The following is a 57,671-nucleotide window of genomic DNA, read 5'->3' as shown; positions in this document are numbered from 1 at the left end:
CAGCTGGCATTGAAGGCCGAGGCGCCCGAACTGGTCGCCTTTGTCGAGCGGCGGCTGGACGAGGGACATTCGGTCGAAACGCTGTTCGTCGGACTGATGGCCCCCGCCGCGCGGTTGCTGGGCGAATATTGGGAAAATGACAGCCGCGATTTCCTGGATGTCACCATGGGGCTGTGGCGTATTCAGCAGGCGCTGCGTCAGCTTGCCGAGCGGACCATGCCGCCGATGCGCAGCGGCCATGGGCGCCATTCGGTGCTGATGTCCGCCATGCCCGGCGACCAGCACGGGTTCGGAACGCAGATGGTTGCGGAATGCTTCTCCCGCGCCGGATGGAACACCGATCTGCTGATCCAGCCGTCCAGCTCCGAACTGCACCAGAAACTGGCCGAGTTTCACTACGATATCCTAGGATTGACCGTCAGTTGCGACTGTTCTACGGCGACACTCCGCAATTTGGTCACTGCGGCTCGGTCTGTGTCGCGCAACCCCGATATCCGGATCCTGATCGGTGGACGGGTGGTGAACGACCATCCCGACCTGGTGGCGGCGTGCGGTGCCGACGGTACGGCGGCCGATGCAGTGTCGGCGGTTGCGACCGCTACGCGTCTTATCCCGAACGTCAGGAAACAACCTGATGATCTGATATAGGATCTGGCCTTTTTCGATGCACAAACCCACGCCTCGCGGATTAGCAATCACGTTCAGTGATCCCGAGGTGCTGGCCGAGGGATTTTCGAAGCGGGACATTTTCGATCTGGCCTGTTCGGCGGGCGATATTGTGCTGGCGATCGACCAGAACCGCATCATCCGCGATATTGCGGCCAGTTCCATGGATTACGTCTTTGCCAACCGCTGGATCGGCCGCCGCTGGACCGACACCGTGACGGTGGAAAGCCGGGACAAGATCGACGCCATGCTGGATGGCCGGGACGAGGGCGGCAATGGCTGGCGCCAGCTCAACCACCTTGGCGATGGCGAGGAAGTGCCGGTCAGCTATCGCGTGATCGAATCCCCCGCCACCGGCTGGTTCATTGCTATCGGGCGCGATCTGCGCAGCGTCGCGACGCTTCAGCAGCGGGTGCTGAAGGCGCAGCAGGCGATGGAGCGCGACTATCTGAACCTGCGTCAGGCGGAAACGCGCTATCGGCTGTTGTTCGACACCATCGCCAACCCGGTGGTGATCACCGATGGCGAGACGCATCAGATTCAGCAGGCGAACCAGGCATTCTATCTGGCCGTCGGCGCTGCGCCGGGATCGCTGGAGGGCAAGACGCTGCTCGCCCGGATCGATCCTGCGGATCGCGATGCCGTTGTCGCCTATCTTGGGGCGGCGCTGGTCAACCCCGGGATCGCAGCCGTGTCGGCCCGCTTTGCCGGGCAGCAGGATGCGCGGCAGCTGTCGGCGACCGCGTTTCGTCAGGGCGGCCGGCAATATTGGCTGGTCAGCGTGATCGAAAGCGCACAGCACGTCAGTGCAAACCAGGCCGACCGCGACATGCTCGAAATGGTCGAGCGGATGCCGGACGCCTTCGTCCTGTCGGATCACAAGCACCGCATCATCGTTGCCAACCGCGCCTTTGCCGATCTGGTCCAGGCCGGATCGGTCGAGCAGCTGCGCGGCATGTCGCTGGCCGGGATGATCGGGCGGCGCGACATCGACCTAGCCCTGTTGCGCAAGCAGCTGGCGTCCGACCATGTCGTGCGCAATTTCGGGTCGATCGTCCATGACCTGAACGGCGGGGAAGAGGCGGTGGAGATTTCCGCCGTGATGATCGAGCGGGATCAGCCGATCTATGGCTATTCCGTCCGCAATGTCAGCCGCCGGGAACGCGACCTGCCGCCGGACGCACAGGACGCCCCGCGCTCTGTCGAACAGCTGACCAGTCTGGTGGGGCGAAAGACGCTGAAGGCGATCGTGCGGGAAAGTACCGATCTGATCGAACGGATGTGCATCGAGGCGGCGTTGGTCCACACCGCCGACAACCGCGCATCGGCCGCCGAGATCCTGGGGCTGAGCCGCCAGAGCCTGTATGCCAAACTGCATCGGCATGGCCTGGGCAACCTGACCGACCGCGAATAACGCTGCCGGGACTGTCAGTCCGCTCGGACGGAATCAATGTCCAATTAAATTGACACTGGCAGGGGCGAGGCATAGCCTGCCGGCCATGTCAGACTCCGCCTTCGCATCGGGATATCCCCGCATTCCTGCCTGGCGCGACGTCATCGAGCTGGGCAAGCCGGTCACCTGGTTTCCGCCGATGTGGGCATTCATGTGCGGCGTCGTTTCCGCCGGGGTGTCGCTGATCGATCACTGGCCGTTTCTGCTGGCGGGCATCGCGCTGACCGGGCCGCTGGTGTGCGGCACCAGTCAGGTGATCAACGATTGGTGCGACCGGCATGTCGACGCGATCAACGAACCGGGTCGGCCGATCCCGTCGGGCCGCGTGCCCGGCCAATGGCCGATCGCGATTGCGAGCATTGGCGCGCTGATTTCCCTGCTTGTCGGGGCAGCGCTGGGTCCATGGGTGCTGGCGGCCACCGCGGTCGCCCTGTTCTGCGGATGGAGCTACAGCGCGCGGCCGTTCCGGTTCAAGCGCAGCGGCTGGCTTGGTCCGCTGGTCTGCGCGTTCAGTTATGAGGGGCTGTCCTGGTTCACCGGGGTCAGCGTGATGCAGGGCGGCTTGCCGGCCGCGCCGGTGCTCATCGTGCTGTCGCTGTACAGCCTGGGCGCATTCGGGATCATGACGCTGAACGATTTCAAGGCGGTGACCGGCGACCGCGCGACCGGCATCCGGTCGCTGCCCGTCGTGCTGGGCGTGCGGGGGGCGGCACTGCTCGCCTGCGCGGTGATGGCGGCGGCGCAACTGTTCGTCGTGGGGCAGCTTGCGGTGCTCGGCCTGTGGATTTCGACGGCGCTGGTGTCGCTGTCGCTGCTGATCCAGCTGGGGCTGATGGCACGGATGGTCGGCGATCCCGCGCGGCTGGCGCCATGGTACAACGCCACGGGCGTTTCGCTGTACGTGCTGGGGATGCTTGCCGCGGCCCTTGGGCTGGGGGGATATCTGTAATGGCCTCGCGCGCGTCCGACCCGGGGATCGGCTGGCTGTCGATCGTCCGGCTGGGCCTGGTTCAGGCTGCGATCGGCGCGATGGTGATGCTGGCCACGTCCATGCTGAACCGCGTGATGGTCGTCGAATATGGCGTCGTGGCGGCGGTTCCGGCCGGGCTGGTCGCATGGCATTATGCGGTTCAGCTGACCCGCCCGATCTGGGGACATCGCAGCGACCGTTCCGCGCGGCGCACGCCATGGATCATGATGGGCCTCGGCATTCAGGCGCTGGGCACGGTGATCGCGGTCGATGCGACGATCCTGATCCCGCAATGGTATGGCCCCGCGCTGGTGCTGGCCATTCTCGGCTTCACGCTGATCGGCATTGGCGTCGGTATGGCGGGCACGGCGCTGCTCGCCCTGATCGCGTCGCGCGTTTCGGTGGCGCGCAAGCCCGCTGCGGCCGCGCTGACCTGGACCATGATGATTGCCGGGATCGTCGTTGCGGCGGGGGTATCGGGCAAATATCTCGATCCGTTCGCGGCGGACCGGCTGGCGATCGTTGCCAGCATGGTCGTGCTGTGCGCGTTTTCCATCGCGCTGCTCGCCCTTCGCGGGCTGGAGGTGCGCAGCCTGTCCTTATCCGCGCCAAGGGGCGAGGGGGAGGGCGCATCCTTTGGTCAGGTGCTGGCCGAAATCCGGGCCGATCCGCGCGCGTGGCGCTTTACGGGGTTCGTGTTCATCTCGATGGTTGCCTACAGCATCCAGGATCTCGTGCTGGAACCGTTTGCGGGTCTGGTTTTCGACATGACGCCGGGTCAGTCGACCCAGCTGGCCGGATTGCAGCATGGCGGCATCCTGTTGGGTATGCTGATCGCCGGGGCGGGCGGCACCCTTCACGCCCGGCGCTATGGCCGCAACCCCACCTTGTGGATCGTGCTGGGCTGCACTGGCTCTGCCGTGATGCTGGCCGGGCTGGCGCTGGCGGCGCTGACCGGCAGGGCATGGCCGCTGACGGCCAATATCTTCTGCCTGGGCGTTGCCAATGGCGTGTTCGCCGTGGCGGCGGTCGGCGCAATGCTGAGCATGGCGAGCGATGGCAGGACCGCGGGCGAGGGCGCGCGGATGGGCGTTTGGGGCGCGGCGCAGGCCATCGCCTTTGGCACCGGCGGGCTGCTGGGTGCGCTGCTCCTTGATCTGATGCGGACCATGGGCGCGGACAACGCCGCCTTTGCCACCGTGTTTGCCGTTGAAGGCGTGATGTTCATCGCCGCTGCGCTGGTCGCGGTCGGCATCCGCTTAAGGGGCGCCTCGACGCCGAAGGGAGCGTTCACATGACCCAGACGAGCTATGATTTCGACGTGATCGTGGTCGGTGGCGGCCCGTCGGGCGCAACCGCGGCGCATGAACTGGCACGGGCCGGGCACCGGGTGATGCTGCTGGACAAGGCGGGCCGGACCAAGCCGTGCGGCGGCGCGATCCCGCCCCGGTTGCTCGCCGATTTCGACATTCCCCATTCGCTGATGGTCGCCCGCGCGCGATCGGCCCGCATCATCGCGCCGTCCGAAACCAGCGTCGACATGCCGTGCGGCGGCGACGGTTATGTCGGGATGGTCGACCGCGACGTGTTCGACGAATGGCTGCGCGAGCGTGCGGCGGCGGCCGGCGCGGTTCGCGTGACCGGCCTGTGCGAGGATGTGGACGACAGCGCCGGGATTGCGCGCCTTCGCTATCGCGCCGACCGGCGGGCGGAACCCAAAACCGTGACCGCGCGGGCGGTGATCGGTGCCGATGGCGCGCGATCCGCGGTGGCGCGCCAATGCATTCCCGGCGGCGGCGACGTCGCCTGCGTCTTTGCCTATCACGAGATTGTCGAGGTGCCCGATCGCATCGTCGAGGATTATGATCCGTCCCGCTGCGACGTCTATTATCAGGGGCATCTGTCCCCCGATTTCTATGCCTGGATCTTTCCGCACGGCAAGACGGCGAGCATTGGCCTGGGCAGCGCGAACAAGGGGTTTGGCCTGCGTGCCGCAACGCGCGTGCTGCGCGAACAGACCGGCCTGTCGGAATGGAAGACGTTGCGCGAAGAGGGCGCGCCCATCCCGATGAAGCCGCTGAAACGGTGGGACAATGGCCGCAATGCGCTGGTCGTGGGCGATGCCGCCGGTGTCGTCGCCCCTTCGTCGGGTGAGGGCATCTATTACGCCATGACCGCCGGCCGGATGGGGGCCGATGCCGTGCATCGATTCCTGGAAACCGGCGATGCGCGGATGCTCCGCGGTGCCCGGCGCACCTTCATGAAGGCCCATGGCCGGGTGTTCTGGATCCTGGGGATCATGCAGTATTTCTGGTACCGCAACGACAAGCGCCGCGAACGCTTCGTCAAGATGTGCGCCGATCCCGATGTCCAGCGCTTGACATGGGAAGCCTATATGAACAAGCAATTGGTCCGCCGGGATCCGCTCGCGCATGTCCGCGTGTTCTTTAAGGATCTTGGCCATTTGTTCGGCTTGAGGGCCATCGAGGAACGCTAGGTTGGCATGAGCAGGGCAGCCCTTTTTCCGATCGTCATCGCCGGATCGCTCGCCCTGGTCACGGCCCTTGTCGGGGGCACGCTGACCGTTCTGGATGAATGGTACTATGCGCTGCGCCAACCGGACTGGGCGCCGCCCGGCTATGCGTTCGGCATCATCTGGACCGCGATCTTTGCCATGATCGCGCTGGCCGGCGTGCGGATGTGGCAGACCGCCCCGACGCGCCGCGATGCGGAAATTGCCATCGGCCTGTTCGCGCTGAACGGCTTTCTCAATCTGGGCTGGAGCTTCCTGTTCTTTCGGATGCACCGCCCTGATCTGGCGCTGTACGAACTGGCGGCGCTGTGGCTGTCGATCCTGGCGCTGATCCTGTTCTGCGGCCGCTTTTCGAAAGGGGCGGCGGCATTGCTGGTCCCGTACCTGATCTGGGTGACGATTGCCGGCGCCCTTAATTATCAGGTGGTCCAGCTCAACGGTCCCTTTGCCTGATCGGGCCATGCAGGCGCTGTTTACCAGCGGCCATGCGGTCGACATCGTGCTGGCCGTTCTGGTGGTTGAGGCGGTCTGGTTGAGGCATCGCGGCCAGCGCCTGAGCAATATCCTGCCCGCGCTGCTTCCTGCCGTGCTGATGATGCTGGGCCTGCGCGCGGCGCTGACCGGATGGGCCTGGCCATGGATCGCGGTGCCGCTGGCGCTCGCTTTTCCGGTCCATCTGATCGACCTTCGCCGCCGCCGGATGCTCGGGCGCCGGATGCGGGGCTGATCGTCCTTCGCCAGACAGATGCGGGGGGCTGGCCGCTGCCCCTATCCCTCAGACAGCGAAAAGCCCGGCCGTTTCCGACCGGGCTTCCCGGGAAAGGTCGCCAACGTGGCGACCGGGGGGACTTCGTTCGCGATCAGTATTCCGGCGCGTAGCCGTGCTCGATCGCCCACAGATACCAGTTGTCGACCACCGTACCGGTCAACAGGATGCCGATGCCGCCCGTCACGGTCGTCAGCACCGCAAACCACCAGGCCCAGCGATGGATCGATTCCATCGTGGCGTTGAAGCCCATGGTCCAGCGCCAGAACAGGCCGGCGCGTTCCGATGCCGTGCCGCGGTCGGTGATCTGTTCCAGCTCGCGCTCGCCGCCATACCGGCCCACCGCCAGGATGGTCGCGCCGTGCATGGCGAACAGCAGGGCCGAGCCATAGAGGAACACGATCGAAAGCGCGTGGAACGGATTGTAGAACAGGTTCCCGTATTGCAGCGAGAAGTTGTTCGTCCATTCCAGGTGCGGGAAAATCCCGAACGGCACGGCTTCGGCCCAGCTGCCCAGGAAGAAGGGGCGGATGAACCCCAGCACCAGATACAGCCAGATCGCACCGGCAAACGCCCAGGCGACGTGGGTGCCCATGCCAAGCGCCTTTGCCCGGCGATAGCTGCGCGCCCACCACAGCAGGATGGAGATGGTCAGGAAAAAGCCCGCCAGGATCCACCAGCCGCCCTTGTCCAGCGGGACAAAGGGGGTGAAGCCATATTCGGCCGCCGGCGGGGCAAGGCCCAGCCAGAAGAACTGCCGGACGAACTCCAGCGGATCCCAGTTGACCGACGCGGCCATGTTGAACCCGATGATCTCGATGGCCAGGAAGCCGAACAGCAGCGAGGCAAGGCCAAGCCAGCCCAGATAGATCGGGCCGATCTGCGCCTGACCGAACTTGCCCATCCAGTAGCTTGCGCCGGTCATCGCCACCCGCGGCTCGTCGCCGGGGGGCAGGTGCATGCCCATTTCCGGGGGGCTGGTCAGCTGGATTTGCGTGAAGATGTTTTGATAACGCGGCATGGCCGTATCCTCCCCCTTAAGACCAGATCGGAATGTTGCGCCACCATTCCCACCATTCGGGCCAGCTGCCCGCATAAAGCGGCCCGGCGATCACGATGCAGACCGCGCTCCAGAACCCGGCGCTGAGCGCCAGGAACAGGCCGACGCGGTGGATGCCGATGGTGCCGACCGAATAGCCGATGAAATCGCGGAAGAACGTGTCTTCATATTCCGGCGTCTTGACCGGCGTGCCCTTGGCCGGGTTCACCGCCGACAGGATCAGCGATCCGTGCAGCGCCAGCGCAAGGCAGGTCGTGAAGAAGAACGACACTGCGATCATGTGCGCCGGATTGTAATGGAAGTTCACATAGGCATAGCCCGTGTTCGACACCCAGTTCAGATGGCTGAAGATGCCGTAGGGAAAGCCATATCCCCATGCGCCCATCAGCACGGGCCGCACGATGACCAGCGTGACATACGCCAGAACCGCAACGCCGAACGCGATCGGCACATGATAGCCCATGCCAAGCTTTCGACAGATTTCCACCTCGCGCAGCGCCCAGGAAACGAACGCCCCCGTCGCGCAAATCGTGATGATCTGCCAAAACCCGCCCTTGTTCAGCGGCGCAAAGCCCAGGCCATAATCAATGGCCGGCGGCTCGATGGAAATAAGCCACGGGTTCCAGGTATTGCCCTGCGAAGCCGCGTACAGGATCAGCGCCGTACCGAGGATTGAAAAAATCGCGGTCGTGACGCCGAAAAAGCCGACATAAAACGGTCCGACCCAGAAGTCGAACAGATCCCCGCCGACCAGTGTACCGCCGCGAACGCGGTACTTTCTTTCGAAGCTTAGCAGTGCCATCGCACACCCCTGCCATCCATCCTGATGGCCATCCTGAGGAAATCGCTGTCATGCCCATCCCGGGGCCGGGGCGCGTGGCGCCGCCTTCCCCGGGCGGGTTCGCGCAAGTCAGGTCGCCGCCGGAGCGGTCGCCACTGCCTGTGCGGTCTTCGGTCCTTCGATCCAGTTGAAGCGATCGGTGCTCAACAGGATGAAATGGATCAGCAGCGCCAGGACGAAGAGGAAGATCGCCAGAGCGACCAGGGTCCTGCGCGGATCGAAAATGAGCCAAAGTCTCCACATGATGTCGTCTCCCTTTATGCCAGCATTGACGTGAGGGCGACGCTGGCGACCTGGGTCGCGTCATGCAGCATCGCATAGCCGTTGACACTCGGCAGCCAGGGCCGCCACGACCACACCAGCACGTGGGCGATGATCGCCACGACGGTGAAGCCGATAAAGCTGCTCACGAAGATCTTGTGAAATTCTTTTGCTTCTTCCGGAGTGAGATACGCCCCGGGTCCAAAGCGTTCAGTTTCGCTCATGATTCATCCTCCAACCTTGCCCCAACGAGCTGCAACACGCGGCTCTCCCGGGCGGCCCCTCCAGCAGCGTCCAAATGCTGCAAAAGGATCGTGACATCCGGCGATGCGCCGGATGAGTGGCGTGGGGCGGGGGCGGCGCGGATCATCGGCCAGCCCCTTCCAGCATCGTTGCGGCCAGCCGGTCGGCCGACACATGATCTTCGCCGGCGCGCCGGGCGGACCGCTCGGCCGCATCGCGCAGGTTCTTTGCCGCGGAAATGCGGACAAGCACGGGCTGTGCCTCGACGATCGCATCCAGCTTTGCCTTGGCCTCGCCGTCCCAGCGCAGCGCAGCCTCGCGCCGGGCGGGGGTCGCCGTGCCCGCATCCATGCGGGTGGACAGCGGCAGGATGTGGAACAGCGCGTCGAACAGCGCATTGCACACTTCCTGAACCAGATAGGTCGCGCCGGAATAGCCCATGAACGGCGTGCCGGTGTGGCGCCGGATCGCCGCGCCCGGAAAGCTGGCCGGGATGAACACGCCGGGCGTTCCTGCCTCGGCCATGTACATCCGTTCGTTATAGCTGCCGAACACGATCAGCGGCGGATTGGCGGCAATCGCGTCGCGGACGGCCTGATTGTCCGGCTTCACCCCCGCCTTGCGCCCGAATGCGAACGAACAGGGCAGGCCCATATCGTCCTCAAGGAACTTGCGGATGCCGCGGGCATAGGTGTCGGTGGCAACGATGCCAAAGCTGGCCGTGCCAAAGAAATCCTGGGTGACCGAACGCCACAGGTCCCACAGCGGCTTGATCGTCGTATGCTTTTCCCGTTCGATGAACGGTTCGGGGTCCAGCCCGGTCAATTCGCCCAGCTGACGCAGGAACCGGGTGGTGGAATCCAGCCCGATCGGTGCCTGCAGATACGGCCGGTCCAGCATTTCGCACAGGTTGCGGCCATATTCGCGGTACATGCAGATATTGACCGCGCCGAGCGCCAGACGATGGATATCGGCCAGGTGGGTGCCCAGCGGGAACACCATATTGACCTCGCACCCGATCCCTTCGACCAGACGGCGGATTTCGGCCAGATCGCTGGGCATGTTGAATGCGCCATAGGCCGGGCCGATGATGTTGATCCGCGGCCGCTCGCCTTCCTTCGGCTCGGCCGGCTTGGGCAGCTTTTTCGGCCCGAACTCGGTCCACAGCCAGGACAGCGCCCGGTCGGCGGCCTGCCACTGATCCTCGTCGATCGTGCGCGGCAGGAACCGGCGGATGTTCGTGCCCTGGGGCGTCACCCCGCCGCCGATCATCTCGGAAATCGATCCCGTCACGACCACGGCGGGCAGATCGGGGTCCAGCGTTTTCCAGGCGCGTTTCATCGCAGCCTCAGTGCCGGTCTTGCCCAGCTCTTCCTCGCCCAGGCCAGTGACGACGATGGGCAATTCATGCGGCGGCAGGCCGTCCGTGTAATGCAGCACCGACGTGACGGGCAGGTTTTCGCAGCCCACCGGGCCGTCGATAATCACCTGCAATCCCTTGACCGCGGTAAAGGCGTAGACCGCGCCCCAGTAACCGCCCGCGCGGTCGTGATCGAGGATCAGCGTCATGACCCGATGGCCTCCGCTGCCCTGGCCGCGGCCGCATTGCGGGCGGCGTTCATCGCCTTGAACTTCGGCCGGTCGGTCGGGGTTTCCGTCCAGATCCCGGTGGCATGGCCCGTGCCGACACCATCGAAGAAATCGCGCATCCGGTCGAACCGCGCCTGATTGCCGATGGCGGCATTGATGACCGTGGCCAGGCTGCCTGCACCGGCAACGCCCATCAGCGGCCGGGCGGAAATCAGGTTGGTGAAATACAGCGCCGGGATGGCGCGCGCCTTGGCGTGCTGAACGACGGGTGTCGTGCCGATGGCAAGATCGGGGTGGAATTCTTCGACCGCAGCAATGTCCTGTTCCAGGCTGGCGCGATAGACGATGCGGGTGCCGCGTGCCTCCAGCCACTGACGGTCCGCCTCGGACCAGGGGGTGCGCGGACAGGCGGTGCCGACATAGGGCACTTCGGCGCCGCTTTCGGTCAGCAGTCGGGCGACCAGCAGTTCGGACCCTTCATAGCCCGAAACGGTAATCCGGCCCCGGATCGGCGTTGCGGCCAATGCCGCCGCGATGGCAGGCAGGAATCGGTTCTTGGCCGCATCCGTCGCGCTTTGCGCCACGCCGCACGCGGCGCCGACCGCATCCAGCCAGGCGGCCGTGCCGTCGACACCGACGGGGGCGGAACCGATCACGGTACGGCCCGCGGCCTGAAACTCGCGGATGCTGGCGGTGTAGAACGGGTGGATGGCGGCAATCGCTGCGCCGTCCAGCGCGGCATACAGCTCCCGCCATTCGCGCACCGGCACCACAGGTCCGGCGGCCAGGCCCATCGGTTCCAGCATCAGGCCGATGCCCATCGGATCGGCCGGAAACATCTCGCCCAGCAAGGGGATGCTGGGCCGGTCGGGCAGGGCATGGGGCGCGGCAACCGGCCCTTGCTCTGCCTCCAGCCGGGCATAGCGTAGCATCGCGCCGGACAGGACGTCCTTGGCCTCCGCATGGGTGGGCACGCCGAAACCGGGCACGTCGATGCCGATGACCCGCACGCCATTGATCGAATCCGGCAGCAGCCGCAGCGGCACGCCGCTGGCGGTTGGGACGCACAGGTTGGTGACGATGATCGTGTCGAGCTTTTCGGGATCGGCGAGCTGTTCGACGGCTTCCTTGATGTCCTCGAACAGCTTGCCCGTCACCAGCGTTTCGGAACTGAACGGGACATAGCCGACGCTGCGCCGCGCGCCATAGAAATGGGCGGTGAAGGTCAGACCATAGACGCAGCAAGCCGAACCCGACAGCACGGTCGCCGTGCGCCGCATGCGAAGGCCGACGCGCAGCGATCCGAATGCAGGGCACATGGATTGCGGCTGGTCATGGGGCCCCACCGGATAATCGGTGGCATATTGATCGAGCACATCGCTCTTGCCCGCCGCGCGTGCGGCTTCGCGCAGCGTGTCGCTGCTTGAACAGCCGCCCAGATCGATGCGATCGGGCGCGCGGTCGGTGGCTGCCGGGCCGGTCATGCCTTACACCGCGTCATAAATGACCTCCAGCGACGGCTTGGTGGCATAGGTGCCGCCGCGCATATCGGCCTGGGTCGCCGGGACCAGCTTCACCGATCCGCCGACATCGTCGGGGGAGAACAGGCCGAGCAGCCCGTCCTGATCCAGCGGCTTTGGCTGCAGCGGCGGGGCGGTAGCGACATTTTCGGCCAGCTGTTCGAACAGCGAACCCCATTCGCCTCCGGGCATTCCGATGATCTGGTAATTGGCCGATTTGCGGCGAATATCCTCGTTCGCCGGGATCGCCGTCAGCACCGGAATGCCGACCGCTTCGGCAAAGGCATTGGCCTCGCCCGTGCCGTCATCCTTGTTCAGGATCATGCCGGCCACGCCGACATTGCCGCCCATGCGGCGGAAATATTCCACCGCCTTGCAGACATTGTTGGCGACATACAGCGATTGCAGGTCGTTGGATGCGACCACGATCACCTTCTGGCACATGTCACGGGCAATCGGCAGGCCGAAGCCGCCACAGACCACGTCGCCCAGGAAGTCGAGCAGGACATAGTCAAAGCCCCATTCGTGGAAGCCCAGCTTTTCCAGCGTTTCAAAGCCGTGGATGATGCCGCGTCCGCCGCAGCCACGGCCAACCTCTGGCCCGCCCAGTTCCATGGCGAACACGCCGTCGCGCTGGAAACAGACATCCTCTATGCCGATTTCCTCGCCCGCCAGCTTCTTCGCGCTCGACGTCTCGATGATCGAGGGGGTCGATTTGCCGCCGAACAACAGGCTGGTGGTATCGGATTTGGGATCGCAGCCGATCAGCAGCACGCGCTTGCCCTGCTGCGCCATCATGTAGCTCAGGTTGGCGAGCGCAAAGGATTTGCCGCTGCCGCCCTTGCCATAAATGGCGATGATCTGCGTTTCCTTCTTCACCTCGCCGGTGTGGACCGGATCGGGCTCATGGGCCGCTTCGTCGCGCAGTGCGTTCAGGTCGAGCATCGTCACGCGCAATCCCTCCAGTCGAGAAGCATTTTCAGGCAGGACGGGTCGTCAAATGCCTGGGGATAGGCGGTCTGCGCCTGTCCGGCCGGTTCGATCCGGTTGATCAGGCCGCCAAGGTCGAGCGCCCCGCTGCCAACCAGCGCCCGCACCGATGCCAGATCCTCGGGCTGCCATTCGGCGGCGACGCTGATCCGCGCCTCGCGCTGAAAGGCGGGAGCAAAGGCAAAGGCGATGGGCTGATTGTAGAACCCGGCAAGGATCAGCTCGCCGCCACGCACCAGCCGACGGATGAACCCGTCGATCGATGCCGCGTCGCCGCTGACGTCATAAATGGCGCGATAATCGTGCCGATCGTCATCGTCGGGATGCACGATGGCATATCCTGCCGCGCCGCCGGAACGGTCTGCACAGGTTTCCCAGACGACGGGCGCGGGCGCACCCGATGCGATGGTCAGACGGGCGAGCAGGCGGCCAAGCACGCCATGCCCGATGATCAGTTCAGGTGCCGCGCCGCGCCCCATGGCATGAAGCGCCGTTGCGGCCAGTGCGAACAGCACGCCTTCCTGACCCAGCGACCGGGGGACCGGCAGGGCGCGGGCGCCGGGCACGATCAGGGTGCGGCACGCGCCGCCGAACAGGCCGCGGGCATCGCGATAACAGCTGGCGCCCGGTACAAAGACCCATTCGCCAATGCGGTCGCGGTGATCCGCGCCGGCATCCACGATTTCGCCGACCGACTCGTAACCGGGGACCAGCGGATACCCCATGCCGGGAAAGGTCGGCATGGTGCCGTTCCACAGCAGTTTTTCGGTACCGGTGCTGACGCCGCTGAATTCGGTGCGGACCATCACATCGCCGCTTTCCAGCGGGCTGAGCGCGGTTTTCCGGACGGTCAGCTGGCCTGGCGCTTCGATAATGATGGCGGAACCGTGCACGCTGCCCTCGTCCTTCCTGCGGACCGCCATTCCAGAGTGAAGGCTGTTCCGCAGTTGTCACCATATCGTTACGAGCATTATTGTCAATTTTAATTGACAGTCTACTTCGTCAACGCGTGGCAACAATTGCGCTGGTGATCAGCGGCAGTGCAGTGGGCACGGATTGCACGGAGGCAAAGCCGGAAGCGGTCAGCATCGCGGTCAATTCCCGCTCGGAACGCGGCCTTCCCTGGCCCATCGCCCACAGGTACAGGCCGAAATAGGCATCGCCCATGCGTTCGGCACTCGCCACGCGCGCCATCGGCTCTACGATCAGCAACCGGCCGCCGGGGGGCAGCGCCGCATGGATTTTGCTGAACAGGGCGGCAACCACCGAATCGTCGTGGTCATGCGCAATGCGGATCAGCGTGATCAGGTCATAGCCGTGCGGCAGCGCGTCGTCGCGGAAACTGCCGGGGTGGATGCTGAACCGGTCGGCATGGGGCAGGGCAGCGATTCGCGCCTGCGCCAGCGCGGCGACGGGCGGCAGGTCAAAGATGCCGAGTGCCAGGGCTGGTGCCGCATCGGCCACCGCCAGGGCAAAGCTGCCCGACCCGCCGCCAATATCCAGCATCCGCCGATGCCGGGAAAAGGGATAGGCGGCCAGCGCCTGTTCCGCGATCATCGCCTGGGTCGCGGCCATCAGTTCGGAATAGTCCGCCGCATCGCCCGACTGACCAGCGCCATCCTTGGCGGCATAGGACCAGAAGGCGGACAGGGCCGTCTCCCTCGTCCGGTCCGCCCGCAACAGGGCCATGGGATCGGCCAGGTCGCGGTACAGGATGCGGTGGTGGCGGATCATCGCCATTGCGCCTGCATTGGCCGACAACGGCGCCCCTTCCTCGCCCAGCACCCACAGGCCGGGCTGCGGCTCCTCGACCAGCTTCAATGCCCGGCATCCGCGCAGCAACCGGTCGGTCGCTGCTGCGCCCAGGCCAAGCCGGGATGCGATGGCGTCCCCGGTCAGCGCCGTCCCGCGAAGCAGGTCGATCAGCCCGGATTCGACGCTGGCGGCCAGCAGTTGCGAATAGACAAATCCGGCGACCAAATCGAACTGCGCCGCCGCCCGTCGCCGGGCCACCGCCCTGACAATCGGCATCCGCGCTGCCCATCGCTGAAAGCCAGGGCTCCCCAGCACAGCATTGCGGCGAAGGGCCCAGCGGGTCCGCCAGTTCAATGTGTATGGCTGGCTTGACATTAACATATGTCTATCTGGATGAACTTCTGTTAGCCTCGGGTCAAATCCATTCGTTCGGATGGATGAAAGGCAGGCAGGATGGAGCGCGAACCCATCATCGTCATCGGCGCCGGGATCGGCGGCCTAGTCTCTGCGCTGCTGCTTGCGGCGCGGGGCGAGCGGGTGACGGTGATCGAGCAGGCGGCCGGCCCGGGGGGCAAGGTGCGCAAGCTGCCCGTGGGCGATGTCGGCAGTGCCGCCGTCGATGCCGGGCCGACGGTGTTCACCCTGCGATCCGTATTCGATGCGATCTTTGCCGATGCGGGCGAGCGGGTGGAGGATCACCTGACGCTGCGCCGGGCCGACATTCTGGCACGCCATGCGTGGAACGATGCCGAAACCCTTGATCTTCATGCGGATTTCGAGGCGAGCTGTGATGCCGTCGGCCGCTTTGCCGGCCGCGCGGACGAGGCCGGGTTCCGCAGTTTTTCGGCCGAGGCGCGCCGCATTTTCCAGATCGTCGATGCGCCGTTCATGCGCGCCGCAAAGCCGCTGCCGCCGCAATTGATGTGGCGGATCGGCCTGTGGCGGGTCGGCGCATTGCTGGCGATCCGTCCGTACGAAAGCCTGTGGAAGGTGCTGGGCGAGCATTTCAGCGATCCCCGGCTGGTCCAGCTGTTCGGCCGATACAGCACCTATTGCGGATCATCGCCGTTCCGCACCCCAGCCACGCTGATGCTGATCGCGGATGTGGAGGCGCAGGGCGTCTGGGCAATCGATGGCGGGATCAGCGCCCTTGCCGCGGCGCTTGAGCGGCTGGCCCGGGCGCGCGGCGTCACATTCCATTACGGCCGGGCCGTCGGCCGGATCACGGTGGCGCGTCGGCGGGTGTCCGGTGTCGAACTGGCCGATGGTCAGCACCTGTCCGCCAGCGCCATCGTCTTCAACGGCGATCCGGCGGCGCTGGGTCAGGGGCTGCTGGGTCCGGCGGTGCGGCGGGCAACGCGGCCCATGCGCGAAACGGCGCGCTCGCTGTCCGCGATGGTCTGGCTGGCGGAAGCACGCACCAGCGGATTTGACCTCGCGCATCACAACGTCTTCTTTTCGGACGATTATCCGGCCGAGTTTGCCGATATCGCCGCCGGAAGGCCGCCCCGCAATCCCACCGCCTATGTCTGCGCGCTCGATCGCGGCGGCGGGCGGGTGCCGGATGGGCCGGAACGGTTTCAGGTCATCGTCAATGCCCCCGCCAATGGCGACCGGCACAGCTATTCAGATGCGGAGAAGGACCAATGCACGTCGACCATGCTCGAACGGCTCAGCGCCTGCGGCCTGACGCTGGCGGATCCGCTGCCGCACCGGCTGCTGACGCCAACGGATTTCTCGACACGCTTTCCGGGGACGGGTGGAGCCCTTTATGGACGGGCCTCGCACGGGTGGGCGGCAAGCTTCCTCCGGCCGGGCAGCCGGACAGCGATCCATGGGCTTTATTGCGCGGGCGGGGCGACGCATCCTGGCGCGGGCGTCCCGATGGCCGCCTTGTCGGGGAGGCTGGCGAGCGAGGCAGTGCTGGCCGACCGGCCTTTGACGCGGTGGTTCCACCGCAGGGCTATCGATGGTGGTATGTCGACGCGATCAGCGATGACGGGCGCTTCGGGCTGACCATCATCGGGTTCATCGGCAGCGTCTTTTCCCCCTATTATCGCAGTTCCGGCCGCCATTTGCCGCTGGATCACAGCTGCCTGAACATCGCGCTTTATGGCCCCGGCGCGCGCTGGGTGATGACGGAGCGGGGGGCGGGCGACACCGCGCAGCATCGCGATGCCCTGACCATCGGGCCAAGTGCGATGCGGTGGGACGGCGACCGGCTGGTCATCGATATCGAGGAACGCGACGTCCGGCTGGGCATCCCATGGCGGCGGCGGGTGCGCGGACAGGTGGTGCTGCACCCCGAAATCCTGGTCGGGCAGAGCTTTCGGCTGGACGCGGCCGGCACGCATCACTGGCACGCCATTGCCCCGCGCGCGCGGGTGGAGGTGCGGATGCACGATCCGGCGATTACCTGGTCCGGCAGCGGCTATCTGGATGGCAATGACGGGCGCGAACCGCTGGAGGCGGGGTTCAAAAGCTGGCACTGGTCGCGCGCCCATCTCGGCCGGGACGTTGCCGTCATCTATGAAGGACAGCGGCGCGACGGCAGCCATTTTGGCAGCGCATTGCGGTTCGGCCCGGACGGCACGCCGGAAGAGGCAGAATTGCCGCTGGTCGCGCCGCTTCCTCCCAGCGGATGGCTGCTCGGGCGGCAGACGCGGGCCGATCGCGGGTTGGCGTCGGTTATCCGCACGTGGGAAGATGCGCCCTTTTATGCGCGATCGACGCTCCGTACGCAGCTGTTCGGGGAAAATGTGACGGCGGTTCAGGAAAGCATCTCGCTCGACCGGCTGATCCATCCGGTGGTGCAGTTCATGCTGCCCTACAAGATGCCGCGCGAGGCGGGGTAGGCGCTATTCCTGCGGCGGTTTTTCGCGGGCGGCCTGTTCCTTGTCGCGCGCAATGTCGCGGTTCACCGACCATAGCTGCCAGAAGCCGAAGCCCAGCGCCACGACCGCCACAAAGATCACCTCGATAAATCCGTAATTGTCGAACGAACCGGACACGTCTGTGCTCCTGTTGATTGCCGACGCTATGCAACGCCGTGCCGACGCGCAAATGCGTCGATCAGCGCGACGGCCCGCGCCGGGTCTTCCTCATGCGCCAGATGGCCGAGATCGCGCATCTCGGTCGTCTCGCACCCGGGGATCAACGCCGCCGCGGCTGTCACTGCCGATAAAGGTACGGCGGTATCGCCCGATGGATGCACCAGCATCACCCGACCGGCCAGCGCACCGATCCGCTGGCCCAGCGGCTCCAGCCGCCAGTTCGCCATCATCCGGATCGCCCCGTCGCAATGCCCGGATGTGCTGAACAACCGCGTATACAGCGCCTCGCCCCGCGCATCGATCGTCGATCCGGTCGACCGGCGCAGGAACTTGGCGGCCTCGCCCGGCGACCGGGCCATGCGCGAAAAGATGATGGACACGACGGGATTGCTGAACATCAGTGTCGCCAGCTGCGGAAACAGGCGCGCGGCAAGGCCGGGAAAGGGCATCAACGCGGGGGCCAGCCCGATCAATGGCGCGTTCCATCCCCGGTCGATCAGCATCTGCGCCCCGATCGCCGCGCCCGCCGAATGACCGACGACCAGCGCCGGCGGCGCCGCCAGCGTGTCGAGCAGTGCCGCCACCGCTTCCGCCATCGCCTCCAGCGTCGGGCGCTTGCCCGGTACGAACCGGGTAAAGCCATGGCCGGGCAGGTCCATGGCGATCACGCTGTATCGTTCGGCCAGCAGGGGCATGACGTCGCGCCAGCTATGCGTTGCGGCACCCGTGCCGTGGATCAGGACGCATACCGGGCCGCTGCCCATTCGCTGCACGTGCCAGCGATAGCCGCCCGCCTGGACAAAGCTGCTGGCGGCGCAGTTCGGCCAGTCGCGCCCCTCGGTCGCCCAGTCGGGATACCGGTCCGTCATGCCGCATTCTCCCGCCCGATGCTGTCGATTGCCGCCACCATCGCCGCGCTGCCCGCATGGGGCAGGGGCAGGTATCGGCCGCGCACCATTGCCGCGAGTTCCGATGCCTCGGCGCGCGGGCGCGGGGATATGTCGATCACGATCGCCGGGATGCCCGCCCGCGCGATGGATGCCGCCGCCGTCGCCGTTTCCGCCATTGCGGCCGCACGGTTGGCGGTGCCATCCAGCGCCACATTGCCCTTGCCATCGGTCAACAGTGCGATGATCGGCGATTGCCCGCGCTTGATCGCCGCCTCGGCCAGCTGCTCCGCCGCGATCAGGCCGGCCGCCAGCGGGGTGCCGCCGCCGCCGGGCAGCGCCGCCAGCGCCCGCCGCGCCCGGGTCAGGCTGCGCGTCGGCGGCAGCAGCACCTCCGCGCCGTGATGGCGAAACGCGATCAGCGCGACCTGCGCCCGCTTCACATAGGCTTCGGCCAGCATCATCTCGACCGCGCCCTTTGCCTCGGCCAGACGGGCGAGCGCCGAGGATCCCGATGCGTCCACCGCAAAGATGGTCAGGCTTTCCTGCCGCTCCTGAAAGGCGCGGACGCGAAGATCGGATTTGCGCAGATGCACCAGCCGCCCGTCGCCCGGTCGTGCCGCATCGCGCCGCAGCCTTTGCCACGGGATCGCGGCACGCAGCGTTTCGATCAGCGCCAGCCGCCGTCCGTCACCCGGCATCCCGGCGCGCGCACCCAGCGGCCGCCCGCGCCGAGCGGATTTCAGCGCCTTTCCGGCTCGCCCGCCGCGACCCTTGCCCCGGATGCGAAGCCTGCCCGCATTCTGATCCAGCACATGGCGGGGCAGGGCCGCGGTCGCGGCGGCGAGCAGGATTTCCTCCAGATCGCGGTCGGTCGGCATCGGCGGTTCGCTGTCCGCCTCACCGTCCGCATCGGGCGCACGATCCAGCGAGGGTTCGTTTGGCGGGGGATCGGCGGGCGGGGCATCGGCAGGCGGCTGCGCTTCACCGTCATCCGGCTCGCCCGCCGGCGCGTTAAGGGCGCGGGGGGCCAGCACCAGCCGCACCGCCGCCGTCAGATCATCGTCCTCCACTTCCGTCCGGCCGTGCAGCGCGGCATGGGCAATGGCCGCGGACTGGGCGAATAGCATGGGGCGGGCCGAGGTGATGCCAAGCGCCAGCGACAGGCCGGCCAGCGCCGCCCGCTGCGCATCGCTGGGCGGCATGACCCGGTCGGCGGCGATCCGGTCCGGCCAGGCATCGATCGCGCAATGGCTGCGCACATCGTCCAGCCGGCAATGAAACGGAATACGCTCGGTCAGCATCGCCGGGGGCGCTTCGTCGGCATCCATGCCGTCGTCCAGCAGCAGTGCCGCCACGCCGCCGCCATCCATCGCCTGAGCGATCGGGGCGGCGATGTCGGGCAGGGCGCGTTCCGCCATGGGCAGGATCACCGTGCCGCCCGCCGCCTCGCGCAGCAGGCCCGGCTGATGCACCCCATGTCCGCTGGCCAGCGTGGCGGCAAGGTCCAGCCCGCCCAACAGGCGGTCCCGGTCGATGGACGCTGGCACGCGTCGCACCGGGCCGTGGGTGGCCAGCTGTGCCTCAGCCGCCGCCATGATCGCATCGCGCACCGGTCCGCCACCGGTCAGCACCACGCCCGGCAGCGCCGATGGCAGGGTCAGGAACAGCTGGATGGCCAGCTCCGCGTCGCTGGGCGCGGCGGATCCGGCGGACGGGTTCACCCGAACAGCTCGGTCAGCGCGCGTTCGATCCGCACCGTCGATCCCGTTTCGTCCAGCACGTTGCGGCGCAGCCGGTGGCGCAGCGCCAGCGGTGCGATTTCGCGGACATGGGCACGGGTCACGGCCTTTGCCCCCGCCAGTGCGGCCAGGGCGCGGCTGCCCCGCATCACGGTCAATTCGCCGCGCAGGCCGTCTGCGCCCACCGCCTGACACAATCCGGCAATGTCGGACAGCACCGCCTCCGGCATCTCGACGGTCGAAAGGGCCGTCTTGGCCTTGGCAATCCGGCGCAGGATCTTCGCATCGCCCGCTTTCCATTGTTCGGCGAAACCCGCCGGATCGCGTTCCTGCGCGTCGCACCGGCGCATGATTTCAACCCGTTCGTCGATCGATGTCGGCGTGCGCACCTCGACCGACAGGCCGAACCGGTCGAGCAGCTGCGGTCGCAATTCCCCTTCTTCCGGATTGCCGCTGCCGATCAGGACGAACCGGGCGGGATGCCGGATGCTCAGGCCATCGCGCTCGACCCGGTTCTCCCCCGATGCCGCCACGTCGAGCAGCAGGTCGACGACATGATCCTCAAGCAGGTTGATCTCGTCGATATACAGGAACCCGCGATGCGCCTTGGCCAGCAGGCCCGGTTCGAACTGCCGTTCGCCATGCGCCAGCGCGCGTTCCAGATCGATGGTGCCGACCACGCGGTCCTCGGTCGATCCCAGCGGCAGGTCGACAAAGGGCACCGGCACCTTGCGCACCTTTTTCCCGGCGCAATCCTCCGGGCAGTCGGCCGGGTGGTCGGGATCGCAGTTGAAGCGCGATCCGTCGACCACGCGGATCGGCGGCAATGCCGCCGCAAGCGCGCGCGCCGCCGTTGATTTGCCGGTGCCGCGGTCGCCAAAGATCATCACCCCGCCGATGCGTGCGTCTACCGCCGCGATCAGCAAGGCCCGCTTCATCTCGTCCTGTCCGACGATCGCGCTGAAAGGATATCCGCCCATCACACCCCTGGCGACGGCGCGGCCCCAAACGCAGCAACCGTCAAGCCGCCTTGTCGCCGATGAATGTCCAGGTGGCAATCACTTTGGCATCCCGCGCGGCCGAAACGGGCACGGTACTGGACAATCGCCGCCGGCTGGTTGCAGGGTCGTGTTCCTTTGTCGACCAGTTCACGGAGCGTCCCTTGACCCAATCGCCGCAAGCTCTTCCCCGTTCGCTTGGCTGGCCGCACCTGCTGGCGCTGGGGGTGGGCTCGATCGTCGGGACGGGCATCCTGACGCTGATCGGCGTCGGGGCGGATCGTGCTGGCCCTGCGGTGCTGCTGTCCTTTGCCATTGCCGGTGCGATCTGCGCCTGCGCCGCGCTGGCCTATGCCGAACTGTCGACGATGATGCCGCAGGCGGGCAGCGCCTATAGCTACACGCGCCGCGTGCTCGGCACGCTGGTCGCCTGGGTCGTGGGGTGGAGCCTGATCCTCGAATATTCGCTGGTCGTATCGACGGTTGCGGTCGGCTGGTCGGGCTATGCCGCGCCGCTTCTGACCGCCATCGGCTTTCCTGCCGGGTTGACGGAGGGGCCGGAACAGGGCGGCATCATCAACCTGCCCGCCATTTTCATCATCGCCGTTGTCGCGGGGATGCTGATGCTCGGCACGCGGGAAAGCGCCCGGCTGAATTCGGTGCTGGTGCTGGTCAAGATCGCGACGCTGGCGCTGTTCGTCGCCGTTGCGCTGCCCGCCTTCGACGCCGCCAATCTTGAGCCTTTCATGCCGTTCGGCTTTGCCAAATCGATGGGGCCTGACGGGGTGGAACGCGGCGTCATGGCCGCCGCCGCCATCATCTTCTTCGCCTTTTACGGCTTTGACGCCATTTCGACCGCGGCAGAGGAGGCGAAGAACCCCGATCGCGATCTGGCAATCGGCATCATCGGATCGCTGATCGTCTGCACGCTGATCTATGTCCTGGTCGCCGCTGCTGCGATCGGTGCCATGTCGTTCACCCGCTTTGCCGACAGTCCGGAGCCGCTGGCCCTGATCCTGCGCGAAATGGGGCAGGGGGGCGTTGCGCGCATCGTGGCGATTGCCGCCGTCATCGCGCTGCCGACCGTGCTGCTGGGGTTCCTGTACGGGCAAAGCCGCATCTTCCTTGCGATGGCGCGCGACGGTTATCTGCCGCTGTCGCTGGCGACGATTTCCGGGCGGGGGACGCCCGCGCGGATCATCGTGGTGACGGCGGTGCTGGTCGCGATCCTGGCCGGGATCATGCCGATCGATCAGATCGCGGCGCTGGCGAATGCGGGCACGCTGATCGCCTTTGCCGCGGTCGGGCTGTGCCTGATCGTGCTGCGCCGGCGCGAACCGGATGCGCCGCGCCCGTTCCGCGCCCCGCTGTTCTGGCTGGTCGGGCTGGGCGCGATCGGCGGCTGCGCCTATCTGTTCATCAGCCTGCCGGCCAAGACGATCCTGTATTGCCTGATCTGGAACGCAATCGGGCTGGTCGTCTATTTCCTCTATGGCCGGGCGCGGGTCGCCCGGCCCGGCTGATCAATTCGCCATCAGCTTCGGGAAAAAGCCCTCATGCGCCAAACGCAGGTCGGCCAGGGGCACGATCCAGTCGCCTTCGTCCAGTTCGAAGACGATCCGGTCCTTGATCGTCCGGCCCAGCGGATCGGCCGGCACGTCCGCCTTGTGCGCGGCGGCCATGAAATCGGCCAGGCACGTGTCGCAGATGGTGACCAGGTACAGGCCCTGATCCTCGCCAAAGAAACTGCCTGCCACGCCGAACGGCTGCGGTTCGTTGACCAGCACGCCGATGTTCGATGCCAGCGCCATTTCGGCCAGCGCCACGGCAACCCCGCCATCCGACACGTCATGGCACGCGGTGATCCAGCCCTGTTCGATACAGGCGCGGATGAAATCGCCGGTCCGCTTTTCGGCCTTCAGGTCGACGGGCGGCGGCGGCCCTTCCTCGCGGCCGTGAATGTCGCGCAGCCAGACCGACTGGCCCAGATGGCCGCCGCGCTCGCCCACGGCCAGCACGATATCGCCCGTCTTCTTGAACCCGATGGTCACCGATTGCGACCAGTCGGCTAGGATGCCGACGCCGCCGATCGCGGGCGTCGGCAGGATGGCCGAACCGCCGCCCGTCGCCTTTGATTCATTGTACAGCGACACATTGCCCGACACGATCGGGAAATCGAGCGCGCGGCACGCCTCACCCATCCCCTCAAGGCATCCGACGATCTGGCCCATGATTTCGGGCCGCTGCGGATTGGCAAAGTTCAGGCAGTTGGTCACGGCCAGCGGGCGCGCACCCACGGCGGTCAGGTTGCGCCACGCCTCGGCAATCGCCTGTTTCCCGCCCTCGACCGGATCGGCAAAGCAGTAACGCGGCGTGCAATCCGTGGTCATCGCCAGCGCCTTTTGCGTGCCGTGCACGCGCACCACCGCTGCATCGCCGCCGGGACGCTGAACCGTGTCGGCGCCGACCATGTGGTCATATTGTTCCCAGATCCAGCGGCGGCTGGCGATATCGGGCGATCCCATCAAACGGATCAGGTCGATGCCGATATGCTGACATTCCGGCACATTGGCCAGCTCTGCCGGGGGCGGGGTGGGCACGTGCGGGCGATCGTACAGCGGCGCTTCGTCGGCCAGCGGGGCCAGCGGAATGTCCGCGACCGTTTCGCCCTGCCATTTCAGGACCATGCGCCCGGTATCGGTCACTGTGCCGATCACCGCGAAATCCAGTTCCCATTTGCGGAAAATTGCCTCCGCCTCGGCCTCGCGGCCCGGCTTCAGCACCATCAGCATCCGTTCCTGCGATTCCGACAGCATCATTTCATAGGGCGTCATGCCCGTTTCGCGCTGCGGCACCGCGTCCATGATCAGTTCGATGCCGACCCCGCCCTTGGACGCCATCTCGACGCTGGAGGAGGTTAGGCCGGCCGCGCCCATGTCCTGAATGGCGACGATCGCGTCCGACGCCATCAGTTCCAGGCACGCCTCGATCAGGAGCTTTTCGGTGAACGGATCGCCGACCTGAACCGTCGGGCGCTTTTCGTCGGAATGTTCGTCGAAATCCGCGCTGGCCATGGTGGCGCCATGGATGCCGTCGCGCCCGGTCTTGCTGCCGACATAGACGACCGGATTCCCGATCCCGGCGGCGGCGGAATAGAAGATCTTGTCTTGTGCCGCGACGCCGACGGTCATCGCGTTGACCAGGATGTTGCCGTCATACGCCTTGTGAAAATTCACCTCGCCGCCAACGGTCGGCACACCGACGCAATTGCCGTATCCGCCAATGCCGTGGACGACCCCGGCGATCAGGTGCTTCATCTTCGGATGATCGGGCCGGCCAAAGCGCAGGGCGTTCATGTTGGCGATGGGCCGCGCGCCCATGGTAAACACGTCGCGCAGGATGCCGCCCACGCCCGTCGCCGCGCCCTGATAGGGTTCGATATAGCTGGGGTGGTTATGGCTCTCCATCTTGAAGATCGCCGCCTGCCCGTCGCCGATATCGATGACGCCGGCATTCTCGCCGGGGCCGCAAATCACCCAGGGCGCCGTGGTCGGCAGCTTTTTCAGGTGGATGCGGCTGGACTTGTAACTGCAATGTTCCGACCACATCACTGAAAAGATGCCAAGTTCCGTCAGGTTCGGTTCCCGGCCCAGCGCGTGCAGCACGCGCTCATATTCTTCCGGGGACAGGCCGTGTTCGGCGACGATTTCGGGCGTGATCTGGGGCATGGCCCGTGCCTTTAGCGGGGCGCAACGCCGCCCGCTAGCCCGGTATTGACCCAAAAATCCTTTGCGATCTGGGTCGCGGGTTAACCGGCTGTTGATTCAACGGGTGCAGCATCGGTACGGCCATGCTGATATCTCACGTACTTGCTCCCCCCATGCCCCGGCCGACGGCGCTCAAGCGGCCGAAGGACGGGCCGCTGCTTCCGCTGCCCGTGCGCTGGCAATGCGACCTGGCCGATGACCGGCTGACCTGGGCGCTTGGCGTGTTCGACCTGTTCGGGATGGACCGCGCGGTGCGGCCTGAACGCCGCGACGTCCTGGCCCGTTATCTGCCGGAATCGCGCGATGCGCTTGAGCAGCTGCGGGCCGATGCGATCCGTTTGGGGCAAAGTTTCGTGCTGGATACCCGCATCGTCCGCCCCGACGGCGATATCCGCTGGATGCGCATCACCGCCGATGTCCTGATCCGCGACGGGCGGGTCACGCACCTTTACGGGCAAAAACAGGATAGGACGGACGCTTTCGCGACAGACGGCGCTTGATCCTGCCAACCAGGCCGCGCCGCATGCCCAGCGGCTCGAACATCGCGCCCGGCCCTTCGGGGTCCAGGATCTGATTTTCCGCCAGCCATTGCGACGCCCCGCTCATGTCCGGCAGTTCGAACGGCTCGATCCGGCGGCCATTGGTCGATTGCAGCGATTCGATCGCCCGGATCAGCGATCCGTGAGCCTTGATGGCCTCGGCAACCGTGGCCGCGTCGGTGCCGCAATGTTCGGCGATCAGGTCGTCGCGCACACCGGCGATGGTTTCGAACTCATCCTCATTGCCGCTGCGCCGGGCATCGATGGTCACATCACATTCGCTGTCGAGCCGCAGCGAGCGGTTGTTGAAATTGGATGATCCCACCCGCAGAACAGCATCGTCGATCACCACAACCTTGGCATGGACATAGATGGGCTGACCGCCGCCGGTCATCGGGTGATACAGCCGGAACCGGCCATGGCGATCGGCGCGGCGCAGCGCCTCGACGATCAGGGCGCGGGCGCTGTCCATCGCGATCGGTTCAAGCCAGCCCTCGGCCGTTACAGGGTTCAGGATCACGAACTCCGGGCCGTCCGGCTCCTCCAGCCGCTTGGCGATGGCTTCGGCCACGACGCGGGACGCGAAATACTGGCTTTCGGCATAGAGGAACCGCTTTGCCGACCGGATCAGGTCGACATAAAGCTGCTCGATCTCGTGCACCCCCGGCTCATCCCCCAGTTCGGGGATGGTGCGCGATATTGCCAGCTCGACATCCGTGAACTGCACCGGCAGGCCGTCCAGCCAGGCGGGACCACTGACCGGCGGCTTGCTGATCCGGTGCCCGCCCGCCCGGTGCCAGCGTTCGCGGCCCAGATCGCCCAGCGCCCCCGCAGCATCGCCGGACAGCGCGGTCGTCACATCATGCCATGGACCATAGGGCTTGCCGCTGGGTTCCAGCCGCAGTGGCTGATCGTCCAGATGCTCGCGCGTGTCCCACCGGTCGACCGTCATGTCGATGCCGCCGCAAAAGGCGATGCGGTCATCCACGATCACGATCTTCTGGTGATGCGATCCGGCCGGGGGATGCGCGTGATCCAGCTTCAGGTGGATGCGCGGATGCCGCCACCACCGTGCCATCGTCATCACCGTCGTCGGCTGAAACAGGCTTTTGATCGCGCCGGTATCCCAGCGCAGGATGTGTACGTGTAGGTGCGGCTTTCGCTCGACCAGCCAGTCGATCAGCGCGCCGATTGCGGCCGGAGCGCCATCCTGCGGCTCATGCACCAGCCGGATGCGCGCATCGAAATCCCATCCGATCAGCAGGATCTGATGCTCCGCCTGCATCATTGCCTGACGCGCGCGGGCGAAATAACCGTCGGCATCGACGATCACGGTCGCCTGGTGCGCCGTGGCCAGTCGCCAGCAATTGCGGCCGGGCTCAAGGGTCAGGGACGAATCGGCCATGGCCGGTGCCCTACAGGATTTCCCGCACCACGTCCTGCGGACGACACAGGCGCACGCCCTTTTCCGTTTCGACGATCGGCCGTTCGATCAGCACGGGGTGGGCCATCATCGCATCCAGGATCGCGTCATCCCCCGCATCCAACAGGTTCAGTTCGGCACACAGATCGGCCGCCGGGCTGTTTTTCGTGCGCAGCCCCTGTCGCGGCGTCATGCCCGCGCGGGCATATAGCGCCATTAGTTGCTCGCGTGTCGGCGGCGTTTTCAGATATTCGACCACCGTCACATCAATCCCCGGCGTCTCCTGAAGGATGGCCAGCGTCTTGCGCGACGTGCCGCAGGCGGGGTTGTGCCAGATCGTCGCCTTCACTGACTGGCCCCTGCTGCGGTCCCGGCGCTGCTGCCCTTCAGATATTTGTCGAACCAGTCGATCGTGCGCTTCAGGCTGTCGATCTGGTTCTCCCGCTTGGCAAAACCGTGGCCCTCGGCGGGATAGAACACCACGTCGTTGGGTGTCCCCTTGGCCTTCAGGATATCGGCAACCTCCTGCGCCTGGCCGCGCGGCACGCGGATGTCGTTTTCGCCCTGCAGCGACAGCAGCGGCGCCTTGATATCCTTGATGAAGGTCATCGGCGAAGTCGCTGTATACACGCCCTTGTCCTTGACCGGGTCGCCCAGCAGGGAAACGATATATTCCTTCAGCAGCGGGTCGGCCTGTTCATACATGCTGAACCAGTTGATGATGCCGAACAGCTGCACGCCGGCGGCGAATTCGTCCGGCGTCTTTGCCACCGCCATCAGCGTCATGAACCCGCCATAGGAGCCGCCGGTGATCCCGACCTTTTTCGGGTCCACATAGCCGCTGGCGACGAGGAACTGCTTGCCTGCGATGACGTCTTTCAGGTCGCCGCCGCCCAGATCCTGATAGTTGGCGGTCTGGAATGCCTGACCATAGCCGGTGGAGCCGCGAACATTGGGCTGCATCACGATATAGCCGCGGCTGGCCAGCGCGGTTGCCGTGCGATTGAACCCGTCCTGGCTCTGGCCGGTGGGGCCGCCATGGGGCAGCAGGATCGCCGGATTGCTGCCGTCGCGTTTCAGGTTGAACGGAACGGTCACGATCGCGCTGACCAGCGTGCCGTCAAAGCTCTTGTACGTCACGACCTGCGACTTGGGCAGGTTGGCCGGCGTTAGGCTGGCCAGACCCAGTGCGGTGACCGGGCTGGGCTGGCCGCTGGCCACATCCACGATGTGCAGATCGGCGGTCGTGTCCGCCCCCGAATGACTGGCCAGCAGCCGCCGCCCGTCGGGCGAAAAACTGGTTTCCCCGCCGCTCAGCGAATTAAGGCCGGGGGGCAGGGCAAGCGGCCGCTCGGCTAGGGTTGCCACATCGACCAGCGCGACGGTGGACCGGCCATCCTCGATGGTGCGGACGGTAAAGCTGCGCCCATCGGGGCTGAACCCGCCCGCCGATTGCGCCCATGGCGTCGGCTTCAGCGCCCGCCACCGTTTGGCGGCGATATCGTACAGCGCGGCGCGAAGCTGGCCCGTGCCCTCATTCGTGGTGACCGCGATCAACTTGCCGTCGGGCGACACATCGGCCGCTTCGTAAATCGTCTTTGCCTTGCCCAGGATCAGCGTCGCCTTGCCGCTGGGCACGTCGACGCGCCAGATTTCGGCGACGGTGGAATCGCTGTTCTCGCGCGCCGCGATGATCGCCTTGCCGCCATCGATCCACGCGGTCGGCGACCAGCGCAGCTGCGGATCGCTTTCCTTGACCAGCGGCGTCGTCTTGCCGGTGCCAAGATCGAACAGGGCCAGATTGACCTGACCTTCGGTCTTCAGCTTTGTCGCCATGACGGCGGTCTTGCCGTCCGGCCCGATCAGCGGCGTCGTTTCGCGCAGTTCGGGCGTGTTGGTCAGGTTGCGGACCGCGCCGCCCTGCGTCGGCACGGCATAGACGTCATATTGCTCGTTCCCGCCCTGATCCTGCAGGAAATAGAGGAGCTTGCCATCGGGCGAGGGGATCAGGCCGGATTGCGAATCGTCCGACCGGGTCAGCTGAACCGGCCAGCCGCCGCTCGCCGGGATTTTCCAGATATTGTTGCGGCCGGTCAGGCTGGTGACGAGATAGATTTCCTTGCCATCCCGGCTCCACGACGTCGCGCCCAGCGTGCGGGAATAGGCAAGGTCCTCCACCGGCACCGGCTGGGCATCGGCATTGGCCGGGCTGTCGATCGATCGCGGATCGGTCACCGCCCGCTGGGGCGATGCGACCTGCGCCGAAACGGGTGCCGCGACGAACAAGAACGCGGCCGACGCCGCCAGCTGAGAAAACCGCATGACCTACCCCGATCATCCTGTGGATCATCGGGGTATGGCACGCCGTTTCATGGTCAGGAAGCGGTTTTCCCGTCCTGCCCTGCGTCCCGATCCAGCCATTGTTCAAGCCATTTGATCGTATAATCGCCCGACTGGAATTCGGGGTCCTCGATCAACGCCTGATGCAGCGGAATGGTGGTCTTGATCCCCTCGACCACAAACTCTTCCAGCGCGCGCTTCAGCCGCATGATGCACCCCTCGCGCGTGCGGCCGTACACGATCAGCTTGGCGATCATGCTGTCGTAATAGGGGGGCATCCGGTACCCGGCATACAGGCCGCTGTCGACGCGGACGTGCATCCCGCCCGGCGCGTGGAAATTGCTGACCAGACCCGGCGACGGGACAAAGGTGCGCGCATCCTCTGCATTGATCCGGCATTCGATGGCGTGGCCGCGAAACTCCAGCGTTTCCTGCGTCACGGACAGCGGATGGCCCTCGGCCACGCGGATCTGTTCGCGGATCAGGTCGACCCCGGTGATCGCTTCGGTCACCGGATGCTCCACCTGGATGCGGGTGTTCATCTCGATGAAGTAGAACTCGCCATTTTCCCACAGGAACTCGATGGTGCCCGCGCCGCGATAGCCCATATCGGCCATCGCCTTGGCACAGATCGCGCCCATCCGGTCCCGGTCCGCCTGGCTGAGTACGGGGGAGGGGGCTTCTTCCAGCACCTTCTGGTGGCGCCGCTGCAACGAACAGTCGCGCTCGCCCAGATGGATGGCGTTGCCATTGCCGTCGCCGAACACCTGAAATTCGATGTGGCGCGGGTTGCCCAGATATTTCTCGATATAGACGGTGGCGTCGCCGAACGCGGCCTTTGCCTCGCTGCCGGCCTGCTGCATCAGCGTTTCGAGGCTGTCCTCGCTCTCGCACACCTTCATGCCGCGGCCACCGCCGCCCGACGCGGCCTTGATGATCACGGGATATCCCGCCGCTGCTGCGATCGCGCGCGCTTCCGCAACATCGCTGACCGCGCCGTCCGATCCCGGCACCAGCGGCAGGCCCAGCGCCTTGGCGGTGCGCTTGGCTTCGATCTTGTCGCCCATCACCCGGATATGTTCGGGCTTGGGGCCGACGAAGATCAGGTTATGCAGCTCTACGATTTCCGCGAACCGCGCATTTTCGGACAGGAAGCCATAGCCGGGATGGATCGCATCCGCGCCCGACACCTCGGCCGCCGAAATGATGTTCGGGATGTTGAGGTAACTGTCCTTGGCCGCGGGCGGGCCGATGCAGATCGCCTCGTCCGCCAGCCGCACGTGCATGGCATCGGCGTCGGCGGTGGAATGCACCGCCACCGTCTTGATGCCCATTTCATGGCACGCGCGATGGATGCGCAGCGCGATTTCGCCGCGATTGGCGATCAGCAGCTTGTTGATCTTGCCCATGGGATCACTCGATGACGACGAGTGGCTGGTCGAACTCGACCGGCTGGCCGCTTTCGACCAGAATCGCCTTCACGGTGCCGCTGTTCGGGGCGGAGATGCGATTCATCACCTTCATCGCCTCGATGATCAGAATGGTGTCGCCAGCGCTGACCGTCTGGCCCACCGCGATGAACGGCTTGGCGCCCGGTTCGGCGGTCAGATAGGCAGTGCCGACCATCGGCGACTTTACGGCATTTGCAGCGGCGGCGGCCGGGGAAGCAGCGGCTTCGGCAGCGGGCGCGGCCAGCGGTGCTGCCACCGGCGCGGCGGCCATCGGCATGGCGACGGCGGCGGGTGCGGCCTGAATCTGGCGGGCGACGCGCACCTTGCGGTCGCCGTCCTCCACCTCGATCTCGGTCAGGCCGGTATCGTCCAGCACGGTCGCGAGGGCGCGCACCAGATCGACATCGACCTGCATCGCGCCACCATGTTTCTTGTCTTCGCTCATCGACCCCTCAACGCATTCGTTGCAAAAATATGGCAGTGCCTCTGTCAGAATCGGGCAGCGGCTTCAAGCGCCAGCAGATAGGAAAGCGGACCAAAGCCCGCGATCGTCCCCCTGGCTGCCTGTCCCACCAGGCTGACATGGCGAAAGGATTCCCGCTTGTGCGGGTTGGACAGATGCACCTCGATCACCGGCGTGCGGATGCCCTTGATCGCATCGTGCAGCGCGACCGACGTGTGGGTCAGCGCGCCGGCGTTCAGCAGCACGGCCCGCGCATCCGATGCCTGTGCCTCGTGCAGCCAGTCGACCAGATGGCCTTCATGATTCGACTGGCGAAGATCGACCGACAGGCCCAGCTCGCGCCCGCGATCCTCCAGCATCCCGGCAATGTCGTCCAGCGTATCCGAACCATAGATTTCCGGCTCGCGCGTGCCGAGCAGGTTGAGGTTCGGTCCGTTCAGAACATAGACGATCTGGCTCATGGTGACAGGCTTTCCAGATGGGCTGCGACGCCATGACGCGGGCGGCGGCGCTTCACAAGGCTATAGTCAAAACCTATCGACCGATCGGCAACTTTGCCTATCGCCCAATGGTGCGACCCGATTGATGGCGCTTCGCCTACACGAAGCCGCTGGACATCGCCAGCCGCGTTCCTAAGTGCCTGACCGACAGCGAGGACAGACATGACGCATACCGACGGCACCGTGACCATCACCCTGAATGGCGAGCATCGCCGCGTGCGCGCAGGCATCAGCATCGCCGAACTGGCTGCCGAGATCGGCCTGGTGCCGGAAAAGGTGGCGGTGGAACGCAATCTGGAAATCGTGCCCCGTTCGACGCTGGGCGATGTGCGCATCGCGGATGGCGACGAGTTGGAAATCGTCCATTTCGTCGGCGGCGGCGATCACCAGCCGGCGGGCGACGACAGCTGGACCGTGGCGGGCCGCACCTTTCGTTCGCGGCTGATCGTCGGCACCGGCAAGTACAAGGATTTTGCCCAGAATGCCGCCGCGGTGGAGGCATCGGGCGCGGAAATCGTGACCGTGGCGGTACGCCGGGTCAACGTGTCCGATCCCAAGGCACCGATGCTGACCGATTTTATCGACCCCAAAAAGGTCACGTACCTGCCCAACACCGCCGGATGTTTCGACGCCGACAGCGCGATCCGCACGCTGCGCCTGGCGCGAGAGGCGGGCGGATGGGACCTCGTTAAGCTGGAGGTGCTGGGCGAGGCGCGCACCCTGTACCCCAACATGGTCGAAACGCTGCGCGCAACCGAGGTGCTGGCCAGGGAGGGGTTCCTGCCGATGGTCTATTGCACCGACGATCCCATCGCCGCCCAGCAGCTGGAAAATGCCGGTGCGGTCGCGATCATGCCGCTTGGCGCGCCGATCGGGTCGGGCCTTGGCATCCAGAACCGTGTGACCATCCGCCTGATTGTCGAGGGGGCGAAGGTGCCCGTGCTGGTCGATGCGGGCGTCGGCACCGCGTCGGATGCGGCGGTGGCGATGGAACTGGGCTGTGACGGCGTGCTGATGAACACCGCCATTGCCGAGGCGAAGGATCCGATCCAGATGGCCCGCGCCATGAAACTCGCCGTGGAAAGCGGGCGGCTCGCCTATCGCGCGGGACGCATGGGCCAGCGCCGCTATGCCGATCCGTCCAGCCCGCTGGCCGGTCTGATCTGAATTCCGCCAGTTCTGCCGGGTCGCGCCGGCTTCCCGGTGGCAGCCGACCCGGCCATGCTGCGGATTGCATTGCAGCATGAAAGACGTCATTGCACCCCCCGAATTGGAGGGATCGACCATGAGCTTCAAGCCTATCCGCAAGGCCGTATTTCCTGTTGCCGGCCTTGGCACGCGTTTCCTGCCCGCCACAAAGGCGATGCCGAAGGAGATGCTGACCGTCGTCGATCGCCCACTGATCCAGTATGTCGTCGATGAAGCGCGCGAGGCGGGGATCGAGGAACTGATCTTCGTCACCGGGCGCGGCAAGGGCAGCCTGGACGATTATTTCGACGTCGGGTTCGAACTGGAAACCACCATGTCGTCGCGGGGCAAGTCGCTGGACGTACTGGCCCCGACGCGCGTCAAGCACGGCAATCTGGTGTCGATCCGCCAGCAGGAGCCGCTGGGCCTGGGCCACGCCGTCTGGTGCGCCCGCCATGTCGTGGGCAACGAGCCGTTCGCCGTCCTGTTGCCCGACGAACTGATGATCGGTCAGCCGGGCTGTCTGGCCCAGATGGTCGAGGCGTATCACAAGGTTGGCGGCAACCTGGTCGCCGCGCTGGAAGTGCCGGCCAGCGAAACCCACAAATATGGCGTGATCGACCCCGGCACGACCGACGGCCCGCTGACCGAGATCAAGGGGCTGGTGGAAAAGCCGGCTGCGGGGACGGCGCCGTCCAACCTGATGCTGCCCGGCCGCTACATCCTTCAGCCCGAGGTGATGCAGGCGCTGGAGGCGCATGAAAAGGGCGCGGGCGGCGAAATTCAGCTGACCGATGCCATGGCCAAGATGATCGGTGTCCAGCCGTTCCACGGCTTTACCTTTCAGGGCGTGCGCCACGATTGCGGCGACAAGGCCGGATGGCTTCAGGCGAATATCGCGCTTGGCTTTGACCGCGCGGATATTGGTGCGCAGGTCCGCGCCTATGCCGCCGACCTGCTCGGCCGGGGCTGAACGCCACGCGGGGGGCGTTCGCCGGATGACCGCCCGTCACCGGGCGTCCGACGGCGCGCCCTCCACATCGACGATCCAGCGTTCGTCGCCCTCGATCGCGAGCGCGCTCAGCCTGCCGCTGGCATAGGCGCCGGTGTCCACGCCGATCCGGCCGGTCATCCATTCGACGCCGTCCGTGATCGTGTGCCCGTGCACGACGATGCGGGGCAGGGCGGCACGGTGAGTCAGGAACGGTTCGCGAATCCAGCGAAGGTCGGCGACCTTCTGTTCGGCCAGCGGCACGTCGGGGTGGATCCCTGCGTGGACAAAGGCATAGTCGCCGATCTCGATCAGATCCTCGCCCGATTTCAGGAACGCCAGATGTTCCGGCGGCACTGCGGCCTGAAACGCGGCGGCCAGTTCGTCCCAGTCCGCTGCCATGATCTCCGCCTCCGACAGGCCATAGCTGTGCATGGTCGGCCGCCCGCCGATCCGGTGGAACAGGCGCAGCGCGTCCCGCTTGCCCTCCAGCGCAGAGATCATCACTTCCTCGTGATTGCCGATCAGCAGTCGGACCCTGGGGTCAGCCTTTGCCAACCGCATCACCCGGTCAATCACGCCGGCTGAATCCGGCCCGCGGTCCATCAGGTCGCCCAGAAACACGATGTGTCGTTCAGCCGGGCCGCGCGCCGCATCCTCGGCATCGATCCGCGTCAGCAGCGCATCGAGCAGGTCGAGCCGCCCGTGAACATCGCCAATGGCATAGACGCGCATTCCGTCGGGAATGCGGCCCGGAACGGTTTTCGGCAGCGCGGCGGAGCGCCGGAACAGACGCGACAACATGATGACTGGCCTTTGCCGGGCTCAATAGGGCGGTTTGTGCAGGGCCCGGGCGCTGATCGTGAAAATCTCGCACCCCGTTTCGGTAATCCCGATCGAATGTTCGAACTGTGCCGACAGTGACCGGTCGCGCGTCACCGCCGTCCAGCCATCGTCCAGCAGCTTCACGTCCGGGCGGCCGATATTGATCATCGGTTCGATGGTGAAAAACATGCCGGGGCGCAGCTCCGGCCCGGTGCCGGGGCGGCCGACATGGACCACCTCGGGCGCGTCATGGAACAGGCGGCCGACGCCATGGCCACAGAAATCGCGGACGACGCCATATCGATGCGCCTCGGCATGGCGCTGGATCGCGTGGGCGACATCGCCCATGGTGTTGCCGGGCCGCGCCTGTTCGATGCCCAACATCAGACATTCGTGCGTCACCTCGACCAGCCGCCGGGCCTTCAGCGGCACATCGCCGACCAGATACATCCGGCTGGTATCGCCATGCCACCCATCCAGCAGCGGCGTGACGTCGATGTTCACGATATCGCCGTCCTTCAGCACCCGGTCGCCCGGAATGCCGTGGCACACGACATGGTTGATCGAGATGCAGCAGCTGTGCGTATAGCCGCGATAGCCAAGCGTCGCGGGCACCGATCCGCCGTCCAGCATCGCGCGGCGCACCATGTCGTCCAGCTCGCCCGTCGTCACGCCGGGCACCACATGCGGCACCAGCATGTCCAGGATTTCGGCCGCCAGCCGCCCGGCCGCGCGCATCCCGGCAAATCCGGCTTCGTCATGCAGCTTGATGGCGTTGCTGCGCGTCAGCGGCTGATCGATCGATGCGGTTACATATTCAGTCATGCCGGGCATATAGCGGCCTGGGGCGGTATTTGCGAGGGGGGAGGGTTGCGCTATGCCGCCGCCCCATGAACGAACGCATCTGGACCGCCGGGCTGGTCGTCATCGGCGATGAAATCCTGTCGGGCCGTACCCAGGACCGCAATATCGCGCAGATTGCGGGCTGGCTGAATGCCCAGGGCATCCGGCTGGCCGAAGTGCGCGTGGTCGCCGATCGGCAGGAAGCGATCGTGGCGGCGGTCGATGCGCTGCGCACCGGCTATGACTATTGCTTCACCACCGGCGGTATCGGGCCGACGCATGACGACATCACGGTCGATGCGATTGCGGCGGCGCTGGGCGTACCCGTGGTCATCCACCCGCAGGCAGAGGCGATGCTGGCGGACTATTACGCGACGCGCGGCGGCCTGACCGAGGCACGGCTGCGCATGGCGCGGGTGCCGGACGGGGCGGATCTGATCGTCAACCGGATGTCGGGCGCGCCGGGTATCCGGCACGGCAATGTCTTCATCCTGGCCGGGGTGCCGCACATTGCGGCGGGGATGCTGGATGCGCTGTCGGGAACGCTGGAGGGCGGGCGGCCGCTGGTCAGCGGCACAATCGGCTGCTGGGTCGCCGAAAGCGAGGTGGCGGACCTGCTCGCCCGAACAGAGCGCGCGCATGACGGCGTGTCGATCGGCAGCTACCCGCTGTTCCGCGACGGGCGCGTCGGGGCGAATTTCGTGGTGCGGGCGACCGATCCGGCGCTGGTCGATCGGTGCATTGCCGCGCTGACCCGCGACCTTGAATCCGGCGGCTGGCCGGTGGTTTCCGAAGGAATATAGGCGCAATGACGGGTCCGTTCGAACCAGGCGAGGCCGCCGGCCTTGCCCGGATGCAGGCGTTTCAGCCGCGCATGGGCCGTGCCTATGCCGCCGGGCGCAACCGCGACGAAGGACCGCCGACCCGTGCGGATGCGCCGCTGCGCCGCGATGTTTCCGCCCTGTCGCCCTGGCTGCGCCATCGTCTGATCACCGAACAGGCGGCGATTGCCGCCGCCGCGCCGCATGGCGAACACGCCGCCAAGTTCGTGTCCGAAGTGCTGTGGCGCGGCTATTTCAAGGGCTGGCTGGAGCATCGGCCAGAGGTCTGGAGCAATTATTGCGCGGGCCGCGATGCGGCGCTTGCGGCGGTTGAGGGCAATGCCGGCCTTTCCCGCGCCTATACAGAGGCGGTGGAGGGGCGGACGGGGATCGACTGTTTCGATGCCTGGGCGCGCGAACTGGTCGAATGGAACTGGCTGCACAACCATGCCCGGATGTGGTTTGCCAGCATCTGGATTTTCACGCTGCGGCTGCCATGGGAACTGGGTGCAGACTTTTTTCTGCGGCATCTGATGGATGGCGATCCGGCGTCGAACACACTCAGCTGGCGCTGGGTCGGCGGGCTGCATACGCGCGGCAAGCATTATCTGGCGCGGCGCGAGAATATCGTGCGGTACACCGATGGACGCTTCGATCCGGCCGGCCTGAACGAAACGGCTGAGCCGCTGCCGCTGGATGACGAGCCTGTGCGGCGCGCCCTGCCGCCGTCCGATCCGTGGCCCGGCGGCGACTTTGCGCTGCTGCTGCATCCGGAGGATTGCGCCTTTTCGACGCTCGATCTGCCGCGTGCCCCCGTGCGGATCATCGGCGTGACCCCGCCCGACCGGCGGGCGGCGTCGGTGGCACCGGCAGTGACCGCCTTTTCCGCACGCGCCGTTGCCGATGCAGCAGCGCGTGCGGGCGAGCATTTCGGCTGTCCGGTTGACCTGGTCAGCGACTGGCCGGACGGTGACGACCTGCCGCTGGTGGCACCATGGCTGCCGACCGGGTGGTGGCGTGATACCGTGCCCGCCCACACCAGCATCGCGTGGCGGCGTCAGCCCTATGACGACGCCATCTGGCCGCTCGCCACCGCCGGATTCTTCAAGGTAAAGGCAGGCGCCGGCCGCGCCCTGGGCCGCCTTGGCCTCGACCTGCCGCCGCTTTAACCGGCGCTGATCTGATCGTCCGTTCGCTGTCGTTCCGCCCGAACTGTTGGAACCCGCCTCGGCGTTAGTTCGATACAGTCGATGTATAGTTCGGGTAACTGATGACCTGAGCTTGGCTGATTTATCCAGTTCGCGCGCTGATCAAGTGATCGCCGCGACAAAACCGGCCCTGCCGGGGCTTAACATTACCGCTTCGATTTGCAGGTTGCGCGAATGTTCGCCCTTTTTGTGCATCTTGCGGTGAATATGTGATGCAAATGGGCAACAGGGCCACCGCGAACGCAACTTTCGCAATAAAGTTCCATTGTTGATTGCCGATTTCGCTCGCATAGGACGCGCATGGTGCACGGATTGTGCCACCAAGCTATCGAGTATGGGGGTATGCTTATGAAAATTTCCGCCGCTCGGCGCAGTCATTGGATTGCGTCGCTGTTTATTGGCACGTCCTTGTTCGCCTTCCCGGCGCACGCACAGGATGCCGCTGCGACCGAAGAGCCCAGCGACGACATCGTCGTGACCGGATCGCGCATCGTCAACCCGGCCCTGGAACAGTCCAGCCCCGTCGCCGTGATCGGCGAGGACGAACTGAATTTCCGTCAGCCCGTTAGCGTCGAGGAAGTGCTGCGCGAACTGCCCGGCGTCCGTCCGTCGATTGGCCCGGGCGTGAACAACGGTTCCGACGGTTCGGCCACGGTCGACCTGCGCGGCATCGGCACGAACCGCACGCTGGTCCTGATGGACGGCCGCCGCATCGTGCCGTTCGGCCTGGATGGCCTGACCGACACCAACAACATCCCCGTCGCGCTGCTGCAGCGGGTCGACATCACGACCGGCGGTGCCTCCACCGTGTACGGTGCTGATGCGGTTGCCGGCGTCGTCAACTTCATCACGCGCCGCGATTTCGAAGGCATTGTCGCCAACGCCCAGTATCGCATTTCCGAGCGCGGCGATGCCGCCCGCTTCCGCGCCGACGTCACCGTCGGTGGCAACTTCGCCGATGGTCGCGGCAACGCCGTGCTTAGCGTCGGCTATACCAAGGCCGATCCGCTGCTGCACACGCAGCGTTCGATCAGCGAAGTGCCGATCAGCTCGGCCAACGGCCTGTTCTCCGGCGCGACTGCCGCTCAGGTGACGATCTTCGGCTCGCCGAACAACGCCGCGCTCGGCCTTCCCGCCAGCATCTTCGGCGCGGTCGTCAATCCGGCCACCGGCCGTCTGCAGGCGGCAACGCCGGCCGACACGTACAACACCAATATCGGCACCTATTTCCAGACGCCGCTCGACCGCATCAATGTGTATGCCAAGGCGGATTACGAAATTGCCGACGGCATCGAATTCTATTCGACCGCCTTTTACAACCGCAACGAAGTGCGGCTGCAGCTGGCCTCGTCGGGCACGTTCGGCAACACCTATCGCCTGTCGCTGAACAACGCCTATCTGCCGGCCGGTGTCCGCAACCAGCTGTGCGCCGGTTTCGACACCAACGCGGCGGTTACCGGCATCCAGCCGATCAGCCAGGCGGATTGCGATGCGGCTGCGGCCGTTCGCGGCGGCCCGGGCACGCCCGGCTATCTTGAAATCCCGGTGATCGCGCAGCGTCGCTTCACCGAATACGGCCCGCGCGGTAACCCGATCGTGTCGCAGGTGTTTCAGGTGCAGGGCGGTTTCCGCGGCAACATCACGCCGTCGCTGACCTATGACGTCAGCGCGCAGTTCGGTGAAACGCGCCAGAACCAGACCCGCGAAAACTGGGGTTCGTTCAGCAAGGTGCAGCAGGCGCTTCGGTCGTTCCGTACCGTTGGCGGCACCCCGGTCTGCGTCGACACGACCAACAACTGCGTCCCGCTGAACCTGTTCGGCCAGAACGGCACCATCACGCCGGAAATGCTGTCGTTCATCGATCTGGACGCGCTGATCAACCGCGTGACGCGCCAGACGGTCATCACGGGCAGCATCGCCGGCGACCTGTTCGGCCTTGCCTCGCCCTTTGCCGAAAACGCCATCGGTTTCGCCGTCGGCGCGGAATATCGCAAGATTTCGGCCGCCAGCCAGCCGGACGGCGCGTCGCAGATCCAGGGCGAAGTGCTCGGCACCGGCGCGCGTACGCCGCCGGATGCGGGTGAATACAGCGTCAAGGAAGTGTTCGGCGAAATCATCGTCCCGCTGGTCGAAGACAAGCCGTTCTTCTATCGCCTGACTGCGGAAGGCGGCATCCGCTATTCCGACTACACGACCACGGGTGGCAGCACGACGTGGAAGGCGGGCGGTTCGTGGGAGCCGTATCGCGGCTTCAAGTTCCGCGGCATGTACCAGATCGCGGTGCGTTCGCCGAACATCCAGGAACTGTTCCAGTCGCCGGTTCAGGGTCTGGGCAACCTGACCACCGATCCGTGTCAAGGCGCCAACCCGACGGCCAGCGCCGGTCTGACCGCGCTGTGCGTTGCAACCGGTGCGCCTGCGGGCACCATCGGCGGCATCCCGGCACCGACGTCCGGTCAGATCAACGTCACCACCGCGGGTAACGCCACGCTGGATGTCGAAGAAGCCCGGACCTACACCTTGGGCGGTGTGTTCACCCCGGAATTCATGCCGGGCTTTGCGCTGACCGTCGATTACTTCAATATCCGCGTCGACAACGCCATCACCCAGCCGTTGCAGGCCGACATCCTGAACGGATGCTATTCGGCTGCGCTGAACCCGACGTTCGAAAACAACTCGTTCTGCGGTTTCATCCGTCGCAACCCGCTGACGGGCAGCCTGAACGGCGCCGGCGAAACGCCCGGCGTCATCCTCAGCTCGTCCAACCTGGGTGTGATCCAGACTGCCGGTATCGATTTCGGCGTGACCCAGCGCATACCGCTGGATCAGCTGGGCCTGAATACCGACAACTCGATCACGATGTCGTTCAACGGTACGTGGCTGGATTATTATCACTTCCAGGCAACGCCGAACGCGATCAACCGCGACTGCACCGGCTATTACAGCCCGTCGGGATGCACCAATCCGCGTGCGGAATGGCGCTATAACGGCCGTCTGACCTATTCGGGCAAGAACTACGACATCTCGATGTTGTGGAACCACATGAGCGCGGTGCAGCTGGAGCCGTTCCTGGCCACCCGTCTGCCCGGCAATACGCCGCAGCCCGGCGGTCCGAACCCGGCGCCGACCAATTTGCAGAGCTTTGTCCTGAACGGCGTTCAGTACACCAACGTGCCGACCGGCGGCATTGCGCCGCAGTTCCGCCAGATCGGTGCCTATGACCTGTTCGACCTCGCGCTGCGCGTGCAGCCGACCGACGAACTGGAACTGACCCTGACCGTCGACAACCTGTTCGACCGCCAGCCGCCGCTGGTCGGTTCGGGCGTGGGTGGCACGGCGTTCAACAGCGGGAACACCTTCCCGACGCTGTACGATCCGATCGGCCGTTCGTTCACCATGGGCGCTCGCCTGCGGTTCTGATCGACCGGGCGGTAACGCCGGACGAACATCGGGGGGCGGCAGGGCAATCCTGCCGCCCCCTTCTTTTGTGCCTGCCACGGCCATCGCCGGTGCCCGCGCCCGTCAGGGCCGGCCCGCGCGATACTGAACCCGCATCATCGCCGGGCGCACCGATCCGATGCCGAATGGCTATGTCGAAGGTTTCAGCGAAGCGGACGCGGAAAACCGGCGCGACGCGTCAATTCCGGCCGGGGGCATGGTGACGGGGAATATCCCCGCGCCGGTCATTCGGCGCAGCGGGCCCCACCGGAAAATCGCCCCGTGGTGTTCAGCATATGGCGCGTATGGAAAGTGGAGCGGGTGAGGGGAATCGCAGCACGGCAATTAATGGCAGAGTTCCGACACTAATTCGGATTTGGACTGCCTATTACACCCCCAATTATACCCCCTGAAGAAAGCCACTATCGTGCATGTCACATAAACTGATGCGCTTGGGGAGTGCCAGTTGGGCAACATTTCACGAACGTCGACTAATGGGTCGTTTGCCGGCTGGCGGGTTGGGATCGGCGACGAATTGAAGCAGACACACGAATTGCTCCCGTGGGATACGCCGCTCGTCGATTCGCGGCCTCGCCCGTTGCTGCGTGTGAAATAGCGCGGCACGATGCTAGCAGCACGACCGAGGAGCGGATGCATGGCGGGGTTAGTTGAGGAGATTCAGGCGCAGGCACTGGACCCGACCGTCAAGGTTAGCGACCTGCTGCGCCGAGTGAAGCTTGCCGCGGTGAAATTACAACTTGAGGACACCGCAGACTGGGTCGATCGCGAACTGCGCGGCTACACCGATCCCGAGACCGTGCCGCCCTATCGCCGCACGACGGGACAACTCCGGGCGCATACGCGGTTTCATGGTGTCGTTCCCGTGACAGGTCACAGCGACTGGTTGGACCAGGTCTGCACGACTCCGATCGGCGACTCCGTTGCCAAGGTCGAAGTTTTGGCGGGCGACGGCACCCAGGAGGTCATTGGAAAGGTCACAGGCGCAATCGAGACGCAAATGAACAAGGCCCACGGGACACCGGGCACCGAATATTATGTCCATACACCACAGAGCGTGTTCCTAGATGTGCTCGAGCAGGTCAGGAATCTCGTTCTGGATTGGGCGATCGGCCTCGAGAAGAATGGCATATTGGGCGAAGGGATCAGCTTCAGCGTGGAAGAGAAGGAAAAGGCTGCACAGGCGGCACTGTCCATCAACATCGAGACCTTTTCTGGTCACCTGCACCAGGGCGATATCAGCGGGCACCAGAACCGCACGGTGATCGCCTCGACGGACAATTCGACCAACTCGCTCGACATGGACACACTTTTCCAAGAGCTTATCCAGGCGATCGACAGTAATATTGGCAATGAGACGCATCGTACCGAGTTGCGCGAGATTGCCCGTCAGATGGAGGTAACGAAGGGTACGCCGGACTATGTGCCCTGGTTCCAAAAGCTCGTGGGCTATGCAGCCGATTATGTGACCGTGCTCGGGCCCTTCCTCCCAGGCCTCGGGGGACTCGTCGCCGGATAGCGACGGCCGCGCCGCTGGGCACCTCCGGCCATGTCCTGCCTGGATTTATGCCGGTGTGGCCGAGCGCGGGCCGGTGCCGCTGACTGAGAGGGTCTTCCGGCATTCATGCCAACATATGTATCCGCCGCTTGTCCACTTTTAAGCATAGCGCGATCCGTCGTCAGTGTCCGATGTTGAGGCGCATTGCTGATTAGCTGGTCAGCTAGAAGAAGCCCAGCAGCTGATGGGCCGTCAGCTGCCTGACCAGTTTGAGTATCGCCGCTGCCAAAGCAGACATCTGCTACCCGGCGCCGAACGGCGCAACTAGCTCGATCTACCGTGGTTCGAGGAGCGGAGCTGGTACCCTACGCAGCTAGGCTAAGCCAGAATTGCGGCTCCGCTTTGCGGTGGAGCGCCTTGGCTTGCTGCTCGGTTTAGCAATAGAACATGGGTCTGCTAACAAGCTGAGATGGAGATAATAGGTGGTTCAACGGCTCGCGCGTCGAATTCCGGATGGTCAGGACGTGTTGGAACTCGAGCCTGAAGAACTAGCGGGAGTGATTCTACGGGCGCTCGTCGAGGATGGGGGTGATGTCCATCTCCATAACTTCATCAACGGCCTCCGGCAGATGAGCGAGATTTACCCGAGACAGCTGACGCAACAGCTTGAAGAGGCCATCGCGGAGGCGTGGAGCTGGATGGAGGCGCAGAGCCTCATCGCGTCCAAGGGCGATAGCTGGCAGTTTGTCACCCGACGGGGAAGGGCAGTCGCAAGCCAGGTCGCGTTTGCCGATTTTCGCAAAGCCTGTTTGCTACCGCGCGAATTGCTTCACGGTTCTCTGGCCGCAAGCGCTTGGCGCAATTTTATCCGAGGCAACTACGATACCGCAGTGTTTGAGGCATTCAAAGGCGTGGAAGAGGCTGTGCGACAAGCGGGCGGTTTCACTGCACGTGATATTGGCACGGACCTCATGCGGCAGGCATTTCATCCGGACACGGGGCCCCTGACCGATATGTCTCTAGTTCCCGCAGAACGGCAGGCGTTATCCGCCCTCTTTTCGGGGGCGATCGGATCATACAAGAATCCGGTCAGTCACCGGACCGTCGCGCTCGAAGACGCGGCGGAGGCAGGTGAGATGCTAATCCTCGCCAGCCACTTGCTGCGCATCGTTGAAGCAAGAACCGTGATGCGAAATAGCGAGGCGGGACGTGGAAGCTAGAAGACGATTGTCCAATGTCCAGTGATCCTGACGAATTCATCCCGCTCGATCGCAGCTTCCACGAGCTCGCAATCAGCGACGATGGCGGCGACCAGGCCGCGGTACATCGCTTGCTCGGCCGCGAAAAGGCGATGCGCTGGCCGGACTTGCTAGTCGAGGCGCGTGTGATCCTTCTGTCGGAAGCTGGCTCGGGCAAGACCGAGGAAATCCGGCATACGACACGTCAATTGCGGGCTAAGGGAAAACCAGCCTTTTTCGTCCGGATCGAGCATGTCACGCAGGATTTTGAGGCTAGTTTCGAGGAGGGGTCACTCGCGGAATTTGAGGCTTGGGCCCGCTCGGGCGAAGAGGGATGGCTGTTGCTCGATTCAGTCGACGAGGCGCGGCTCGGAGACCCGAAGGATTTCGAGCGCGCGATCCGTAAGCTCGGCGTTAAATTGCGGAGTGTCCTGCAAGACGCGCACATCATCATCACCGGTCGCACGAACGCCTGGCGTCCGAAGACCGACCTGCTTCTTTGCAAACGCGAGCTGGCTTACACGCCGCCGGCGCGAGCGATCACCCCTGGGGCTGACGACGAAAGCGAGAGCGGCTTTACGACGGTCGAAAAGCCGAACAGCGCAACGCGACGCGATCCATTCCGCATTGTCGCGCTGGACGATCTTCATGGCGATCAGGTCGACAGGTTCGCGACCGCCAAGGGCGTGACCGATCTGAAGACGTTCCGCACGGCAATCGAGAAGGCCGAAGCTTGGTCCTTCACCACACGGCCACTCGATCTTGCCGAGACGATCGAGTTTTGGCTGACACACCATCGCATCGGCTCGCGCCTTGAGTTGATGCGTAGCAGCATCGCCAAGCGGCTCGAGGAGCGCGATCAAGACCGTTCCGATGCCCGCCCGATCACCAGCGAAAAAATTTTGGTCGGCGCTCGCCTAGTCGCCGCCGCCGCGACGCTCGCGCAGCAATCCTCAATTCGGGTACCCGACGGCCATGAAAATGCCAGTGGCCTACCGATCAAGGAGATATTGACCGACTGGGACGACATTGACTGCGCCACCCTGCTTAGTCGGCCGATCTTCGATGAGGGCATTTATGGCACGGTACGGTTCCATCACCGGTCCGTCCGCGAATATTTGACTGCCGAATGGCTGCACACCTTGATCGTCGACGATGCCTCGCGCGCCAAAATCGAAGGGCTGTTCTTCCGCCGCCAATATGGGATCGAGGTTATCGTCCCGACGATGCGCCCAATCCTGCCTTGGCTGGCGCTGCTCGATGGTCGAATTCTCGATCGCGTTGTGCGGCTCGCGCCAGAAGTCCTGTTTGAAGGCGGTGATCCAAGCAAACTTCCGCTGGAAACTCGCGGCACCATCCTGCGCCAGACTTGCGAGCAACTCGCGCAACCAGCGCACGGGCGCAGCATGATGGACTATGCGGCCGTGCAAAGGTTCACGGACCGCGATCTCGCCGACGATATCGGCAAGCTTCTCAACCAACACGCCGATGATGATGACATCGTTTGGTTCCTGCTGCGCATGGTCTGGCAGGGCGATATCAAAGCCCTTGCGAACAAGGCCAAACATTTTGCGTTGACCGCGCGGGCCAAATACACGCGCATCGCTGCTATCCGCGCGGTCGCGGCACTTGGTTCCACCGCTGACGTCATCGAGGTCCGCACCGCATTCCTCTCCGAGCCGTCGCCTCTCCGCCGCGACTGGATTGCTGAGTTTTTGCCCACCTTGCCCGCCGACTCAGCGGGAAACAGTTGGCTCCTCGCCGTGATTGAAGCCGCGGCGCCAAAAAAGCGATTTGAGACCGACATCCTTTGTGATGGCCTGCTGGCGCTAGCAAATGAGTGGCCGCTTGATCACCTGGTCGATCTTAACGAGGGGCTATATGCGTTGCTCAAGCGCGAGCCGGTGGTCGAGCGCCGGCACTGCGAGATTTCCGAAGCATATGGCTGGCTCGGGCGCACCGCAGCGCAAATCGCCGTCCGACTAATCGAGGCGCGCCATCCCGCCGCGCTTTCGGTCACGACCCTTTCCATCCTGCGCATGTTGCCGATTGCGCAAGACTATAACCGCGACATCTTCAGCGACCCGCGCAAGGACATGCCGGACCTCGTTCGAGGGTGGCCGGAGCTGAACCATGCCCTCTTCTGGCGGTGCGTTGCGGAGGAGCGGACCGCCCGCAACCGCGCCAATGACGAGAGGTTGATCGACTATTGGCACGTCTCGATCTCTGGCGCCTATTGGGGCTTCGACGACGCCGATTTCGACAGGTTCTGCGTCGATATCGAACAGCGCGAACTGCTGGATGACCGCCTTCTCGCCCTCACGCTTGCTTTTCAGCTCTACCGACAGGGCGGTCGGCCGCGAGCGTGGCGCGAACGGCTCAAACGTCTGGCCGCCGTCGAGCCAGAATTGCAATCGACGCTCGCGAAACTGCTCAATCCGCCCGCCCAAGGTCGACAGAGTTGGCGACGGCAGAACGCTGTCTGGAAACGGCGGGCCGCCCGACAGGCCGAGCGCGCAGCCAAGCAATTGCAGCGTGCGAAGGAAATCTTGGCGACGCGGACTGAGACCTTACGCGATCCGGGCAAACCCAACCTCGTCACTCGTGACCAATACTATCTCCACCATCAGCTGCGATCGGCTGAAAATCAGCATAGCCGCTGGACTGACGGGAACTGGCGATCGCTGATCCCCGTGTTTGGCGAAGATATCGCGACCGCATTTCGCGATGGCGCTGTGCGCTTCTGGCGGACCGGTCGCCCGAAGGTCCGATCCGAAGGCGCCATCGCGAATACAACGCCCTTTCATGCCATCTTCGGCCTGACCGGCCTTGAGATCGAAGCCCGCGAGACGGCCGATTGGCCCTCCGGCGTCAACGCCGCCGACGCCGTGACCGCGACCCACTTCGCGTTGCACGAACTCAACGGTTTCCCATCGTGGCTGCCAAAGCTGTATGGAACATATTCGACCGAAGTGGCTGAGGTCGTGCTTGGCGAGATCGCTTACGAACTCGCGACTGAGACCCCTGAGAGCGAAAGCCATTATGTGTTGTACTACGCGAGCTGGCAGGGTGAATGGATGTGGGATCTGATCGCGCCCCAGCTTCTGCCAGCGCTTCACGCCAAACGAGTCAACCCGCGCAATCTCGGCTACTTGCTAGCGATTGTGCAGCGGTCGTCGGTTGACGACGCGACTATTGCGCGGATAGCGTCGCAAAAGGCAAAAGCCATCCGCAACCTCGACTTTGCCCCGATCTGGTTTGCCACATGGGTGGGTGTTGATCCTGACGCCGCCATCCCGGCGTTGGCGGCGCGCTTGGCCGAGATCAAAGATCCCGCCGACCAGACGAAGCTCGCAGTCCGCTTTATTGTCGCGTTGCTCGGCGGCAGGTCGCAGGAAGGTCGAGCTCGGCAAGCTTACCGCACGGTTGAGCACATGAAGACACTCTATCTGTTGATGCACCGCTATATCCGCGAGAAGGACGATATTCAGCGGGCCGGAGGCGGTGTTTATTCGCCCGGTCCGCGCGATGATGCGCAGGACGCTCGAAATGCCCTGTTTGCGTTCATAAAAGAGACGCCAGGAAAGGATGCGTATCTTGCCTTGCTCGAGATGGCGCGCGCCCATCCAGCGGAGGACTCGCGGCCTTGGATGACATTCCACGCAAGAGCCAAGGCTGCGATCGACGCCGATATCGCAGCCTGGACGCCCGGCGAAGTTCGCGAGTTCAACGATACGTTGATCAGGACGCCGCGCAATCACCGCGAACTCTGGTATCTCGCAATTGACCGGCTTGAAGCCTTGAAGCACGATCTTGAGGGTGGCGATTCCAGCATCGCCTCGCTCTTGCAGGCAGTTGATCAGGAAACCGAATTTCGTAAATTCATCGGGGGCTGGTGTCGCGACCGCGCTGGCGGCCGCTATAACATTCCGCAGGAGGAAGAACTGGCCGATGCAAAGCGGCCCGATCTACGCTTTCTCGGTGTTGGTTTCGATGCGCCTGTTCCGACCGAACTGAAGATTGCCGACAAATGGACCGGGCCGCACCTTTTCGAACGGCTGGAAATACAGCTTTGCGGCGATTACCTGCGCGACGTGCGCTCAAGCCGGGGGATTTTCGCCTTGGTTTATCTTGGCGACAAAACGTATTGGGAGCTGCCGGATGGCGGCCGGGCCGAAAGCTTTGACGATCTCGTCGAAGCACTGCGCGCCCATTGGTCGCAGATTTCCAACCAGTTTCCAGAAGTCGAAGATATTGCCGTGATCGGAGTGGATTTGACCCGCCGTGGCGTCGACACAAAGGCGCGAAAGGCCACGGCGGCGGCGAAGAACGCGACGCCGGCCTCGTGATGCCAAGACATAGGCCAACATGATTGAAGACGACGATCTGCTGCCAAATCCCGATCTCGCTCAACAAGTAGTCGAACATCCAACATATCTATCCGTAAGGGTTCGAGCCGTTCGATGACACGGATAGCGGGCTTTAAACTGTGGCCGGGAAGAATTCCGACTGTGCGCCGTCTGCGCGAGCGCCTGCGCCTCGCTCCATTGCGTAAGTCTTCCCGCTGGTTTGCTCGCGAAGCCGCCGTTGGCACTTCTTCTGATCGGTGACGAGCGCTGACATCCGACGGGCGCTCCCGAAACAAGCCAATGGGTTTCGACGGTGACGGCAGCTTGTGGGCGCAAAGAACCCGAAGGGGAATGGCCGAGATTGGGGCGCAAAGCTGACAAAAAGTCCAAATTCGTAATGGCGTTTCGCGCCCTAGGCGCGGCCATGCTCTATTCCGCTGCGCTCCACCGAGCCCTTGGCGGGTCTCGGCCCCTAGCGGGGTGACGATCATTGACGCAAAGGGCCGTCGGAGTGCCGGCGATGCGGACAGCGCTGACGCGCTGGCGTTGGCCTGCCGGCCGCGGCCAAAGGGGGGTGGGCGTCGCTGCCCTCTAGTCCCGTCGCGTCGGTCAGCAACCCGGGCTTCGCCCAGGTTCTTCACGGTGTTGCGGCCCTTTGGGTGCAGCCCGCCGCTCGAGCGGGACTGCCGGTTCGCTCCTTGCCGCCCACCCCCCTTTTCCGGGGCCGGTGCGGTGTTCGAAGAGGAGTAAGGATCATGGAACTTGAGCATATCGACATCGCCAAGCTGAGCATCTCGCCTGTGAACATGCGGGCAGGCCGCAAGGCCCCCGACCTTGCCAACATCCTGCCGTCCGTCCGGGCGCGGGGCGTGCTGGTCCCGCTGATCGTACGGCAGAACGGATCGCCCGACACCTATGAGATCGTCGCGGGCAAGCGGCGCTATCATGCAGCGCTGGCCGTTGCCGGGGAGGGCGGGGAGATGGATGCGCTGCCCTGTGCGGTCATTGAGGCCGGAGACGATGCGGCAGCACTCGAGGCATCGCTCATCGAGAACATCGCCCGGCTCGATCCCGACGAGGTGACCCGCTGGGAGACCTTCACCCGGCTGGTCCGCGAAGGCCGCAGGCCGGACCAGATCGCGGCGGTGTTCGGGCTGACCGAGCTGCAGGTGAAGCGGACCCTCGCGCTCGGCAACCTTCTGCCCCGCATCCGCAACCTCTATCGCAGCGAAGCCATCGATGCCGTGACCGTCCGGCACCTTACCCTCGCCTCCAAGACGCGCCAGCGCGAGTGGCTCGCGATGCTGGACGATCCTGACACCCGCGCACCCACGGGCCATGCGCTCAAGGCATGGCTGTTCGGCGGCGCATCCATCTCGACCAGAGTGGCGCTGTTCGACCTTGCCGGGTTCGAGGGCGAGATCATTGCCGACCTGTTCGGCGAGGACAGCTATTTTGCCGATGCCGACGCGTTCTGGGCTGCCCAGCATGCCGCCATTGCCGAGCGAGCCGAGGGCTATCGGGCGGCGGGGTGGCGCGAGGTCGTGATCCTCCCGCCCGGCCAGCAGTTCCAGGGCTGGGATCATGAGAAACGGTCCAAGCGGCAGGGCGGCAAGGTCTATATCGCCATCGGCCATCGCGGCGAGGTGACCTTCCACGAAGGCTATCTGAGCCACAAGGAAGCGCGACAGCTGGACAAGAGCAGCACCCCGGAAGCGTCCGCCGACAAGCCCGGTCGGCCGGAGATCAGCGCGGCATGCAACGACTATGTCGACCTTCACCGCCATGCGGCGGTTCGCGCCAAGCTGGCTGATGCGCCGGGGATCGCGCTCCGGGTCACGGTCGCCCACATGATCGCAGGCTCGCCCCTCTGGTCGGTTCGCATCGAGCAGCAGCGCGCCGCCACGCCCATCGTCGAGAGCGTCGAACTGTCCGCATCGGAAGCCGCGTTCGATGCGAGGCGCCGGGCCATGCTTGCGGTACTCGGGTTCGACCTCGACATGCCGACCCTTGCCGGCGGGGAAGGGCTTGGACTGGTTGCCCTGTTCGCCCAGTTGCTGCCGCTTGCCGACGAGCAGGTGCTCGCTATCCTCGCCATCGTCATGGGCGAGACGCTTCATGCCCGCAGCGAGATGGTGGACCTGCTCGGGGCGCAGCTTGGGGTGGAGATGGCATCGGTCTGGCAGGCGGATGATGCCCTGTTCGACCTGATCCGCGACCGCGAGGTGTTGCTTGCCATGGTCGAGGAGGTGGCGAGCAAGACGGTTGCCGAAGCCAATGCCAAGGCTACTGGCAAGGTGCTCAAGACCATCATCCGCGACTGCCTCACAGGCGAGAACGGACGGGAAAAGGTTCGGGGTTGGGTGCCGCGCTGGCTGCGGTTCCCGGCGTCCGGCTACACCGAGCGCGGCGGGGTAGAGGCGGCGGATCGCTCGAAAGCAGTGCCCATGCTGATCGCGCCGCACTCATCGGCCGAGCAACAAGCCGAACCTGCTCAGCTCGATGCTTGATCCGAATGCCCGGCGGCATTGTTGCCGCCGGGCATCACGTCAGGCGAGCTTTTTCTTGTGTCTCCGGCCCCTTATGCCTCAAGGTTGAGCAGCAACCATGAAAACCAGCCTCGATCACCTGCCGGACCGGAAGCGACGCGATCTCGAGCGCGTCGTGCAACTGTTGTTCGCCGAGTTCGAGGACGCAACGGCGCTCGCCACCCAGAAATGGAAGAAGCAGGGCCGTATCCTCAAGGTGATCCTCTACGGCTCCTATGCGCGCGGCGACTGGGTCGAGGACCCGGTCGGCGGCTATTTCTCCGACTATGACATCCTGGTCGTGGTCAGCGACGAGCGGCTCACCGACACGCTCGAGTTCTGGGCCAAGGCCGACGAGCATCTCACCCGCGAGGTGACGATCGCCAAGCGCATCTCGGCCCCGGTCAACTTCATCGTCCACAGCCTCGCCGATGTGAACGACCAGCTTCAGCGAGGACGGCCCTTCGTCACCGACATCGTTAGGGATGGCATCGTGCTGTATCAAGTGGAGGGTCATCCATTCGTTCAGCCGAAGTCTCTCTCGCCCGCCGATGAGAAGGCTGAAGCGCAAAAACACTTCGACTACTGGTTTCCGCTAGCAGTTCATGCGCTTCAGCTGGCACGTGTCAGTCAACAAAACGGCGTCGAGCGAGACGCCGCTTTCATGGCTCATCAAGCAGCTGAGCGCAGTTATCATTGCGTGCTACTGACCCGCTCCCTCTACAGCCCGAAGTCGCACAAGCTCAACTTCCTGCGCAGCCAGGCCGAGCCCTTGGTGCCCGAGCTGATCGAGGTCTGGCCGCGCAATACCAAGTTCGGCAATCGCTGCTTCGAGCTGCTACGGCAGGCCTATGTCAACGCCCGTTACTCACCGCATTACAAGATCACGGGTGAGGAACTGGCATGGCTGGCCGAGCGGATCGAGCTCCTCCAGTCGCTGGTCAAACAGGCCTGTGAGCTCCACATTGCGAGCCTTGAGGCCGCCGTCTAGGCGGCCATTCTCACGCCATTTTCGAACAAAAACTCGCGCTGATCGTGGAGCGTATCGGCGCTCTGTCGGCAGCACGCATCACTCGTCCGAGCAACGCTGATCCACTCAACCCGCCATGCAAGGTGGAGCACATCGCCATGATCGGTGCGGCCGATCGTCACGATCCCGGCGCCCTCGACCAACACCGAGAACCGGCATGCCCGAGTTATGGAATCGACATCGCCTTGCAGCAAGGTTCCGTCCGATGTCGCGATCACAAACCCGTCGTCCACAGCACTTGGGTACAGGCTGATCATGTCGTCCAGATCACCCGATAGCTGCAGCCGGGCGTCTTCGAGCGGTGTAATCCTGATCGCCATGTCGGTGCTCCCTGATCGAATCACTGTGGGTTGATCGATAGAACATAACAGGAACATTGAGAAGGCAGGTGGGTCTCAGAAGCGATATGGATGTAAGGCAAGATAAAAGCTCTGCCTCCAAGCGGCAGCGAACAGGGCGTCTGCACGTCGTTTTGGGTGGAGGCATGGATTGGGCGGTGCCTCCATACGCCTGATCTAGGGGTAAGAACTGGCGGAGTTCTGCCGCTTTCCGGCCGGTACGATGGGAGGCCCTTGCGGCAATGCCACGGCGCACCCTCATCTGCTGTCTTTGCGGAGAAGCAGGGCGATGGCGGAGGATGAGTTCGGGCTTTGGCTGGGGCGGGTGGGCGCTGATCGCCCGTTCGCGCACCAGCTGCGCAAGGCGACCAACCTGGCGGGCGGCAGCGCCCGGCAGCGAGGTCGACGCGCCAGCTTCGACGGCAGCCGGATCGGGCGCGGCTCGGGCGTCGGCCGGATGCTTGGCACGTCCGCCCGCTCGGGCGGGATGCGCACGCGCCGGGTGGTGGTGAAGGCGCGGTTCGTGAAGCTGGCCGGCAATGGCACCGCTGCGGCCCGGGCGCATCTGCGCTATCTGGAGCGCGACGGCACGACCCGTGAGGGCGGGCGCGGGCTGCTGTACGGTCCGGCGAGCGATGCGGTGAACGGCAAGGCGTTCCTCGAGCGCGGAGCGGGCGACCGGTACCAGTTCCGGTTCATTGTCGCGGCTGAGGATGGCGCGCTCTATGACGATTTGAAGCCGCTCGTCCGGCGCTGGATGGCGCAGGTCGAGCAGGACCTTGGCACCAGGCTCGACTGGGTCGCGGTCGATCATTTCAACACCGGCCACCCCCACAGCCATGTCCTGCTGCGCGGGATCGATGATCGCGGACAGGACCTGGTCATCGCCCGCGAATATGTCAGCCGTGGCTTGGCCGGGCGCGCTGCCGAGCTGGTCAACCTCGACCTTGGCCCGCGTACCGATCGCGAGATCTTCGAGGCGCGCCAGCGCGAGATGGTGCAGGAGCGGTTCACACGGATCGACCGCACACTGCTGGCATCGCGCGACCCGGATGGACTGGCATCGCCATGGCACGGCAATGGCGAGGAGCAGGGCCTGAGGGCGGGGCGGCTGCAGACGCTCAGCCGCATGGGCCTCGCCACCGAAGAGGTCGGGGGCCGGTTCCGGCTTGCCGATGATCTCGAACAGACGTTGCGCGCCATGGGCAGGCGTGGCGACATCATCGCCACCGTGCACGAACGGCTTCGGCTTGCTGCACCGGAGGTCTCGCCCCAGGATTATGCGATCTACGATCCGGCCGAAGGCAAGCCGTTGATCGGCCGCATTGTCGCGCAGGGTCTGGGAGGCGATCATCATGACCGGCCCTATCTGATCGTCGCTGCGACCGATGGGCGCAGCCACTATGTCGCCCTTGGAGATCGATCCATTCTGGATGCAACGCGTGGCAACGAGATCGTCAGGATCGATCCGGTGGTGCCGCAGGTCCGCGAGGTTGACCGGGTCATCGCCGAGGTTGCTGCGGCAAACGGCGGCATCTACAGCGTCGACCATCACCTGCGGCATGATGCAGGCGCCAGCGAGCGCTTTGCCGAGGCACATGTCCGCAGGCTCGAGGCGATCCGGCGGGCCCGGGGCGCGGTCGAGCGGCTGCCCGATGGCAGCTGGAAGATCGCACCCGATCATCTGGATCGCGTGCTGGAGTTCGAGCGAGGGGCAGCGGCGGCCCGGCCGGTCGAGATCGCCCCGCTGGCGACCCAGCCGCTTGAGCAGCTGACCCGGCATAACGGCGTCACCTGGCTGGATGAGCAATGCGTAGCCAAGGAACCGGAGACACTGGAGCGTGGGTTCGGGGCGCAGGTACGCCAAGCGCTGGCGGTTCGCCGGCAATGGCTAGTTGAGCAGGGGCTCGCCTGGAGCGATGGCGCGACCATCACCTACCAGCCCAACCTGATCGCGACGCTGCGCCAGCGCGAGCTGCAGCAGGTCGCTGGCCAGCTCTCCAGGGAAATGGGCCTGGAATACACACCCCATCAGGGCGGCACGGTTGAGGGCATCTACCGCAAGGCCGTGCAGGTCGGGACTGAGAGGTTCGCGGTGATCGAGAAGTCGCGCGAGTTCACGCTGGTACCCTGGCGACCGGTGCTCGAGCAGCAGATCGGACGGCCGGTCTCCGGCATCGATCGCGGTGGCGCGATCAGCTGGACGTTCGGGCGCCAGCGCTCGGGACCCACCATCGGCGGGGTCTGATCGATGGGCCAAGCTGCCCCGGGGAGCATCTTTCGCGAAGGTCGGTCGCCAGCGATGCTGACTTCATGCAGACTCGCAAGACCCGCCACCAGTTCTACCTGCCCGACGCCTTGTCGGAAAAGCTCGATGCCATGGCGGCGAAGCCCGGCGCGTCCAAGACCGCGATCCTGACCGATGCGCTGACCGCCTGGTTCGACCGGCGCGCTGCGACTGAGCTCGACCAGCGGTTCGGCATCCGGCTGGACCGGCAAAACCGGATCGCCGACCGGACCGAGCAGAAGATCGACTATCTGACCGAGGCGCTGGGGCTGTTTATCCGCCACCAGCTGACGCTGACCGCGCACCAGCCCGCCTTCGATGCGGAAACCAGCCGGCTTGGGCGAGTGCGCTATGACGAGTTTGTGAAGCTCGTCGGAAGATTGCTGGCGCGCGGCGATAGCGAGGCGCGGCTCACGCATGGGCAATCGGACAAGGGACTGGACCAGTGACTGAGCGCAGTACCCATCCCCATGCGGGCCGCCCCACAACTGACTTTAAGCCCATTACATTAAGGATCGCGGAAGCTTGCCGGATCACCGGCATCGGTCGGTCCAAGCTCTATCAGCTGATCAAGGCCGGTGAGATCGAGGTCATCAAGCTTGGCACCATGACCTTGGTGTCGATGCGCAGCGTCGAAGAAATGATGGAGCGTAAAAAAGCTCGCAATGAGGTGCGATGAGCGAGGCTGTTGTGGGATCAAGGGGGTGGTGATTGTCGGTCGGCAGGTTGTGGTCTTTCGGCTGAAAGGTCTATGGCAGCTTTACGCCTCAGCACTGGCAATGCGGCTGCTTGATGGGCGTTCTATAAATGGCGTTTCGTTCCCGCCGAATTATTTGATATTCTAACTGAAGACCAAGCCGCACTCGCCTTGCGCAGGTAAAGCATCATGCCTGTGATAGCGTTGCCCAGTCGAGATCGAAGCGGGCGAGATATTTGCGCAGCCGGTCGGCGTCGTTGGACGAGGTGCGCCGTGCCCGCGATGCGGAAAACAGGGCGCGCCCCGCCTCGGACAGCGAGCGGCTGCGCTGGCAGACCTGAATGACCTCGGCCAGCTGGACGCGGTCGAAGGGGTCGAGCGAATCGACGCGGTCCTGCCCCAGCACGCGGACGAGAATGTCGGCATGGGGGGCAGCGGATCCGAACCACAGGCGCCGCAGCCGGACAATCTCCGCGTCCACCGTCTCGATATCGATCCGGCCCCTGGGGCTGAGCGTCGCCATGCGGGTGACGCTGGCGGCAAGATCGCGGAAATTGCCCTGCCATGTCGCATCCGGCCCGGTGGCAAAGGCGAGGTAGCGGGCCTTTGCCTCCTTGTTGAAGCCGATCCGTTCGCCCTCGCGCTCGGCATACCGGTCAAGTTCATAGTCGAGGTTCGGCTCGACATCCTCCCGCCGGTCGGCAAGGCCGGGCAGGCGAAAGGTCCACAGGTTGAGCCGCGCAAACAGGTCGTCACGGAACTGGCCTGCGGCAACCGCTTCGCCCAGATCGCGGTTGGTGCCGGCGATCAGCTGAAAATCGGAGCCAACCTCCCGGTCGGAGCCGACGGGCAGGAAGCGGCGATCCTCGATCGCGCGCAGGATCATCGCCTGTTCGTCGAGGCCAAGCTCGCCGATCTCGTCAAGGAACAACATCCCCTGATCAGCAGCGCGGAGAAGGCCGGGCCGGTCGGCAATTGCGCCGGTGAAGGCGCCCTTGCGATGGCCGAAAAGGGCGGACATTGCGCCGTCACCCTTTAGCGTCGCGCAGTTCACCTCGACAAAGGTGCCGGCAATCTGATGCTTCAGGCGCTTCAATTCATAAATGCGGCGGGCAAGCTGACTCTTCCCCGCGCCGGTCGGGCCCATCAGCAGGATCGGTGCCCTTGACCGCAACGCCACCCGCTCGATCTCGTCGATCATGCGGTTGAACGCCGCGCTCTGGGTCGCGATGCCGGATTTCAGGAACGACGTACTCTCGCGCGTGGCGGCGGCAAAGCGCGTGGCGATGCTGTCATAGCGGGACAGATCAAGGTCGATGGCGCTCCAGCTGCCGACCGGATCGGGCGATCCGCGCACCGGATGGGTCTGAAGCAGGCGGCCGGGCAGGTAGCGGGCCTCGGTCAGTAGGAACAGGCAGATCTGCGCGACGTGCGTGCCCGTGGTGATGTGCACCAGATAATCCTCCGCATCCGGATCGAACGGTTCGGCGCGGGCGAAATCGAGCAGCTTTCCATACACCTCCTCAAAGTCCCAGGGGTCGCGGAAATCGAGGAGCCGCAGATCGACGGCAGTTTCCGGTGATACCGACGCGATGTCCGCCGCCACATATTCGGCCAGCCGGCCATGGGCGGTACCGTGAATCAGGATCAGCCGGTCGACCCGCAGATCCGGGTGCATGGTCAGGCCGACGGTCGGCCGCCACTTGTTCCAGCGACCCGGGCCGAACTTGCCGGCATCAAGGGTGCTGCCCAGAAATCCGATCACGACCACAGGCTTCATCCTTATCCTGTAAGATAAAACCGTATCGATTGCGATCAGTATTTCGGATGGTCGGAAAAGGGCGCTGTGTCCGCGGCGATGCGGAAAGCCCCGGAAATTGCGAGTGTTTTGCGATCTTCATCCAGTCGCGGCGGGAACTGGCACGGCTTGTGCGAAAGGCATTGTATCGGCTGTGGCGGATTACGCGGCCGACGATGCGGAAGCCGGGGCGGCCGGAATGGGCCGGCCGCCCCAGACAGTTTCAGGGTGTAGCTCAGTCTGCGCAGAGCGCCGGTCTTGGGCACCGGAGGTCGCAGGTTCGAATCCTGCCGCCCTGACCATTTGAAAGGCCCCGCCGCCCGGCGGACAATGGCGAGCATGGCTCCCATCATCGGGCGGACGGGAGCGAGACGGGAAAGAAGGAGGTCGCGATGACCGAAGCACTGTTCGATACCATGCATGTCGAGGGCGGCGTGCCGATCCGGATGTGGACCCGCGGCGTTTCCGTCGAGGACGGGGCGCGGCGCCAGCTGGCGGCGGCGGCACGGATGCCGTTCGTGTTCAAGCATGTCGCGGCGATGCCCGACGTGCATGTCGGCATCGGCGCGACGGTGGGTTCGGTGATCCCGACACGCGGCGCGGTGATCCCGGCGGCGGTGGGCGTCGATATCGGCTGTGGCATGATGGCGGCGCGAACGTCGCTGATGGCCAGCGACCTGCCCGACACGCTGGAGGGCATCCGGTCGGCGATCGAGCGGGCGGTGCCGCATGGCCGGTCGCTGACGCGAACCAAGCGCGATACCG

General features: G+C 64.9%; 49 protein-coding genes and 1 tRNA gene (2 of these 50 only partly in view). 26 read left to right on the top strand and 24 right to left on the bottom strand.

The window, feature by feature from the left end; translation table 11 throughout:
• The 7 genes from NYR55_RS03700 to NYR55_RS03670 form a co-directional block, all read left to right on the top strand.
• Positions 1-648, top strand: partial view of a cobalamin B12-binding domain-containing protein gene (locus NYR55_RS03700; protein WP_260019883.1) — the 3' portion only. Its footprint begins 300 nt before the window's first position; only the last 648 of its 948 coding nucleotides appear in the window; the start codon falls outside the window, past its left edge; the stop codon is at positions 646-648.
• Between the two features lie 16 nt (positions 649-664).
• The gene (gene ppsR, locus NYR55_RS03695) at positions 665-2,080 is read left to right on the top strand and encodes a transcriptional regulator PpsR (RefSeq protein ID WP_260019882.1); all 1,416 of its coding nucleotides are present in this window, start codon (positions 665-667) and stop codon (positions 2,078-2,080) included.
• A gap of 85 nt (positions 2,081-2,165) precedes the next feature.
• Complete coding sequence (gene chlG, locus NYR55_RS03690) at positions 2,166-3,068, top strand: chlorophyll synthase ChlG (RefSeq protein ID WP_260019881.1); 903 nt, start codon at positions 2,166-2,168, stop codon at positions 3,066-3,068.
• A complete protein-coding gene (locus NYR55_RS03685) occupies positions 3,068-4,387 on the top strand; it encodes a BCD family MFS transporter (RefSeq protein WP_260019880.1) in 1,320 nt (439 codons plus the stop codon). The genes chlG and NYR55_RS03685 overlap by 1 nt, the downstream gene beginning before the upstream one ends.
• Entirely contained in the window at positions 4,384-5,586 is a 1,203-nt protein-coding gene (locus NYR55_RS03680) for a geranylgeranyl diphosphate reductase (RefSeq protein ID WP_260019879.1), read from the top strand. Before NYR55_RS03685 ends, NYR55_RS03680 begins: the two co-directional genes overlap by 4 nt.
• Positions 5,587-5,592: 6 nt before the next feature.
• Entirely contained in the window at positions 5,593-6,075 is a 483-nt protein-coding gene (locus tag NYR55_RS03675) for a TspO/MBR family protein (protein ID WP_260019878.1), read from the top strand.
• Between the two features lie 7 nt (positions 6,076-6,082).
• Positions 6,083-6,349: a hypothetical protein gene (locus tag NYR55_RS03670; protein ID WP_260019877.1), complete on the top strand. Its 267-nt coding sequence runs from the start codon at positions 6,083-6,085 to the stop codon at positions 6,347-6,349.
• Between the two features lie 133 nt (positions 6,350-6,482).
• Here NYR55_RS03670 and pufM read toward each other — a convergent pair whose 3' ends face one another.
• From pufM to NYR55_RS03625, 9 genes are all read right to left on the bottom strand, one after another.
• Positions 6,483-7,409, bottom strand: a complete 927-nt coding sequence (gene pufM / locus NYR55_RS03665) for a photosynthetic reaction center subunit M (RefSeq protein ID WP_260019876.1) — start codon at positions 7,407-7,409, stop codon at positions 6,483-6,485.
• A 16-nt stretch (positions 7,410-7,425) separates the two neighbouring features.
• Positions 7,426-8,250 (bottom strand): photosynthetic reaction center subunit L, encoded by an 825-nt coding sequence (pufL, locus tag NYR55_RS03660; protein ID WP_260019875.1) that lies wholly within the window; start codon positions 8,248-8,250, stop codon positions 7,426-7,428.
• A gap of 108 nt (positions 8,251-8,358) precedes the next feature.
• Positions 8,359-8,532, bottom strand: coding sequence for a light-harvesting antenna LH1, alpha subunit (gene pufA, locus NYR55_RS03655; RefSeq protein ID WP_260019874.1), 174 nt, complete (start codon positions 8,530-8,532; stop codon positions 8,359-8,361).
• Positions 8,533-8,546: 14 nt separating this feature from the next.
• On the bottom strand, positions 8,547-8,774 hold the full coding sequence (gene pufB, locus NYR55_RS03650) for a light-harvesting antenna LH1, beta subunit (RefSeq protein WP_260019873.1): 228 nt from the start codon (positions 8,772-8,774) through the stop codon (positions 8,547-8,549).
• 142 nt (positions 8,775-8,916) lie between these two features.
• Complete coding sequence (bchZ, locus tag NYR55_RS03645; protein WP_260019872.1) at positions 8,917-10,362, bottom strand: chlorophyllide a reductase subunit Z; 1,446 nt, start codon at positions 10,360-10,362, stop codon at positions 8,917-8,919.
• Positions 10,359-11,867: a chlorophyllide a reductase subunit Y gene (gene bchY / locus NYR55_RS03640; RefSeq protein ID WP_260019871.1), complete on the bottom strand. Its 1,509-nt coding sequence runs from the start codon at positions 11,865-11,867 to the stop codon at positions 10,359-10,361. Before bchY ends, bchZ begins: the two co-directional genes overlap by 4 nt.
• A 3-nt stretch (positions 11,868-11,870) precedes the next feature.
• Entirely contained in the window at positions 11,871-12,854 is a 984-nt protein-coding gene (locus NYR55_RS03635; RefSeq protein ID WP_260019870.1) for a chlorophyllide a reductase iron protein subunit X, read from the bottom strand.
• Entirely contained in the window at positions 12,851-13,816 is a 966-nt protein-coding gene (gene bchC / locus NYR55_RS03630) for a chlorophyll synthesis pathway protein BchC (RefSeq protein WP_260019869.1), read from the bottom strand. Before bchC ends, NYR55_RS03635 begins: the two co-directional genes overlap by 4 nt.
• 79 nt (positions 13,817-13,895) lie before the next feature.
• Entirely contained in the window at positions 13,896-14,924 is a 1,029-nt protein-coding gene (locus NYR55_RS03625; RefSeq protein WP_260019868.1) for an acetylserotonin O-methyltransferase, read from the bottom strand.
• A gap of 177 nt (positions 14,925-15,101) precedes the next feature.
• Between NYR55_RS03625 and crtD the strand changes: the two genes are divergently transcribed.
• Together crtD and NYR55_RS03615 are read left to right on the top strand one after the other, a co-directional pair.
• Positions 15,102-16,664 carry a 1-hydroxycarotenoid 3,4-desaturase CrtD gene (gene crtD / locus NYR55_RS03620; RefSeq protein WP_260019867.1) on the top strand — a complete coding sequence of 521 codons (1,563 nt, stop codon included), beginning with the start codon at positions 15,102-15,104 and terminating at the stop codon, positions 16,662-16,664.
• Entirely contained in the window at positions 16,595-17,503 is a 909-nt protein-coding gene (locus NYR55_RS03615; protein WP_347709654.1) for a hypothetical protein, read from the top strand. The genes crtD and NYR55_RS03615 overlap by 70 nt, the downstream gene beginning before the upstream one ends.
• Positions 17,504-17,506: 3 nt before the next feature.
• Here NYR55_RS03615 and NYR55_RS03610 read toward each other — a convergent pair whose 3' ends face one another.
• The 4 genes from NYR55_RS03610 to bchI are packed head-to-tail and all read right to left on the bottom strand — an operon-like array spanning position 17,507 to position 21,310.
• Entirely contained in the window at positions 17,507-17,659 is a 153-nt protein-coding gene (locus NYR55_RS03610; RefSeq protein ID WP_260019866.1) for a hypothetical protein, read from the bottom strand.
• 26 nt (positions 17,660-17,685) lie between these two features.
• A complete protein-coding gene (bchO, locus tag NYR55_RS03605) occupies positions 17,686-18,570 on the bottom strand; it encodes an alpha/beta fold hydrolase BchO (protein ID WP_260019865.1) in 885 nt (294 codons plus the stop codon).
• Complete coding sequence (locus tag NYR55_RS03600) at positions 18,567-20,312, bottom strand: VWA domain-containing protein (protein WP_260019864.1); 1,746 nt, start codon at positions 20,310-20,312, stop codon at positions 18,567-18,569. The genes bchO and NYR55_RS03600 overlap by 4 nt, the downstream gene beginning before the upstream one ends.
• On the bottom strand, positions 20,309-21,310 hold the full coding sequence (gene bchI / locus NYR55_RS03595; RefSeq protein WP_260019863.1) for a magnesium chelatase ATPase subunit I: 1,002 nt from the start codon (positions 21,308-21,310) through the stop codon (positions 20,309-20,311). Before bchI ends, NYR55_RS03600 begins: the two co-directional genes overlap by 4 nt.
• 182 nt (positions 21,311-21,492) lie before the next feature.
• Here bchI and NYR55_RS03590 point away from each other — a divergent pair, with 182 nt between their 5' ends.
• Positions 21,493-22,851 (top strand): amino acid permease, encoded by a 1,359-nt coding sequence (locus tag NYR55_RS03590; RefSeq protein ID WP_260021543.1) that lies wholly within the window; start codon positions 21,493-21,495, stop codon positions 22,849-22,851.
• Here NYR55_RS03590 and purL read toward each other — a convergent pair whose 3' ends face one another.
• On the bottom strand, positions 22,852-25,056 hold the full coding sequence (gene purL, locus NYR55_RS03585) for a phosphoribosylformylglycinamidine synthase subunit PurL (RefSeq protein WP_260019862.1): 2,205 nt from the start codon (positions 25,054-25,056) through the stop codon (positions 22,852-22,854).
• Between the two features lie 122 nt (positions 25,057-25,178).
• Between purL and NYR55_RS03580 the strand changes: the two genes are divergently transcribed.
• Entirely contained in the window at positions 25,179-25,595 is a 417-nt protein-coding gene (locus NYR55_RS03580; RefSeq protein ID WP_260019861.1) for a PAS domain-containing protein, read from the top strand.
• Here the strand turns inward: NYR55_RS03580 and NYR55_RS03575 are convergent.
• From NYR55_RS03575 to aroQ, 6 genes are read right to left on the bottom strand one after another with little or no spacing between them, the layout of a single operon-like run.
• A complete protein-coding gene (locus NYR55_RS03575; protein WP_260019860.1) occupies positions 25,534-27,039 on the bottom strand; it encodes a phospholipase D-like domain-containing protein in 1,506 nt (501 codons plus the stop codon). The genes NYR55_RS03580 and NYR55_RS03575 overlap by 62 nt on opposite strands.
• A gap of 10 nt (positions 27,040-27,049) precedes the next feature.
• Entirely contained in the window at positions 27,050-27,406 is a 357-nt protein-coding gene (gene arsC / locus NYR55_RS03570; RefSeq protein WP_260019859.1) for an arsenate reductase (glutaredoxin), read from the bottom strand.
• Positions 27,403-29,379: a S9 family peptidase gene (locus NYR55_RS03565; protein WP_260019858.1), complete on the bottom strand. Its 1,977-nt coding sequence runs from the start codon at positions 29,377-29,379 to the stop codon at positions 27,403-27,405. The genes arsC and NYR55_RS03565 overlap by 4 nt, the downstream gene beginning before the upstream one ends.
• Before the next feature lie 53 nt (positions 29,380-29,432).
• Positions 29,433-30,806: an acetyl-CoA carboxylase biotin carboxylase subunit gene (gene accC / locus NYR55_RS03560; RefSeq protein ID WP_260019857.1), complete on the bottom strand. Its 1,374-nt coding sequence runs from the start codon at positions 30,804-30,806 to the stop codon at positions 29,433-29,435.
• Positions 30,807-30,810: 4 nt separating this feature from the next.
• Positions 30,811-31,293: an acetyl-CoA carboxylase biotin carboxyl carrier protein gene (gene accB, locus NYR55_RS03555; protein WP_260019856.1), complete on the bottom strand. Its 483-nt coding sequence runs from the start codon at positions 31,291-31,293 to the stop codon at positions 30,811-30,813.
• A gap of 44 nt (positions 31,294-31,337) precedes the next feature.
• On the bottom strand, positions 31,338-31,772 hold the full coding sequence (aroQ, locus tag NYR55_RS03550; protein ID WP_260019855.1) for a type II 3-dehydroquinate dehydratase: 435 nt from the start codon (positions 31,770-31,772) through the stop codon (positions 31,338-31,340).
• Positions 31,773-31,973: 201 nt separating this feature from the next.
• Between aroQ and thiS the strand changes: the two genes are divergently transcribed.
• Positions 31,974-32,978 carry a sulfur carrier protein ThiS gene (gene thiS, locus NYR55_RS03540; RefSeq protein WP_279338668.1) on the top strand — a complete coding sequence of 335 codons (1,005 nt, stop codon included), beginning with the start codon at positions 31,974-31,976 and terminating at the stop codon, positions 32,976-32,978.
• Between the two features lie 118 nt (positions 32,979-33,096).
• A complete protein-coding gene (locus tag NYR55_RS03535; RefSeq protein ID WP_260019854.1) occupies positions 33,097-33,972 on the top strand; it encodes a UTP--glucose-1-phosphate uridylyltransferase in 876 nt (291 codons plus the stop codon).
• A 36-nt stretch (positions 33,973-34,008) separates the two neighbouring features.
• Here the strand turns inward: NYR55_RS03535 and NYR55_RS03530 are convergent, their stop codons facing one another.
• Together NYR55_RS03530 and map are read right to left on the bottom strand one after the other, a co-directional pair.
• Complete coding sequence (locus NYR55_RS03530; protein WP_260019853.1) at positions 34,009-34,794, bottom strand: metallophosphoesterase family protein; 786 nt, start codon at positions 34,792-34,794, stop codon at positions 34,009-34,011.
• Positions 34,795-34,815: 21 nt separating this feature from the next.
• Positions 34,816-35,640, bottom strand: coding sequence for a type I methionyl aminopeptidase (map, locus tag NYR55_RS03525; RefSeq protein ID WP_260019852.1), 825 nt, complete (start codon positions 35,638-35,640; stop codon positions 34,816-34,818).
• 65 nt (positions 35,641-35,705) lie between these two features.
• Here map and NYR55_RS03520 point away from each other — a divergent pair, with 65 nt between their 5' ends.
• The 8 genes from NYR55_RS03520 (at position 35,706) to NYR55_RS03485 (ending at position 51,747) form a co-directional block, all read left to right on the top strand.
• Positions 35,706-36,461, top strand: coding sequence for a molybdopterin-binding protein (locus tag NYR55_RS03520; protein ID WP_260019851.1), 756 nt, complete (start codon positions 35,706-35,708; stop codon positions 36,459-36,461).
• 5 nt (positions 36,462-36,466) lie between these two features.
• Positions 36,467-37,648 (top strand): FAD-binding domain-containing protein, encoded by a 1,182-nt coding sequence (locus NYR55_RS03515; protein WP_260019850.1) that lies wholly within the window; start codon positions 36,467-36,469, stop codon positions 37,646-37,648.
• A gap of 447 nt (positions 37,649-38,095) precedes the next feature.
• Positions 38,096-41,107: a TonB-dependent receptor gene (locus NYR55_RS03510; protein WP_260019849.1), complete on the top strand. Its 3,012-nt coding sequence runs from the start codon at positions 38,096-38,098 to the stop codon at positions 41,105-41,107.
• Between the two features lie 673 nt (positions 41,108-41,780).
• The gene (locus NYR55_RS03505) at positions 41,781-42,662 is read left to right on the top strand and encodes a hypothetical protein (RefSeq protein ID WP_260019848.1); all 882 of its coding nucleotides are present in this window, start codon (positions 41,781-41,783) and stop codon (positions 42,660-42,662) included.
• Between the two features lie 461 nt (positions 42,663-43,123).
• Positions 43,124-43,861, top strand: coding sequence for a TIGR02391 family protein (locus tag NYR55_RS03500; protein WP_260019847.1), 738 nt, complete (start codon positions 43,124-43,126; stop codon positions 43,859-43,861).
• A 14-nt stretch (positions 43,862-43,875) separates the two neighbouring features.
• The gene (locus NYR55_RS03495) at positions 43,876-48,228 is read left to right on the top strand and encodes a hypothetical protein (protein ID WP_260019846.1); all 4,353 of its coding nucleotides are present in this window, start codon (positions 43,876-43,878) and stop codon (positions 48,226-48,228) included.
• A 755-nt stretch (positions 48,229-48,983) separates the two neighbouring features.
• Positions 48,984-50,738, top strand: coding sequence for a ParB/RepB/Spo0J family partition protein (locus tag NYR55_RS03490; protein ID WP_260019845.1), 1,755 nt, complete (start codon positions 48,984-48,986; stop codon positions 50,736-50,738).
• Positions 50,739-50,835: 97 nt separating this feature from the next.
• A complete protein-coding gene (locus NYR55_RS03485) occupies positions 50,836-51,747 on the top strand; it encodes a nucleotidyltransferase and HEPN domain-containing protein (RefSeq protein ID WP_260019844.1) in 912 nt (303 codons plus the stop codon).
• On the opposite strand, the gene NYR55_RS03480 is transcribed toward NYR55_RS03485, so the two are convergent.
• Positions 51,744-52,106, bottom strand: a complete 363-nt coding sequence (locus NYR55_RS03480) for a hypothetical protein (protein ID WP_260019843.1) — start codon at positions 52,104-52,106, stop codon at positions 51,744-51,746. The two genes, NYR55_RS03485 and NYR55_RS03480, sit on opposite strands and share 4 nt — an antisense overlap.
• Positions 52,107-52,413: 307 nt before the next feature.
• Here NYR55_RS03480 and rlxS point away from each other — a divergent pair, with 307 nt between their 5' ends.
• The 3 genes from rlxS to NYR55_RS03465 all read left to right on the top strand — a co-directional run bounded on the left by rlxS (position 52,414) and on the right by NYR55_RS03465 (position 55,090).
• Positions 52,414-54,372 carry a relaxase/mobilization nuclease RlxS gene (rlxS, locus tag NYR55_RS03475; RefSeq protein WP_260019842.1) on the top strand — a complete coding sequence of 653 codons (1,959 nt, stop codon included), beginning with the start codon at positions 52,414-52,416 and terminating at the stop codon, positions 54,370-54,372.
• A gap of 65 nt (positions 54,373-54,437) precedes the next feature.
• Entirely contained in the window at positions 54,438-54,860 is a 423-nt protein-coding gene (locus tag NYR55_RS03470; RefSeq protein WP_260019841.1) for a CopG family transcriptional regulator, read from the top strand.
• Positions 54,857-55,090 (top strand): helix-turn-helix domain-containing protein, encoded by a 234-nt coding sequence (locus NYR55_RS03465; protein ID WP_260019840.1) that lies wholly within the window; start codon positions 54,857-54,859, stop codon positions 55,088-55,090. The genes NYR55_RS03470 and NYR55_RS03465 overlap by 4 nt, the downstream gene beginning before the upstream one ends.
• Positions 55,091-55,295: 205 nt before the next feature.
• On the opposite strand, the gene rtcR is transcribed toward NYR55_RS03465, so the two are convergent.
• The gene (rtcR, locus tag NYR55_RS03460; RefSeq protein WP_260019839.1) at positions 55,296-56,888 is read right to left on the bottom strand and encodes an RNA repair transcriptional activator RtcR; all 1,593 of its coding nucleotides are present in this window, start codon (positions 56,886-56,888) and stop codon (positions 55,296-55,298) included.
• A gap of 242 nt (positions 56,889-57,130) precedes the next feature.
• Here rtcR and NYR55_RS03455 point away from each other — a divergent pair.
• Both NYR55_RS03455 and NYR55_RS03450 read left to right on the top strand, forming a co-directional pair.
• Positions 57,131-57,208: transfer RNA gene (locus NYR55_RS03455), tRNA-Pro, on the top strand.
• Between the two features lie 90 nt (positions 57,209-57,298).
• On the top strand, positions 57,299-57,671 hold the 5' end (the start) of the coding sequence (locus NYR55_RS03450; RefSeq protein WP_260019838.1) for an RtcB family protein. Its footprint extends 854 nt past the window's final position; 373 of the gene's 1,227 nt are visible here — the first part of the coding sequence; the start codon lies at positions 57,299-57,301; its stop codon lies off the right edge, out of view.

The sequence above is a fragment of the Sphingomonas sp. BGYR3 genome (genome assembly GCF_025153455.1).
Classification (GTDB): Bacteria; Pseudomonadota; Alphaproteobacteria; order Sphingomonadales; family Sphingomonadaceae; genus Sphingomonas.
This window is presented reverse-complemented; position numbering and strand designations above follow the sequence as displayed.

Excerpts from the sequence above, each read along its gene's own strand:
- NYR55_RS03480 (WP_260019843.1), bottom strand. The coding sequence starts at position 52,106 with ATGGCGATCAGGATTACACCGCTCGAAGACGCCCGGCTGCAGCTATCG.
- crtD (WP_260019867.1), top strand. The coding sequence starts at position 15,102 with ATGGAGCGCGAACCCATCATCGTCATCGGCGCCGGGATCGGCGGCCTA.
- NYR55_RS03490 (WP_260019845.1), top strand. The coding sequence starts at position 48,984 with ATGGAACTTGAGCATATCGACATCGCCAAGCTGAGCATCTCGCCTGTG.
- NYR55_RS03685 (WP_260019880.1), top strand. The coding sequence starts at position 3,068 with ATGGCCTCGCGCGCGTCCGACCCGGGGATCGGCTGGCTGTCGATCGTC.
- thiS (WP_279338668.1), top strand. The coding sequence starts at position 31,974 with ATGACGCATACCGACGGCACCGTGACCATCACCCTGAATGGCGAGCAT.
- bchI (WP_260019863.1), bottom strand. The coding sequence starts at position 21,310 with ATGGGCGGATATCCTTTCAGCGCGATCGTCGGACAGGACGAGATGAAG.
- pufL (WP_260019875.1), bottom strand. The coding sequence starts at position 8,250 with ATGGCACTGCTAAGCTTCGAAAGAAAGTACCGCGTTCGCGGCGGTACA.
- bchO (WP_260019865.1), bottom strand. The coding sequence starts at position 18,570 with ATGACGGACCGGTATCCCGACTGGGCGACCGAGGGGCGCGACTGGCCG.
- ppsR (WP_260019882.1), top strand. The coding sequence starts at position 665 with ATGCACAAACCCACGCCTCGCGGATTAGCAATCACGTTCAGTGATCCC.
- NYR55_RS03680 (WP_260019879.1), top strand. The coding sequence starts at position 4,384 with ATGACCCAGACGAGCTATGATTTCGACGTGATCGTGGTCGGTGGCGGC.
- NYR55_RS03535 (WP_260019854.1), top strand. The coding sequence starts at position 33,097 with ATGAGCTTCAAGCCTATCCGCAAGGCCGTATTTCCTGTTGCCGGCCTT.
- bchC (WP_260019869.1), bottom strand. The coding sequence starts at position 13,816 with ATGGCGGTCCGCAGGAAGGACGAGGGCAGCGTGCACGGTTCCGCCATC.
- pufA (WP_260019874.1), bottom strand. The coding sequence starts at position 8,532 with ATGTGGAGACTTTGGCTCATTTTCGATCCGCGCAGGACCCTGGTCGCT.
- NYR55_RS03530 (WP_260019853.1), bottom strand. The coding sequence starts at position 34,794 with ATGTTGTCGCGTCTGTTCCGGCGCTCCGCCGCGCTGCCGAAAACCGTT.
- NYR55_RS03565 (WP_260019858.1), bottom strand. The coding sequence starts at position 29,379 with ATGCGGTTTTCTCAGCTGGCGGCGTCGGCCGCGTTCTTGTTCGTCGCG.
- NYR55_RS03505 (WP_260019848.1), top strand. The coding sequence starts at position 41,781 with ATGGCGGGGTTAGTTGAGGAGATTCAGGCGCAGGCACTGGACCCGACC.
- rlxS (WP_260019842.1), top strand. The coding sequence starts at position 52,414 with ATGGCGGAGGATGAGTTCGGGCTTTGGCTGGGGCGGGTGGGCGCTGAT.
- accB (WP_260019856.1), bottom strand. The coding sequence starts at position 31,293 with ATGAGCGAAGACAAGAAACATGGTGGCGCGATGCAGGTCGATGTCGAT.
- NYR55_RS03520 (WP_260019851.1), top strand. The coding sequence starts at position 35,706 with ATGAACGAACGCATCTGGACCGCCGGGCTGGTCGTCATCGGCGATGAA.
- NYR55_RS03515 (WP_260019850.1), top strand. The coding sequence starts at position 36,467 with ATGACGGGTCCGTTCGAACCAGGCGAGGCCGCCGGCCTTGCCCGGATG.
- NYR55_RS03670 (WP_260019877.1), top strand. The coding sequence starts at position 6,083 with ATGCAGGCGCTGTTTACCAGCGGCCATGCGGTCGACATCGTGCTGGCC.
- NYR55_RS03675 (WP_260019878.1), top strand. The coding sequence starts at position 5,593 with ATGAGCAGGGCAGCCCTTTTTCCGATCGTCATCGCCGGATCGCTCGCC.
- NYR55_RS03495 (WP_260019846.1), top strand. The coding sequence starts at position 43,876 with ATGTCCAGTGATCCTGACGAATTCATCCCGCTCGATCGCAGCTTCCAC.
- purL (WP_260019862.1), bottom strand. The coding sequence starts at position 25,056 with ATGCCCCAGATCACGCCCGAAATCGTCGCCGAACACGGCCTGTCCCCG.
- accC (WP_260019857.1), bottom strand. The coding sequence starts at position 30,806 with ATGGGCAAGATCAACAAGCTGCTGATCGCCAATCGCGGCGAAATCGCG.
- map (WP_260019852.1), bottom strand. The coding sequence starts at position 35,640 with ATGACTGAATATGTAACCGCATCGATCGATCAGCCGCTGACGCGCAGC.
- NYR55_RS03625 (WP_260019868.1), bottom strand. The coding sequence starts at position 14,924 with ATGCCGATTGTCAGGGCGGTGGCCCGGCGACGGGCGGCGGCGCAGTTC.
- pufM (WP_260019876.1), bottom strand. The coding sequence starts at position 7,409 with ATGCCGCGTTATCAAAACATCTTCACGCAAATCCAGCTGACCAGCCCC.
- NYR55_RS03575 (WP_260019860.1), bottom strand. The coding sequence starts at position 27,039 with ATGGCCGATTCGTCCCTGACCCTTGAGCCCGGCCGCAATTGCTGGCGA.
- NYR55_RS03580 (WP_260019861.1), top strand. The coding sequence starts at position 25,179 with ATGCTGATATCTCACGTACTTGCTCCCCCCATGCCCCGGCCGACGGCG.
- bchZ (WP_260019872.1), bottom strand. The coding sequence starts at position 10,362 with ATGACGCTGATCCTCGATCACGACCGCGCGGGCGGTTACTGGGGCGCG.
- NYR55_RS03470 (WP_260019841.1), top strand. The coding sequence starts at position 54,438 with ATGCAGACTCGCAAGACCCGCCACCAGTTCTACCTGCCCGACGCCTTG.
- aroQ (WP_260019855.1), bottom strand. The coding sequence starts at position 31,772 with ATGAGCCAGATCGTCTATGTTCTGAACGGACCGAACCTCAACCTGCTC.
- rtcR (WP_260019839.1), bottom strand. The coding sequence starts at position 56,888 with ATGAAGCCTGTGGTCGTGATCGGATTTCTGGGCAGCACCCTTGATGCC.
- chlG (WP_260019881.1), top strand. The coding sequence starts at position 2,166 with ATGTCAGACTCCGCCTTCGCATCGGGATATCCCCGCATTCCTGCCTGG.
- pufB (WP_260019873.1), bottom strand. The coding sequence starts at position 8,774 with ATGAGCGAAACTGAACGCTTTGGACCCGGGGCGTATCTCACTCCGGAA.
- bchY (WP_260019871.1), bottom strand. The coding sequence starts at position 11,867 with ATGACCGGCCCGGCAGCCACCGACCGCGCGCCCGATCGCATCGATCTG.
- NYR55_RS03485 (WP_260019844.1), top strand. The coding sequence starts at position 50,836 with ATGAAAACCAGCCTCGATCACCTGCCGGACCGGAAGCGACGCGATCTC.